50 protein-coding genes (2 of these 50 running past the window's edge) are annotated in these 57671 nt (G+C 65.2%); 22 read left to right on the top strand and 28 right to left on the bottom strand.

Translation table 11 applies throughout. The features are described 5' to 3' along the window. The 4 genes from BLV04_RS10430 to BLV04_RS10445 all read right to left on the bottom strand — a co-directional run. On the bottom strand, positions 1–183 hold the start of the coding sequence (locus BLV04_RS10430) for a formate hydrogenlyase (RefSeq protein WP_093031102.1). Its footprint begins 516 nt before the window's first position; the window shows 183 of its 699 coding nt (coding positions 1–183); it begins with the start codon at positions 181–183; its stop codon lies beyond the left edge, outside the window. After that, positions 180–1145 (bottom strand): respiratory chain complex I subunit 1 family protein, encoded by a 966-nt coding sequence (locus tag BLV04_RS10435; RefSeq protein WP_093031105.1) that lies wholly within the window; start codon positions 1143–1145, stop codon positions 180–182. Before BLV04_RS10435 ends, BLV04_RS10430 begins: the two co-directional genes overlap by 4 nt. Positions 1146–1364: 219 nt before the next feature. Next, positions 1365–3380 (bottom strand): hydrogenase 4 subunit B, encoded by a 2016-nt coding sequence (gene hyfB / locus BLV04_RS10440; protein ID WP_093031108.1) that lies wholly within the window; start codon positions 3378–3380, stop codon positions 1365–1367. After that, positions 3377–3658 carry a helix-turn-helix domain-containing protein gene (locus BLV04_RS10445; RefSeq protein WP_093031111.1) on the bottom strand — a complete coding sequence of 94 codons (282 nt, stop codon included), beginning with the start codon at positions 3656–3658 and terminating at the stop codon, positions 3377–3379. The genes hyfB and BLV04_RS10445 overlap by 4 nt, the downstream gene beginning before the upstream one ends. Before the next feature lie 398 nt (positions 3659–4056). Between BLV04_RS10445 and BLV04_RS10450 the strand changes: the two genes are divergently transcribed. From BLV04_RS10450 to BLV04_RS10475, 6 genes are all read left to right on the top strand, one after another. Continuing rightward, positions 4057–4392 (top strand): YebG family protein, encoded by a 336-nt coding sequence (locus BLV04_RS10450; protein WP_093031113.1) that lies wholly within the window; start codon positions 4057–4059, stop codon positions 4390–4392. A 270-nt stretch (positions 4393–4662) separates the two neighbouring features. After that, the gene (locus BLV04_RS10455) at positions 4663–5232 is read left to right on the top strand and encodes a Tll0287-like domain-containing protein (RefSeq protein WP_093031115.1); all 570 of its coding nucleotides are present in this window, start codon (positions 4663–4665) and stop codon (positions 5230–5232) included. 84 nt (positions 5233–5316) lie between these two features. Then, a complete protein-coding gene (locus BLV04_RS10460; RefSeq protein ID WP_093031118.1) occupies positions 5317–5907 on the top strand; it encodes a hypothetical protein in 591 nt (196 codons plus the stop codon). A gap of 22 nt (positions 5908–5929) precedes the next feature. Next, positions 5930–7123, top strand: coding sequence for a protoporphyrinogen/coproporphyrinogen oxidase (locus tag BLV04_RS10465; protein WP_093031121.1), 1194 nt, complete (start codon positions 5930–5932; stop codon positions 7121–7123). 31 nt (positions 7124–7154) lie between these two features. Continuing rightward, a complete protein-coding gene (locus BLV04_RS10470) occupies positions 7155–7634 on the top strand; it encodes a CreA family protein (protein ID WP_093031124.1) in 480 nt (159 codons plus the stop codon). A gap of 98 nt (positions 7635–7732) precedes the next feature. Beyond that, the gene (locus BLV04_RS10475) at positions 7733–8335 is read left to right on the top strand and encodes a 2OG-Fe(II) oxygenase family protein (RefSeq protein ID WP_093031127.1); all 603 of its coding nucleotides are present in this window, start codon (positions 7733–7735) and stop codon (positions 8333–8335) included. A 45-nt stretch (positions 8336–8380) separates the two neighbouring features. On the opposite strand, the gene dksA is transcribed toward BLV04_RS10475, so the two are convergent. Further along, a complete protein-coding gene (dksA, locus tag BLV04_RS10480; RefSeq protein ID WP_093031130.1) occupies positions 8381–8806 on the bottom strand; it encodes an RNA polymerase-binding protein DksA in 426 nt (141 codons plus the stop codon). 563 nt (positions 8807–9369) lie between these two features. Here dksA and BLV04_RS10485 point away from each other — a divergent pair. From BLV04_RS10485 to BLV04_RS10500, 4 genes are all read left to right on the top strand, one after another. Beyond that, the gene (locus tag BLV04_RS10485) at positions 9370–10896 is read left to right on the top strand and encodes a TonB-dependent receptor (RefSeq protein WP_093031391.1); all 1527 of its coding nucleotides are present in this window, start codon (positions 9370–9372) and stop codon (positions 10894–10896) included. A gap of 156 nt (positions 10897–11052) precedes the next feature. Then, positions 11053–11958 (top strand): metal ABC transporter substrate-binding protein, encoded by a 906-nt coding sequence (locus BLV04_RS10490; protein WP_093031133.1) that lies wholly within the window; start codon positions 11053–11055, stop codon positions 11956–11958. Further along, positions 11955–12554 (top strand): ATP-binding cassette domain-containing protein, encoded by a 600-nt coding sequence (locus tag BLV04_RS10495; RefSeq protein ID WP_093031136.1) that lies wholly within the window; start codon positions 11955–11957, stop codon positions 12552–12554. Before BLV04_RS10490 ends, BLV04_RS10495 begins: the two co-directional genes overlap by 4 nt. Next, positions 12551–13381, top strand: coding sequence for a metal ABC transporter permease (locus BLV04_RS10500; RefSeq protein ID WP_093031139.1), 831 nt, complete (start codon positions 12551–12553; stop codon positions 13379–13381). Before BLV04_RS10495 ends, BLV04_RS10500 begins: the two co-directional genes overlap by 4 nt. 186 nt (positions 13382–13567) lie before the next feature. On the opposite strand, the gene BLV04_RS10505 is transcribed toward BLV04_RS10500, so the two are convergent. Beyond that, complete coding sequence (locus tag BLV04_RS10505) at positions 13568–14134, bottom strand: NUDIX hydrolase (RefSeq protein ID WP_093031142.1); 567 nt, start codon at positions 14132–14134, stop codon at positions 13568–13570. Between the two features lie 295 nt (positions 14135–14429). Between BLV04_RS10505 and putP the strand changes: the two genes are divergently transcribed. From putP to BLV04_RS10535, 6 genes are all read left to right on the top strand, one after another. Next, positions 14430–15932 (top strand): sodium/proline symporter PutP, encoded by a 1503-nt coding sequence (gene putP / locus BLV04_RS10510; protein ID WP_093031145.1) that lies wholly within the window; start codon positions 14430–14432, stop codon positions 15930–15932. Beyond that, complete coding sequence (locus tag BLV04_RS10515) at positions 15929–16126, top strand: hypothetical protein (RefSeq protein ID WP_093031148.1); 198 nt, start codon at positions 15929–15931, stop codon at positions 16124–16126. The genes putP and BLV04_RS10515 overlap by 4 nt, the downstream gene beginning before the upstream one ends. Positions 16127–16381: 255 nt before the next feature. Then, positions 16382–17068: a phosphate regulon transcriptional regulator PhoB gene (phoB, locus tag BLV04_RS10520; protein WP_093031151.1), complete on the top strand. Its 687-nt coding sequence runs from the start codon at positions 16382–16384 to the stop codon at positions 17066–17068. Positions 17069–17073: 5 nt separating this feature from the next. Further along, positions 17074–18507: a phosphate regulon sensor histidine kinase PhoR gene (gene phoR / locus BLV04_RS10525; RefSeq protein ID WP_281241832.1), complete on the top strand. Its 1434-nt coding sequence runs from the start codon at positions 17074–17076 to the stop codon at positions 18505–18507. 99 nt (positions 18508–18606) lie between these two features. Then, positions 18607–19506 carry a transporter substrate-binding domain-containing protein gene (locus BLV04_RS10530; RefSeq protein WP_093031154.1) on the top strand — a complete coding sequence of 300 codons (900 nt, stop codon included), beginning with the start codon at positions 18607–18609 and terminating at the stop codon, positions 19504–19506. A gap of 194 nt (positions 19507–19700) precedes the next feature. Further along, on the top strand, positions 19701–22406 hold the full coding sequence (locus tag BLV04_RS10535; protein WP_093031157.1) for a hybrid sensor histidine kinase/response regulator: 2706 nt from the start codon (positions 19701–19703) through the stop codon (positions 22404–22406). Positions 22407–22638: 232 nt separating this feature from the next. Here BLV04_RS10535 and BLV04_RS10540 read toward each other — a convergent pair whose 3' ends face one another. From BLV04_RS10540 to aroA, 5 genes are all read right to left on the bottom strand, one after another. Then, entirely contained in the window at positions 22639–24180 is a 1542-nt protein-coding gene (locus tag BLV04_RS10540) for an aminotransferase class V-fold PLP-dependent enzyme (protein ID WP_093031160.1), read from the bottom strand. A gap of 267 nt (positions 24181–24447) precedes the next feature. Further along, the gene (locus BLV04_RS10545) at positions 24448–24789 is read right to left on the bottom strand and encodes an integration host factor subunit beta (RefSeq protein WP_093031163.1); all 342 of its coding nucleotides are present in this window, start codon (positions 24787–24789) and stop codon (positions 24448–24450) included. Between the two features lie 86 nt (positions 24790–24875). Further along, the gene (gene rpsA / locus BLV04_RS10550; RefSeq protein ID WP_093031166.1) at positions 24876–26555 is read right to left on the bottom strand and encodes a 30S ribosomal protein S1; all 1680 of its coding nucleotides are present in this window, start codon (positions 26553–26555) and stop codon (positions 24876–24878) included. Between the two features lie 138 nt (positions 26556–26693). Next, positions 26694–27365: a (d)CMP kinase gene (gene cmk, locus BLV04_RS10555; protein WP_093031168.1), complete on the bottom strand. Its 672-nt coding sequence runs from the start codon at positions 27363–27365 to the stop codon at positions 26694–26696. A 4-nt stretch (positions 27366–27369) separates the two neighbouring features. Next, positions 27370–28719, bottom strand: a complete 1350-nt coding sequence (gene aroA, locus BLV04_RS10560) for a 3-phosphoshikimate 1-carboxyvinyltransferase (RefSeq protein ID WP_093031171.1) — start codon at positions 28717–28719, stop codon at positions 27370–27372. A gap of 302 nt (positions 28720–29021) precedes the next feature. Between aroA and yhbY the strand changes: the two genes are divergently transcribed. Then, positions 29022–29324 (top strand): ribosome assembly RNA-binding protein YhbY, encoded by a 303-nt coding sequence (gene yhbY / locus BLV04_RS10565; RefSeq protein WP_093031173.1) that lies wholly within the window; start codon positions 29022–29024, stop codon positions 29322–29324. Positions 29325–29563: 239 nt separating this feature from the next. Here the strand turns inward: yhbY and BLV04_RS10570 are convergent, their stop codons facing one another. The 4 genes from BLV04_RS10570 to BLV04_RS10585 form a co-directional block, all read right to left on the bottom strand. Beyond that, entirely contained in the window at positions 29564–32548 is a 2985-nt protein-coding gene (locus BLV04_RS10570) for a hypothetical protein (protein WP_093031176.1), read from the bottom strand. Between the two features lie 462 nt (positions 32549–33010). After that, positions 33011–33832 (bottom strand): hypothetical protein, encoded by an 822-nt coding sequence (locus BLV04_RS10575; protein WP_093031179.1) that lies wholly within the window; start codon positions 33830–33832, stop codon positions 33011–33013. A gap of 13 nt (positions 33833–33845) precedes the next feature. Continuing rightward, positions 33846–34313 carry a hypothetical protein gene (locus BLV04_RS24390; RefSeq protein ID WP_175534586.1) on the bottom strand — a complete coding sequence of 156 codons (468 nt, stop codon included), beginning with the start codon at positions 34311–34313 and terminating at the stop codon, positions 33846–33848. 114 nt (positions 34314–34427) lie between these two features. Further along, the gene (locus BLV04_RS10585; protein WP_139191904.1) at positions 34428–34955 is read right to left on the bottom strand and encodes a hypothetical protein; all 528 of its coding nucleotides are present in this window, start codon (positions 34953–34955) and stop codon (positions 34428–34430) included. 292 nt (positions 34956–35247) lie between these two features. Here BLV04_RS10585 and BLV04_RS10590 point away from each other — a divergent pair, with 292 nt between their 5' ends. Continuing rightward, on the top strand, positions 35248–36168 hold the full coding sequence (locus BLV04_RS10590; protein WP_093031188.1) for a LysR substrate-binding domain-containing protein: 921 nt from the start codon (positions 35248–35250) through the stop codon (positions 36166–36168). 241 nt (positions 36169–36409) lie between these two features. Here the strand turns inward: BLV04_RS10590 and BLV04_RS10595 are convergent, their stop codons facing one another. From BLV04_RS10595 to BLV04_RS10640, 10 genes are all read right to left on the bottom strand, one after another. Then, positions 36410–37369 (bottom strand): DUF368 domain-containing protein, encoded by a 960-nt coding sequence (locus BLV04_RS10595; protein WP_093031191.1) that lies wholly within the window; start codon positions 37367–37369, stop codon positions 36410–36412. A gap of 36 nt (positions 37370–37405) precedes the next feature. After that, positions 37406–42223, bottom strand: a complete 4818-nt coding sequence (locus BLV04_RS10600; protein WP_093031193.1) for a CHASE domain-containing hybrid sensor histidine kinase/response regulator — start codon at positions 42221–42223, stop codon at positions 37406–37408. Between the two features lie 63 nt (positions 42224–42286). Continuing rightward, the gene (locus BLV04_RS10605) at positions 42287–44245 is read right to left on the bottom strand and encodes a BatD family protein (protein WP_175534587.1); all 1959 of its coding nucleotides are present in this window, start codon (positions 44243–44245) and stop codon (positions 42287–42289) included. A gap of 69 nt (positions 44246–44314) precedes the next feature. Beyond that, positions 44315–46339, bottom strand: coding sequence for a VWA domain-containing protein (locus BLV04_RS10610; RefSeq protein ID WP_093031198.1), 2025 nt, complete (start codon positions 46337–46339; stop codon positions 44315–44317). Next, positions 46329–47345 carry a VWA domain-containing protein gene (locus tag BLV04_RS10615; RefSeq protein WP_093031202.1) on the bottom strand — a complete coding sequence of 339 codons (1017 nt, stop codon included), beginning with the start codon at positions 47343–47345 and terminating at the stop codon, positions 46329–46331. Before BLV04_RS10615 ends, BLV04_RS10610 begins: the two co-directional genes overlap by 11 nt. Positions 47346–47655: 310 nt before the next feature. Further along, positions 47656–48222 (bottom strand): DUF4381 domain-containing protein, encoded by a 567-nt coding sequence (locus BLV04_RS10620; RefSeq protein WP_093031205.1) that lies wholly within the window; start codon positions 48220–48222, stop codon positions 47656–47658. After that, positions 48219–49220: a DUF58 domain-containing protein gene (locus BLV04_RS10625; protein WP_093031399.1), complete on the bottom strand. Its 1002-nt coding sequence runs from the start codon at positions 49218–49220 to the stop codon at positions 48219–48221. The genes BLV04_RS10620 and BLV04_RS10625 overlap by 4 nt, the downstream gene beginning before the upstream one ends. Positions 49221–49232: 12 nt before the next feature. Then, entirely contained in the window at positions 49233–50297 is a 1065-nt protein-coding gene (locus BLV04_RS10630; protein WP_245731838.1) for an AAA family ATPase, read from the bottom strand. Positions 50298–50533: 236 nt separating this feature from the next. Next, a complete protein-coding gene (locus BLV04_RS10635; RefSeq protein ID WP_093031208.1) occupies positions 50534–51166 on the bottom strand; it encodes an HAD hydrolase-like protein in 633 nt (210 codons plus the stop codon). A gap of 101 nt (positions 51167–51267) precedes the next feature. Further along, positions 51268–51915 carry a CDGSH iron-sulfur domain-containing protein gene (locus tag BLV04_RS10640; RefSeq protein WP_093031211.1) on the bottom strand — a complete coding sequence of 216 codons (648 nt, stop codon included), beginning with the start codon at positions 51913–51915 and terminating at the stop codon, positions 51268–51270. Between the two features lie 313 nt (positions 51916–52228). Here BLV04_RS10640 and BLV04_RS10645 point away from each other — a divergent pair, with 313 nt between their 5' ends. Next, positions 52229–52999 (top strand): DUF2189 domain-containing protein, encoded by a 771-nt coding sequence (locus tag BLV04_RS10645; protein WP_093031214.1) that lies wholly within the window; start codon positions 52229–52231, stop codon positions 52997–52999. 384 nt (positions 53000–53383) lie between these two features. Then, on the top strand, positions 53384–54292 hold the full coding sequence (nhaR, locus tag BLV04_RS10655; RefSeq protein ID WP_093031220.1) for a transcriptional activator NhaR: 909 nt from the start codon (positions 53384–53386) through the stop codon (positions 54290–54292). An 85-nt stretch (positions 54293–54377) separates the two neighbouring features. On the opposite strand, the gene BLV04_RS10660 is transcribed toward nhaR, so the two are convergent. Next, complete coding sequence (locus BLV04_RS10660) at positions 54378–54590, bottom strand: alkylphosphonate utilization protein (RefSeq protein ID WP_093031223.1); 213 nt, start codon at positions 54588–54590, stop codon at positions 54378–54380. Between the two features lie 153 nt (positions 54591–54743). Next, on the bottom strand, positions 54744–55097 hold the full coding sequence (locus BLV04_RS10665; protein WP_093031226.1) for a YkgJ family cysteine cluster protein: 354 nt from the start codon (positions 55095–55097) through the stop codon (positions 54744–54746). Positions 55098–55321: 224 nt separating this feature from the next. Here BLV04_RS10665 and BLV04_RS10670 point away from each other — a divergent pair, with 224 nt between their 5' ends. Both BLV04_RS10670 and BLV04_RS10675 read left to right on the top strand, forming a co-directional pair. Further along, on the top strand, positions 55322–56224 hold the full coding sequence (locus BLV04_RS10670; protein ID WP_093031229.1) for a spermine/spermidine synthase domain-containing protein: 903 nt from the start codon (positions 55322–55324) through the stop codon (positions 56222–56224). A gap of 187 nt (positions 56225–56411) precedes the next feature. Beyond that, positions 56412–56732, top strand: a complete 321-nt coding sequence (locus BLV04_RS10675) for an HvfA family oxazolone/thioamide-modified RiPP metallophore (RefSeq protein WP_093031405.1) — start codon at positions 56412–56414, stop codon at positions 56730–56732. 236 nt (positions 56733–56968) lie between these two features. On the opposite strand, the gene BLV04_RS10680 is transcribed toward BLV04_RS10675, so the two are convergent. Next, positions 56969–57671, bottom strand: the 3' portion of a protein-coding gene (locus tag BLV04_RS10680) for a D-2-hydroxyacid dehydrogenase (RefSeq protein WP_093031232.1). The gene runs 341 nt beyond the window's last position; 703 of the gene's 1044 nt are visible here — the last part of the coding sequence; the start codon falls outside the window, past its right edge; its stop codon occupies positions 56969–56971.

Here is a 57671-nt window from a genome sequence, read left to right on the forward strand (position 1 = left end):
ATGGACCTCGCCGCTCAGGGCCACGACCGCGGTGACCGCGGCGACCAGGGCGCCCTGCCAGGCGAAGGCATGGATCGCCGAGACCAGCCGACTCTGCGCCAGCAGGACAAACGAGAGAAAAAGCACCAGGGCGGCCAGCAGGACGACCAACTGTTGCAGCAGCGGCAACGCCGGGAGGTTCATGCTCCGACCTCCAGGATGACGTGACTCAAGAGCCCGAGCAGCGACAAAAGCAAAGCGAGATTGAGAAAAGCCGGGACACGGAACAGGCGCATCTTGGCCAAGACCGTCTCGGCCACCGCCAAGGCAGCCCCGAGCAGCGCCAGCTTTAGCAGGATGGCACCAAAGCCGATCGCCAGCGACACGGGGGTCGGATCCGTCGCGATCCCCCAGGGAAAGAAGATGTTGGCGACCAGCACACCGTAAAGCAGGAGCTTGATCTGAGCGGCCAACTCCATCAGAGCCAGATGCCGACCCGAGTATTCGAGCACCATGGCCTCGTGGACCATGGTCAGCTCCAGGTGGGTCGTCGGATTGTCGACCGGGATGCGGCCGGTCTCGGCGAGCGCCACCAGCGTCAGCCCGGCAAAAGCGAAGAGATAGGAGGGGCGCAGGACGAAGGCATCGCCCAGATGATGCGCGATGACGCTGCCCAGATTGGTGCTGTGGGCGGTCATGGCCAGGGTGAAGACCGCCATCAGCATCGCCGGCTCGGCCAGGGCGGAGATCATCATCTCGCGCGAGGCGCCCATGCCGCCGAAGGCCGTCCCCACGTCCATGCCGGCAAGGGCCAAAAAGACCCGTGCCAGCGCCAACAGCCCGACCAGGACGATGATGTCGGCGACCACCGCGGTCGGCAGATCGATGGTCAGAAGCGGCACCGTCGCCGCCGCCAGCCAGGTGGCGACGAACACCACGGAGGGTGCGGCGCGAAAGAGCGGCGAGGCGGTATGGGCAACCCGGGCCTCCTTGAAGAGCAGCTTGCGCAGCTCGCGATAGGGTTGGAAGACCGAGGCCCCGCGCCGGTTCTGCAGGCGGGCCTTGACCTTGCGGACCCAGCCCACCAGGAGCGGGGCAAGCGCCGGAAACAGGAGCGCCTGCAAGAGTGCGAGCAGCCAGGCGGATGGGGTGAGGATGTCGGCCATCGGATTCAGCGCTTCATCATTAAACCGCGCCCGGTGCGGTATGCGTCGTTTGTTGGAGTGGCTTGGCCGCTCCAGCTTCGACGACTGTCGGAGCTGGCGCGGTTTAAAGTATTCAAAAATATTCGATTTAAACCGCGTCTCACCGAGACCGAGGACATCTCCAGATCAAAACGCAACATGAAAACGACGCATGTCGCTCTGGACGCGGTTTAAGTCCGCTCACGCGGAGACGATCCACAGCAAGACCAGCAACGTCAGCAGGGTCCACCCGAGATAGGCGCGGACGTTGCCCGACTGCAGACGAACCACGCGTCGCGCCGCCGTCTCGACCAGACCTGCCAGTGGCAGATAGAGTGCGTCCCAGCTGCGGTCGCCGATCTTGATCTGATGGCGCATTCCGCCGTCGTCGCGCGGGACCTGCGCCTCCTCCACCCTGAACAGCAGCGCGAAGACCCGTCGAATCGGTTGGGCGAAGGCGGTTGCGGTGTACTGCATCCGCGCCGTCGGCGGTGCGAAGCCGCAGTCCCAGGCATCGCAGCGGCGCACCCGGCGCAAGCCGACACGACGCAGTCCCCAGACCACGAAAACGGCGATGGCGATGAGCAGCAAAGTCACCAGAGGCGCGCTGTAGCTGGCCGTTTCGAACGCATCGGGCACCAGCCAGAGCCAGCCTCGGCTACCCGCGTCGGGTAGCCCGCCGCCGAGGAGCTGACGCGGGACGGCGTCGATCAGACCGATGACCAGGGTCGGAAACAGACCCAGCAGAACACAGAGTACGGCCAACAGACCCTGTCCGGCACGGATCCCCCAAGGGCCGGGCCGGGCGCGGCGCACATGCCGACTGCGCGCCTGACCGAGAAAAGCGATGCCGTAAACCTTCACGAAGGTCGCCGCCACCAGTGCGCCGGTGAGCGCCAGCACGGCGGTCGCGATCGGGATGAGGCTGCGCATGACGCCGCTGTCGAGCTGCCAGGCCTGCAGGGCGGCCTGAAAGGTCAGCCATTCGGAGACGAAGCCGTTGAAGGGCGGCAGCGCCGCGATCGACAGGCAGCCGATCAGGAAGAAGAGCCCCGTCCAAGGCATGCGCCGCAGCAGACCGCCCATCTGCTCCAGGTCCCGCTCGTGGGTGCTATGCAGGATGGAACCGGCGCCCAGGAAGAGCAGACCCTTGAAGAGTGCGTGATTCAGCGCGTGATAGAGCGCCGCGACGAAGGCGAGCGCACCCGGCAACGGATGGCCGGTGTCGATGAAGATCAGCGCCAAGCCCAGCGCGATGAAGACGATGCCCAGATTCTCGACGGATGAATAGGCCAGCAGACGCTTCAGATCGGTCTGCATCAGGGCAAAGAGCGCGCCCGTGAGCGCCGAGAGGCTGCCGATCGCCAGCACCGCCATACCCCAGGTCCACTGGACATCGCCGATCAGATCGAAGACCAGGCGGATGAAGCCGTAGACCGCCACCTTGAGCATGACGCCGGACATCAGGGCCGAGATGTAAGACGGCGCGGACGGATGGGCCTCGGGCAGCCAAGCATGCAGCGGCACCAGACCGGCCTTCATGCCGAAGCCAATGAAGACCAACCCGAACGCCACGCTGGCCCAAACCGACGACAGCTCGGCGGCCCGCATGGACGCAAAGGCGAAGCCGTCGCCGAAGGATGCCAGCACCCCGAACCCCAACAGGATGCTCAGGCCTCCCACATGGGCCATCAGGAGATAGAGAAAGGCCGCGCGTCGGTTGGCCGCCTGCTCATGCTGAAAGGCGACCAAGAAGTAGGACGCCAGCGACATGACCTCCCAGGCGATCATGAAGAGAAAGGCGTCGTCGGCCAGAACAACCAAGAGCATCCCGGCCAGGAAGAGCCCGGTGAAGCCGCCGAGCGCGACCAGCGAATCCCGGCCCTGCTCCAGACCGCGCACGTAGGCCGGCCCGTAGAGTCCGATCGCGCTAGTCACCAGACCGATCAGGAGCAGGAAGAACCCGGCGAGTGCATCGATACGCACATGCCAGGGCAGCCAAGGCAGGCCCAAGGGCAAGGTCGCGGTCGCCGCGCCGCCCGACAACAAGGCGCCCAGTCCTGCCAGGATCGCAGCCACACCGCAGAGTCCGGTCAGCGGCATCGCCGCGAAGCGCACCACCTTGGGGAATCGCGCCGCCAGCAGCGAGACGGCGGCCGACCCGAGGGCGAGCGCCACCGCGATTCCGGCGATGGCCAAGGCGGTCTCGATCCTCATGGCGTCGCGTCGGGCCCGTTCGCCTCGGAGTCGGTCCGCTTGAGCCGGACACCGCGCCCGCCGCCCGCGCTGACCTGAGCATCGCCGATCAGCTCGATGCCGGCCCGATCGAGGGCCTCGATCAGCTTCATGACCGAATCCAGGTTGCCGCGGACTTGACCGTCACTGGCCTCCATCCGTTGAATGGTCGGCACGGACAGCCCGGCAGCCTCGGCCAAACGTCTTTGGTCGAGCCCCAGCAGGGCGCGCGCGGCACGGATCTGAGCGGCAGTGACCATGTCTCAGACATCACTAGTTATGTTTAGGTGATGATTTTATGGCGCGGAGAAATCATTTGGCAAGGTGTCATCTAAACCGCGTTCCAGAGCGAGATGCAAATTTTCGAGTGGTTTCGACGTTTGGTATATCCGCGGCTCTTAGCGGGGACGCGGTTTAAAATGATTTATTTTTTAATATCTTAAACCGCGCCGGCTCCAGCGGTCGTCAAGTCTGCCGGGGCCGATCCCATCCAAAAACATCGCATACCGCGCCGGGCGCGGTTTAATGTTTCGAGCGGTTCGGCGCCCGGCCCCTCGCGCCGACGGTCTCGCGTGCATGGCTGTCTTTTTAGACAGTATACTGTCCGCTCGAGCCCTCGCGCGGGGCATTACCACAGCCGACCCTGGAGCCCAAGACCGTGATCGAGATCGAATACGTCGTCAGAGACCAGAAGGGAGCCGAACGCTTGCGTACGACCGACAAAAAGACCGCCGACGCCTATGATAAAGCACTCGAAAGCGCGGAGCGTCTCGCCGATCTCCTGCGCCACGACAAGATCCTGCCTGATTTGCCCGAGAGCGATCTCGAGGAGCTGACTATCTATCTCGCGCGCAATGCCAAGACGGTCGAGCGCATCCTCAAGGGCAAGTCGGCCGAGATCGAGACCACCGAAACCGAGAAGGGCGACAGCGAGACGGACGCGGAGCTACCCGAGGCGACGTCCAAGGTCGCACCTCTGCGGGCCGCGAGCTGAGCCCCACGCCGATCCCGAGAGGCTCGCTCGGGCGAGGACGCGCGATAACCGGCGTGTGCGATGCGCCGAAAAATCAATGCGTGCCGAGGCGATCCCGTATAGCGTTTCGCCGAACGGCTGGGCGCAGGGAACTCTCGACGGTCGATCCGTCAAAGACGGCGAGCCTCGCGCCGGGATCGCGGCGATGCAACTCGCCCGGTCGCTCGGAACCCGTTCGTCCTGCTCGCCCCGACACTCTGTCCCCAATCCATCGACTCGGAGACCTTGCCCATGAAGCTCATCGCACGCTTGGCCGCAGCTTCCGCCATCCTCGCCGCCACCACGCTCAGCGCCGAGACACCGCCGAATCCGAATGCTGCGGAGGCCAAGGCCATCGTAAAGGAGTTCGCCACGACCCTGCAGGGCGAGCTGCAGGCCGCCATCAAGGATGGCGGGCCGACCAATGCCATCGCGGTCTGCCAAGAGCGCGCACCCGCCATCGCGGCCGACCTCTCGGAGAGCTCCGGTTGGCAGGTCGGTCGAACTAGTCTCAAGACCCGCAATAGCGACAACGCGCCGGATGCCTGGGAGCAGAAGATCCTCGCGGACTTCGACGCCCGTCGCGCCGCCGGGGAAGACGTGCAACCCATGGCCTATGCCGAGGCCGTCGAGACCGCCGACGGCAAGACCTTTCGCTTCATGAAGGCGATCCCGACCGGCGAGGTCTGCCTCGCCTGCCATGGCAGCGACATCACGCCGGAGGTCGCGGCAGCGATCGATGAGCGCTATCCTGACGACATGGCACGCGGCTACAGCCTCGGCGACGTCCGAGGTGCATTCAGCCTGTCTAAGCCGCTCTGACCTTACTTCGCCGGGCGCCCTGCCCGGGCGATCGCCCGAGCATCGCTCCGGGGTCTGCCCCGATCCACCAACGTGACATCAGCCATGGCAGAGGAACGGTTCGATCTCAGCTACAAGGGCGATCTTGTGCCCGGAGCCGATCCGGCGCGGGCGCGCGAGCGCCTGACGGCGCTCTTCAAGCTCAGCGAGGCTGGTGCCGAGCGCCTCTTCACCGGTCGGCCGGTGATCGTCAAGCGCAACGCGGATGCCGCGACCGCGGCACGCTTCACCGAGGTCTTCGAGCAAGCCGGCGCCCTCCTGACGGTGACGCCGCTGGACACGCTTCTGGACACAGATGCGCTATCGCCGACATCCGGCAACACGACCGATGCCGCATCCGCTGCGCACCGCAACCCACCCTCGCCGCCGGAATCATCCGACGACAGCGGCATCGACACCCCGCCCCTGGCGCTGGCCACCACCCAAGACGACTTTCTCGAACCCACACGTACGGTTAACATAGCGGCCTTCGACACGGGCGAGCTGAGCCTCGTCTCGGGCCAGGACTGGAGCCTGGCTGACTGCGAGCCGCCGCCCACGCCGATCCCGATTCCCGACATCGACTATCTCTCGCTCGCCGAGATGGAGCCGCCGACCGAGCGTCCTCGGAGCGAGATTAAAGCGCCGCCCGACTGACGCATCAACCTATGAGCAGAGTATGAGCACGGACTTGGACCATATCGTCATCGGCGCCGGCATCAGCGGCTTGGGTGCCGCCCATTTCGCCGCTCGCCGCGGTCGCCGGACGCTTGTGCTGGAGTCCTCCGAGCGTGTCGGGGGCTGCATCAACAGCCAGACCTTTCCGGAGCTCGGCGGCTTCTGGACCGAGGCCGGCGGTCACACCTGCTTCAACAGCTACGGCAATCTTCTGTCGATCCTGGACGATCTCGGATTGACCCGACACGTTCAGCCCAAGGGGAAGGTCGGCTATCTTCTCTGGAAAGGCGGGCAGCGCGGCTCGATCCTCTCGGCGCTGCACCTCTGGGAGGCAATGCGCTCGATCCCGAAGATCTTCTCCGCCCCCAAGGAAGGACGCAGCGTCTCCGCCTATTACGGCGACGTGCTCGGACAACGCAACTACCGTGACCTGCTGCGTCACGCCTTTCAGGCCGTGATCTGCCAACCGGCCGACGACTACCCCGCCGAGGCCCTGTTTCGTCGCAAACCGCGCCGCAAGGACGTCATCAAGGCGTTCACCTTCTCGACCGGACTCTCCGCCATCCCGGCGGCGATCGCCGCGCAGAAGGGGCTCGAGGTCCGCACCGGACAACAGATCTCCGCCATCGAGCGCAACGGCGACGGCTTTCGCGTCACGACCGGCGGGGAGACTTTGAGCTGCGGCTCGCTCACCCTCGCCGTTCCGCCCGATGTCGCCACCGCGCTGATGCCGGCCGGATTCGACGCCGCACGTGCCGCAATCACCGATATCGGCGTGGCCGAGATCGAGACTCTGGTCTTGGCCTTCCGCACCTCGGACCTGGGGCTCAAACCCATTGCGGGTCTGATCGCGGTGGACGAAGCCTTCTACTCGGCCGTCTCGCGCGACTTCCTTGCCGACCCGAGCTACCGCGGATTCGCCTTCCACTTCCGACCCGGCGTGCTGAGCGAGCAGGCCCAGATCGAGCGAGCCTGTCTCGCGCTGGGCACCACGCCGCGCCACATCGCGGCGCAGGCGCGGGTCCGCAATCGCTTGCCTGCCCTGCGCACGGGCCATACCGCGCGGGTACGACGGCTCGACGAGACCCTTGCCGGGACGCGGCTCGCCGTCACCGGAAACTGGTTCCTCGGCGTCTCCATCGAGGACGCCCTGACACGCAGCCGCAGCGAGTCCGATCGACTCTTCGCGGCATAAGGCAGATCGTCGCTCGGATCGAGATCGCACCATGAAAAGACGCATCGCGCTCGGCCTGGTCTCGTTTCTCCTGATCGGCACGGCCGCCGCCGAGATCATCGGCAGTGTCGCCACCAAGTTCAAATGGATGGGTCCGAACGACAAGATCCTCGTCGAGGTCTTCGATGACGAGGCGATCCCGGGCGTGGCCTGTTATCTGAGTCGCGCCAAGACGGGCGGCGTGTCGGGTGCGGTCGGCGTCGCGGAGGACACCTCCGATGCGGCGATCCATTGCGTGCAGGTCGGTCCCATCACGCTGACCGACGACATTCGCGACGGCAAACAGGACGGCGACGAGGTCTTCAAGAAGCGCACCTCGCTACTATTCAAGAGCCTCCAGGTCGTGCGCTTCTACGATGCGCCCCGACAGACCTTGGTCTACTTGAGCTACAGCGACAGGGTCATCGAAGGCTCGCCCAAGAACAGCATTACCGCCGTACCGATTCTGCCATGGGGCGGCCCCGAGCCATGAGCTAAACGCTCGGTCTATTTTCCGTACCCGGTAAATATCGGCTCGCCGCACAGCACACTCGACCCGATCTCGAAGGAACGAAGGGGGAAGACAGCTCGATGAAAAAACCCATCGCAGATGCGCAGGGGACCACGAAAAGGATCGCACTCTGCGGCAGCGAATCCGCTCCCGCAAGGCCGAGCCGAGTCGGCTGGTCCAATGCCGACATCCATCGATGCGGCCTTGCCGACGCCGAGCGGATCAACACGGCCATCGCGGCCGCCGTGAGCGGGATGCGAGAGGATGATTTCGAGCGTCGCACCCATTTTATCGGCGGTCGGTTCGAGAATCTTTACATCGAGCGTACACGCATCCCGGCCGTTCTACCGGTCCTGGATCAGGCACTCGCCTGTGCCGGCTTGGTCCTCGGGCGCGCGCCGGGGACGCTGCGCTGCGGATTTTGGCTGAATCTCACGGGGCCGGGCCAAAGCACCTCCGAGCACACCCACGACGAGCACGACGAGATGCTCTCCGGCGTCTACTACGTCGCGATCCCGCCGGACTCGGGCGATTTGATCCTCTACGACGGGCCATCGACGATTCACATCGAGCCCTGTGCCGGGACCTTCATCTTTTTCCCGCCGCACCTCCCCCATGCCGTCGAGACCAATCGCAGTGCGTTGCCGCGTCTGTCGATCGGCATCAATATCGGCCCGCGCTGAAGATCGACCGGCCAGCACCGCCCTCGCCCGGGACCGGAGCCGGCCTCACATGGCACCGCTCAACTGCTGGCGCTCCTTGATCTCGCGCCGCTCCTGCGCCTCGACCGAGAGGGTCGCGACCGGACGTGCTTCCAGGCGTGCCAGACCGATCGGCTCGCCGGTCTCCTCGCAGTAGCCGTAGCTTCCGTCCTCGATACGCACCAACGCCTCGTCGATCTTGTGGACCAGCTTGCGACAACGGTCGCGGGTCCTTAGCTCAAGTGCTTGATCCGCCTCGCGGGTGGCGCGATCCACATCGTCGCCGACCTCGTGATGGGCACTGTCGCGTAAGCCGTCGAGCGTTCCTTGAGCCTCCTCCAGAAGCGCCTCGCGCCAGGCGAGCAGCTTGGTGCGAAAGTAGGCCAGCTGGCGCTCGCTCATGTACTCCTCATCGGGACCGGGAGAATAGTCGGACCCTGGATCCTCAGCCATAGGACACCCCCTCACCTTGACGCAGATCGAATATGTAATAACATAACACGCCTTCGGCAACCTCCTTGAGTAGGCTAACCCGAACGCACTGTCGGCACCCGGACCATGCAACGCATCGGTCCCAACGCAACGCCGTGTTTGCGACCGAACGGCCGCAGATCTCGCCGGTGCCGCCCGAGGCGTGCATCGCGCGTCGTCCACGGCCTCAGCCGGTTAGACCGCCGGCAATCCAAGTGACCTCCGCTGAGCATCGCGTATTCGGGTGGCCTTCGGCAAGTCTATCGGAGGCAAGCCGGTCCGGGTCGCCGGTCCGGCCACCCAAAGCGCAAGCGGTCCACCGGGATGGTCGAGCCAAAACCGCCCTTGCGCAGCGTTGCGGCTGAATCGGCCTCCGCCTATGCACCGGAGCATGACGTTCCTGCAATCCCAAAGAGCTCGCGTTACTTATGAAATGTTATAACATAAATTCAGGGGGTACGCTGACGGATGGGCTTGCGATCCGGCACCGGCTCACGCGAGGATCCGAGCTACAGATCGCCATCGCATTGGCCTTGCTGACACCGATGACCGCGTTCCCCGCCACGGACAACGAGATCGCGGAGCTCCGGGCGATGGTGGATCAGATGAAATCCCAGTACGAGCGCCGGATCCAGGATCTCGAGTCCCGCCTCGCGAAGGCCGAGCGTGACGCGACCAAGGCCGCAACGCGCTCGGATGCGGATGAGGTACCCTTGGAGCAAGCCGACCGGATCGCCTCGACCGAGTCGCAGCCGATGACGGCACCGCCTGTCATGCCTCCCGCGAGCCCGGAGTCGGGCAAGACCGGTCTCGGTGCACTGAGCTCGGGCAATGCATTCAACCCGCAGATCTCGGTCTTCCTCGACGGCAATTATTACCACGACGGAATCGACGGCGAGGGCGCCACGCTCGTCGGGCTTGCCTATCAACCGTCGCGCGGTGCAGACCAGGTTCACGACCACGAGGAGGACGGAGACCATGCGCACGGCCTCACCGAGAATGGCTTCAACTTCCGCGAGGCCGAGATCGCCTTCTCCGCCACTGTCGACCCCTACTTCGATGGCTCCCTGTTCCTCGCGATCGACGGGGACGGTACCGTCGAGCTGGAAGAGGGCTATTTTCAGACGCGCAGCCTCCCGGCCGGCTTGCGCGTAAAAGGCGGCAAGTTCCTCAGCGATTTCGGCTACATCAACCGGCAGCATCCCCATCAGTGGGACTTCGTCGATCAAAACCTGCCTTACCTCAATCTGCTCGGCCCGCACGGGCTTCAGGACACCGGGCTTCAACTGACCTGGCTCCCGAAGCTGCCCTTCTATACCCTGCTCGGCGTCGAAGGCCTGCAAGGCAACCAGGAGATATTCGGCGCAACCTTGGGCGACGACGACCGGGCGGCGCTGGAGCTCGGCGACACCGACGACGGCCCGCGACTCTGGACCGCCTTCGCCAAGGTCGCGCCCGACATCGGGATCAATCATGCGCTTCAGCTCGGGCTGTCCTATGCGAACAACAACCAGCATCAAGAGGTGCAAGAGCACACCCATGCTCACGGCGACGACGACGCGCAGGACGACGATTACGAAATCGAGATCCACCGCAGCGGTCTCGCCGGCGACGCACGACTGTGGGGTGTCGACCTCGTCTACAAGTACGACGGCGGCGGCGCCCACGGACACAAGAGCTTCAAGTTTCAGAGCGAGTACCTTCGCTCGATCAAGGATATGACGATCACCTCGAGCGTCCATCCGGAGATCATCGGCTCACGCCGCACATTCACCACGGACGGGCTCTATGCCCAGGCGATCTACGGATTCGCCCCGAAATGGACGGCCGGCCTCCGTTACGATGTGCTCGGGATGACCAACGAGATCAGCGACGGAGGCAAGGATGCGGGCTTCGGCTCGTCGGATCGTTGGACATTCGATGTCACCTGGAACCTCTCGGAGTTCTCCCGACTGCGCGCCCAGTATGCGCACAACGACATCCTGGTGGCTCCCGGCGAGCGCGAGCGGTTCGACGCCTTCTATCTTCAGTTCCTGGTGAGTATGGGCTCGCATGGGGCGCACGCCTTCTGAAATCGCGTCCCGTGCGACGTGCAGCGGGTTGACTCGGGATCGGGCCACCCATGTGTCCGCGATCCTGGAGTCGCCGCGATTTCAGGATGGATCGGTCTTGATTGGGATCGGGTCGAGGTGGTCGCTTTGTTTAACGCGGTTGACGCGAGAGTCGTGATGGTCAAAGGTTTTGTTGTTTCCGTTCTCGCGGGGATGCTCGGGGGTCTGCTGACCTTCGGGGCAGCGCAGGCCGCCGAGCTCAATGTCGTGGCGACCAACTCGAGTATGGGCGCATTGGCTCGCACGGTCGGTGCCGGGCGCGTGCAGGTCACGATGCTGGCCTCGCCGGATCGCGATCTACACATGCTCCAAGCCAAGCCGACCATGATTCGTGCGCTACGCGATGCGGATCTGGTCGTCGCCGTGGGCGCGGAGCTCGAGGTCGGCTGGCTGCCGGTGGCGATCGGCAGCGCCGCCAACCCGCGGATCCTGCCCGGCCAGCCGGGCTATTTCGAGGCCGCTGCCCAGGTGGATCTGCTGGAGGGCGGTTCGCCGGCAGACCGTACGCTCGGCGATGTCCATCCGGTCGGCAACCCGCACGTGAACATGGATCCCGTGCGGATGGCGATCGTCGCATCCGCAATGAGCGAGCGCATGGCACAGCTCGATCCTGCGGGCGGCGAGACCTATCGGGCCAACGCGCGGTCCTTCGCCGCCGCGGTCGAGCAACGCATGGACGCTTGGCAAGCCCGGCTGGCGGGTGCGCCGGGCGTGGTCCTCTATCATCGGGATGCGCTCTACCTGCTCGATCGCTTCGGGGTTCAGCTGCTGGGCACCATCGAGGAGATCCCGGGCGTACCGCCGACAGCCCAGCAGATCAAGACCCTGTCCGAGAAGCTTCGGGATCGATCCGGCGTAATCGTCTATGCCCCTTATGCGTCTGCGCAGGCACCCGAACGCCTCGCCAAGAGCCTGGGATGGGAAGCCCGCCGTCTCTCGCTCGACCCACCGATGGGTGCCGACGGAAGCGGCTATCTCGACCACATCGACCTCTGGGTGCAGACGTTGGCTCCGGCTCGTTGAGCACGCCGCTGCTGCGTGTCGAGGGTCTCGTCGCCGGCTATGGCCGGCCGGTGGTCGGGCCCCTCTCGCTCGACGTCTTCCCCGGCGAGGTCGTCGGTCTTTGGGGTGCGAACGGGTGCGGCAAGTCCACGCTGCTCAACGCCATTGCCGACCGCGCGGACCTGCTCGCCGGACGGATCCTGCGGATGCCCGGTCTGGTCATCGCCTATCAGGCGCAGCAGCCGATCCGCCTGCCGAGCATGCCGGTGACGGGACGCGAGCTGCTGCGCTTTACCGGCACATCCCTGCAGGAGATGCCCGCCGCCCTCCAAGCGGTTTCGAGACAGCGCATCGACCGCCTGAGCGGCGGTCAATATCAGCTTCTGTGCGTCTGGGCCGCCATCGCCGGTCGGGCCGACCTGATCCTGCTCGACGAGCCCACCAACAATCTCGACCCGGAGCGGGAGGCCCTGTTGACCGAGATGCTGACCCCGAGCCGGCTCGCCCGTCGCGACACGAGCGGCGCGCGACTGCTCCCGGACCGGGGCGTGCTGCTCGTCAGCCACGAGCGGCGATTTCTCGAGGATGCCTGCTCGCGGATGATCGAGATCGCATGAGCGCGCTCGATCTCGTTCTGGATCCCTTATTTCGGCTGCCGCTGATCACCGGAATGGCCATCGCGCTGGTCTTGCCGCCGATCGGGGCCTTGCTCCTGCTTCGCGATGAATGGCTGGCCGCACTCGGACTGGCGCATCTGGCCGCCGCGAGTGCACTGCTCGGACTCGCGCTCGGGCTGCCGGCGGTGCTCGGTGCGCCGCTCGGTGCGCTGGCCGGCGGCGCGGTCAAATCATTCACCGGCGCACGCGGCAATCTCGCCTACGGGTTCATGATCCTGTTCGGGTGGTCGGCGCTCTTTCTGATCGCGGCCAACACCAGTCTCGGCGCGACACTCGGGCATGCGCTCGTCGACGGTCAGCTCTATTTCGCGGGGGCACTGGAGTTGATTGCCGCACTCGCGCTCGCCGGGCTCGCCGCAGCCGCCCTGCCCCGGCTGATACCTCTGCTGATGCGCGCCCGTTTCTTTCCACACGACGAGACTGCGAACCGCCTGCCGGCGCACCGCTGGCACCTGAGCTTCGACCTCTTGACCGCGCTGGCGATGGCGATCGGCACCGCGACCGTCGGCCTGATGGGTGCCTTCGCACTCGTCTTGGTGCCGGCCTGGATCGCCTTTCGAATTGCCCCCGGCTGGACCTGGACGCTGGTGCTCTGTGGTCTGATCGGTGCCGGCGGCTATCTTCTGGCCTACCTCGCGGCACTGACGCTGGATCAGCCCTTCGGTCCGGTGCTGGTCGCGGCGCTGATCACGCTGGCCGCGACGGTCGAGGCGGGGCGAGGTCTGATCGGGATCACTCGCGCCCGCCTGCGGCGAAAGCAGCGCTAAACCGCGCCCAGCGCGGTATGCGATGTTTTTGGATGGGATCGGCTCCGGCAGTTTTGACAACCGCTGGAGACGCCACGGCTTAAGACTTTAAAAAACATGTCATTTTAAACCGTGTCCCCGCTAAGGGCCGTGGATGTACCAAACGTCGAACTCACGCAAAAGTTAGCAACTCGCTCTGGACGCGGTTTAACAGCCGGCGTCCTCGGAGAGCATTTCGAGGGCACCCTTGATCATGCCGTGTGCGCGATAGAGACCGATGAGCGTCTTGGCGTCCGTGATCTCGCCGTCGTTGCACCAATCGAGCGCTTGGGCCAGAGGCAGCCAATGGATCTCGATCAGCTCGTCCTGCTCATGGACGTGGGGCTGGCGAGTCAGCCCGCGGGCCATCCAGAGATGAATCACCTCGGTGAAGACCCCCGGCGAGCTGTGCATCGGCCCGAGATCGGTCCAATCCTCGGCGAGCAGACCCGCCTCTTCCGCCAATTCTCGGGTCGCGGTCTCGATCGGCGTCTCGCCCGGGTCGATCTTTCCGGCCGGAAGCTCCCAGAGCCAGCCGTCCGCCGCATGTCGAAACTGACGCAGCAGACAGACGCGGTCCTGCTCGTCCAAGGCGACCGTTGCAGCCCCGCCGGGGTGGCGGATGATCTCGAGCTGCACCTCGTGCCCGGAGGGCATAGCGACAGTCTCGAGGGCGACGTCGATCACCCGCCCTTGAAAAACTGGCTCACGTTTCAGGATCCGTGCTTCGGTCATGGGAGATTCCTCGATCTAAACCGCATCCAGAGCGAGATGCTCATTTTCGAGCGAGCTCGACGTTTTGTGCATCCATGACGCTTGGCGGGACGCAGTTTAAAAAATATATTTTTTAATAAGTTAAACCGCGCCAACTCCAACGCCCGTCAAGTCTGCCGGGGCCGATCCCATCCAAAAACATCGCATACCGCGTTGGGCGCGGTTTAGTCGTTTTGGAAACGGCCGCCGGCAAACCCTAAACTAACGATCCGAGACCGATCCGACAAGGCGAATCGGCCAGCTGCAGGGACCCCGCATGTCGAGCCAGAATCCGCTCCTCCTCGCATTCACCTTCACCGTCTATTTCGCGGCGGTCTGGATGATCGGTTGGTATGCCTATCGGCGCACCCGGGATCTGTCCGATTTCATCCTCGGCGGCCGGCGACTCGGCAGCGGGGTCGCCGCATTGAGCGCCAGCGCCTCGGACATGAGCGGCTGGCTGCTGCTCGGCCTCCCCGGATTCGCCTACGCCGCCGGCGTAGAGTCGATCTGGCTCGCCGGCGGCCTCTTGCTCGGCACCTGGGCGAATTGGCGCCTCGTCGCGGCCCGCCTGCGTGTCTTCAGCATGGCGTACGGCAACGCCCTGACCCTGCCGGAGTATTTCGCCAACCGATTCGAAGACCGGGCCGGATGGCTGCGCGGCATCGCCGCCTTCTTCATCCTGCTGTTTTTTCTGCTCTACACCAGCGCCGGCTTGGTAGCCGGGGGCAAGCTCTTCCAATCCGTATTCGGGCTGCCTTACCTCTGGGCGGTGGCGATCGGCGTCCTGTCCATCATGGTCTACACCGCGGTCGGCGGATTTCTGGCGGTCTCCTGGACCGACGTCCTGCAGGGGATGCTGATGGCGGTGGCCCTGGTCGCCGTGCCTTGGGTGGCCCTGTCGCAGATCGGAGATACCGGGTTGGCGCTCGAGGTGATCGAGGCCGCGAACCCGAACCTCCTGGATCCCTTCACCCGCGCCGACGGCAGCGCATTGGGCTTCATCGGTATCGTCTCCCTGGCGGCCTGGGGCCTGGGTTATTTCGGTCAGCCGCACATCCTCGCCCGATTTCAGGCCATCGCCTCGCCGCAAAAGGTTCCGCTGGCCCGTTGGATCGCCGTCACCTGGGTCGCGGTCACGCTCGCGGGCGCCACCTTGACCGGTCTTGCAGGCATCCTGATCATCGAGCAGCCGCTCGCGGCCGAGGCGCGCGAGACCGTCTTCATCCTGCTCGTGGATCTGCTGTTTCATCCGTTGATCGCGGGTTTTCTCCTGGCCGCCATCCTTGCCGCGATCATGAGTACCGCCGACTCCCAGCTGTTGGTGTCCTCGTCTACCTTCACCGAAGACCTCTATCGAACCCTGCTCCGGCGCAAGGCCGGGACGCGCGAGCTGGTCGCCGTCGGGCGGATCACGGTCGTCGCGATCTCGGCCGCTGCCTTTTGGCTGGCGCTGGATCCGGATGCCATGGTGCTCGATCTGGTCGCCTACGCCTGGGCCGGATTCGGTGCGGCCTTCGGTCCGGCACTGGTCCTGTCGTTGTATTGGCCGCGCATGACCGGGCTCGGTGCGCTCGCCGGTATCCTGGTCGGCGGCTTGACGGTCTTGGGATGGCGGCAGCTCCAAGGCGGACTCTTCGACCTGTACGAGATCGTGCCGGGCATCCTCTTCGCAACGATTGCGATCGTTTTGGTCAGTCGCGCGGACAAGAGCAAACACGAGGGACTCGCTGCGCGCTTCGCCAAGGTCGAGGCCGAGCTGAAGGTACCGCCGGCATGAGCGAGCGGCCCGAGACACCGAGCGCCGGCCCGCCCATGCGCGAGTGGAACGATCTCGGCACCGAGGAGCAGACCGCGCTCTTGATCGAGTATGGCTATCATCTGGAGCAGCTTCCCCCGACCTGCGATCTCCGCACCAAGGTCGAGCGTCTCCGTGAGTGGCTGCAGGGCCGCGGGATCCGCTACAGGGGGTGAGGCTGTGGGCAAGCGTCGATGGGCAGGACGAGGGCCGACAAAGACAGCTGCCGTCATAGCGCCGTCATCAAACCTCAATAGAATGCGCGTCAGTCGACTTGCCTCAACAGGCGAGGCCACGTAAACCTCGGCGAACCCGCGCTGCGAATGCGAGGTCATCACCTGAACCGCGTCGACGGCAACGGTGGGAAGCCCCTGCCGGGCCGAGGCTCTTTCGAAACATCACGGATCACTGCTGAAGCGGTTCAGAACACCATGACCACTATTCTTGTCGTCGACGATGAACCGGATATTCGCGAGGTCATGCGTTTCGCGCTCGAAAACGCCGAATATCGCGTGATCGAGGCCGCCCATGCGGACGAAGCGCGCAAGCTCCTGACCAATGAGAGCCCGGACCTCATCCTGCTCGACTGGATGCTGCCCGGACGCTCGGGTCTCGAGCTGGCGCAGCAGCTCAAACAGAGTCCCAAGAGCCGCGCCGTACCCATCATCATGGTCAGCGCCCGCGGCGAGGAAGAGGACCGGATCAAGGGTCTCGACACCGGGGCCGACGACTACATCGCCAAGCCCTTCTCGCCGCGCGAGATGGTCGCTCGCGTGAAGGCGGTCCTGCGGCGCGCGAAGACCGACGAGCCCGCGGACGAGATCGACGTCGGGGGTCTGCGCATCGACAACATCAGTCATCGCGTCACTGCCGAGGGGCGCCCGGTCGACATCGCCCCGACCGAATATCGCCTCCTGCATTTCTTCATGACCCACGCCGATCGTGCCTTCAGCCGCTCGCAGCTGCTCGATCAGGTCTGGGGCGATCAGGTCTATGTGGAGGAACGCACGGTCGACGTGCATGTGCGCCGCCTGCGCAAGGCGCTCGAGACCTCCGGCCACGACCGACTGCTTCAGACCGTGCGCGGTGTGGGCTATCGCTTCTCGGACAAGACCTGACGCGATTGGCCGGTAAGCCACACCCACGGGGAGAGTCCTGGCGTCGCGCCCTGTCGTTCGAGTTTTGGCTGTTCACGGCCACGATCGTCCTGTGCACCGCGCCGTGGCTGATCGCACCCGACTGGGCTTGGGCCTGGACGCCGGTCCTCGTCGCCTATCTGCTGCGCCATCTCTACCTGCTCGCGCATCTCGCGCTGCTGATCCGGCGTCACCACCGGCTCACCCCACCCTTTCCGCGCGGGCTCTGGGGCGAGATCTATCGCAGCATCGCGCAGTATCAGCAACGCGGGCGCAAGGGCCGCAAGCGCCAGATCCGCTTCACCCGCCGCTTCCGCGAGGCGGCCAACGCGGTACCGGACGGTCTGGTCATCCTCGACAAGCTGCATCGGGTGGATTGGGCGAATCCCGCCGCGGCGACCCTGATGAACGTGCACTGGCCCGAGGACGACGGGCGGCCGCTATTCGAGATCCTGACCCATCCGGATCTCAAAGACTTCGTCGAGACCGGCGAGTCGTTGCGGCCGATGGAGCTCGCCCCGGAGCACAACCGAGCCCTGATGCTGTCGCTGCGCATCACCCCCTTCGGCGAGCGCAAACGCCAGCGCCTCGTCGTCGCGCGCGACATCACCAAGATCTATCACCTGAACATGATCCGGCGCGACTTCGTCGCCAACGCCTCGCATGAGCTGCGCACGCCCCTGACCGTCATCGCCGGCTTCCTCGAGAGCCTGATCGACGCCTCGGCCACGCCGCCGAATCATCGTCGCCCCTTGACCCTGATGCACAATCAGGCCGAGCGCATGCGTCTCATCATCGAAGACCTGCTGACACTCTCGCGCCTGGAGATGCATGAGCACCCGGAGGTGCAGGAGCCTGTCGATGTCCCGGACGAGCTGCATCTGATCCTTCAAGAGGCCCATGCACTGAGCAACGGTCGGCACGGATTTTCGACCGACATCGACGAGAATCTGCTCTTGCTCGGGAGCTCGCCCGAGCTGCGCAGCGCCTTCTCCAATCTCATCTTCAACGCGGTCAAGCATACGCCCGACGGTACCGAGATCCGTATCCGCTGGGCGGCATGGAGCGACAGCCTGGAGCTGCGCGTCGAAGACAACGGACCCGGCATCGAGCCCGAGCATTTACCAAGGCTGACGGAACGCTTTTATCGCATCGACAAGGCCCGCTCGCGCGAATCCGGAGGCACCGGGCTCGGTCTCGCCATCGTCAAGCACATCATGAACCGACACGATGCGCGCCTGCTGATCGCAAGCGAGATCGATCGGGGCTCGACCTTTACGTGCGTCTTCCCGCGTGATCGAGCCATTGCCCGAGAAGACCCCGAGCACGCCGGTCCACGCCGGGCAGCTCCGGAGCCGACAGCCGAGACCCACGCCCCCGCCGCGCCGGAAGCCGTACCGCCGCTTCGGGCACGGGGATGACACCCGTAACAAGGGGTGCTCGACGGCTTGTCGATGTGTGCACGCAGGGGTAGGATCCCGACTCGGTCCCGGTCGAAACAGGTCCCGGAGGATTCGCTGATGAACGACTTAAGCAAAGCTCTCACGTTCGGCTGTGCTCTGGTCCTCGCCGGACTGTCCACGACCACTTGGTGCGCCGATCTCGACGAGATTCGGGAGCGCGGCGAATTGCGCCATCTCGGCATCAAATACGCCAACTTCGTCACCGGCTCCGGTGACGGTTTCGACGTGGAATTGGTGAAAGGCTTTGCGCAGGATCTAGGTGTCGACTACGTCCTCGTCGACACGAATTTCTACAACGTCATGCGCGATCTGTTGGGCAAGGACGTGGTGCGCAACGGCTCGGAGGTCACCCTCGAAGGCGACTACCCGGTCCGCGGGGATATGATCGCGGCCGGATTTACGATGCTCCCCTGGCGCGAGCAGGTGCTGCTGTATTCACAACCCACCTTTCCGTCTCAAGTCCTCTTGGTGGCCCGCTCGGAATCCGAGCTTTCCCCGATCGCGGGTAGCGACGACCTGTCCCATGATATCCTTCAAACCAAATCGCTGATTGGATCGAAAAGCCTCTTGGTGATGGAGCGAACCTGTCTCGACCCCGCCAACTACGGCCTGACAGGTTCGGGGGTCGATCTAAAGTCCTACACCAGAAGCTCAAACCTCAACGAGATGGTCCCGGCGCTGCTCAACGAAGAGGCCGAGCTGACCCTGTTGGACGTCCCGGATGCCATTCTCGATCTAAAGAAATGGGCCGGAGCCATCAAGATCATCGGCCCCATCTCGGAACATCAGGATCTTGCCGCCGCTTTCCCGAAGAGCGCACCCGCTCTGCGCGACGCCTTCGACGATTACCTCGCGAGAATCAAGGCCGATGGCACCTACGATCGCTTGGTCGACAAATACTACCCGGGGATCCGCCGTTACTTTCCGGAGTTCTTTGACCCTAGGTCCGGTAGTTGACCGCTCCGTGCTTCATGCAAGGGTTCTACGGCCTTGACGATCGCGGTCATCCGAGGGCTCACCCGACGGGTGATGGCCGCTACAACCCTTGGAGCACGCTCCGAGCGGCTTGACACGATGCCGCGTCGACGTGCCTTCAGCGCTCGACAAACGCCCTCGGTCAACCGCGCGGGCATCAATCGATCCACACCAAGATGGCGTCGCTAGGTCGACTCGCCCCGCGTTGGCCGCTTCTTCTGGCGGTCGTCTTCTGCGTCTATACCCTTGTCCTGCTCTGGAACGTCTTCACCGCGCAAGACCTGCTGCGCGCCGCCGCGGACGCCCGATTGGTCGCGGACAGCCAACGTCGCGCGATCGCCGTGGGCGACTTCACCGCCGACCGCCGCAACAGCGCCGTGGACCTTGCCGAAAGCCATGAGATCGAGGCCTACCTGATCAATCTCGCCTTGGGCATGTCGTTGCAGTACGGACTGAACACCAATCTCGATGCCATCGAGCAGCGTTTCCGCCGACATGTCGAGCAGAAGACCTTGCGTGGATCGCCCCTCTACCAACGGATCCTCTACCGAGACGAGCAGGGCAAAACACTCGTCGACCTGCAACCCGCCGCGCCGCCCGTCGATCTCCCGGACGGATTCGAGCACGAATCCAAGGTCTCGATTCAAGGGGAATCGCACCGATTGATCGCGAGCGCTCCGGTGGTCCACAAAGGGATGTTCAAAGGCGTCGTCGTCACTGTCGGCAGTCTCGATCAACTCTCCTCGCTGCTGATCTCGAGCGGGGACGAGGAGACATCCTCGGCACGCTATCAGGAGCTGCTCGTCGGACCGAACGGCCTGGTGATTGCGCCGCCCGGTCCCGAGATCGGGGTCGATCCCGAGTTGGCGCACGCCCTTGCCCGCTTGCCCGAAGACACCCTGCTGCCGATCGGCGCGGGCCCGGACCGTCGGGCGGATCTGGAGGGGTGGCTGGCGGTGCGCAGCCCGGTCGCGGGTACGCCTTTATCGCTCCTCACCTTGATGACGGAAGCCTCCGCCTACGGCCATCTCAGCTCGAGGCTCTTTCTCTACACCTTGGGTGCCTTTCCCTTCGTGCTGCTGTTTGCGGCGGTCGCCTTCGATCGCATGCGGTTGCGGGCGATTCGATTCGAAGAAAAGTACGCCGAATCGGATCGTCTGCGCGACCGTTTGGAACATCAGAATCACCGCCTCTCCGAGGAGATCGCGCGCCGCGAGGCATTGGAGCAGGATCTGCGCGACAACACCCGTCGGCTCGAGGAGATGGCGGAATCCCTGAAGACCAGCGTCGCGCGAGCCGAGGAAGCCAGCCGCGCGAAATCCGAATTTCTGGCTGCCATGAGCCACGAGATCCGGACACCGATGAACGGCATCATCGGGATGACCGAGCTGGCCTTGGAGACACGGCTGACGGACGAGCAACGTGACTGTCTCGACGTCGTGAAGTCGTCGGCCGACGGCCTCCTGACCATCATCAACGATATCCTCGATTTCTCGAAGATCGAGGCCGGTAAGCTGGCGGTCGAGTCGATCGATCTCGATCTGCATGCACTCGTCAACGAGATCATGCGCTCCTTACGGGTCAAGTCGCGGGAGAAACCGCTCGAGCTCATCAGCGAGCTTGCGCCGGGCGTCCCGCGCCGTTTGATCGGCGACCCGGGCCGCCTGCGGCAGATCCTCGTCAACCTCCTGAACAACGCAATCAAATTTACCGAGCAGGGCGAGGTCGCTCTGCACGTGGATGCAGGGCCGATCGCCGAAGACCGGGTGGAGGTTCATTTCGCCGTGCGCGACACCGGCATCGGCATCTCCGCGGAGAACCAGAGACGCATCTTCGATGCCTTCTCTCAGGAGGACGGCTCGATCACGCGTCGTTTCGGCGGTACCGGACTGGGTCTGACGATCTCCAGTCGGTTGGCCGCGTTGATGGGTGGGCGCATCTGGGTCGAGAGCACGCTCGGCGAGGGCAGCACCTTCCATGTGGCCCTGCCGCTCGGCGTCGGCGATGGGGAATTCGCGGCGCAGCAACTGCCCGAGCTGAGCGGAAAGCGCGTCTTGCTGGTCGACGACAACGCGGTCAATCGCCGAATTCTCTGCCGCATGCTTGTGCCGTGGGGTATGCAGGTGACCGAGGCGCGCAACGGAACCGAATGTCTCGCCGTCGTCGCCGATCCGGACATCCGGGCCTTCGATCTGCTCCTGATCGACTACGAGATGCCCGATCTCGATGGTTTCGCGGTCGTCTCCGCGCTCGCGCAGACCCCGCGAACGCGACACCTCGAGATGATCATGCTCTCCTCGGGGGTCATTCCGGGCCATGCCGAGCGCTGCCGGGACCTCGGCATCCATGCCCTTCTCGCCAAACCCGTCGCCTACGACGATCTGCTGAAAGCCGTGCAAAACGCCTTGGGCGAGCGCACGCGGGAGACGGCACCCGAGGCCCCGCCTGCAGCCCGTTCACCGCGGCAAGCCGGGAAGGCTCTCAAGATCCTGCTGGCCGAGGACAACCTGGTCAATCAGAAGCTAATGACCAAGCTTCTCGGCAAATGGGGCCATGACGTCACCCTGGCCAACAACGGCCGCGAGGCCTTGGAGCAGGCCGAGCGCGACGCCTTCGATCTGATTCTCATGGACATGCAGATGCCGGTCATGGGGGGATTGGAGGCGACCCGGCTGATCCGCGAGCGCGAGGGCGCCGACCCGACGTCGCCACGCATCCCGATTCACGCCCTGACGGCTGCCGCGCTCCCGGAAGAGCGCGCGGCTGCATTGGCTTCAGGTGTGGATGGTTATCTCACCAAGCCGCTCGACCGAATCGTATTGCTCGACCTGCTCGAGCGTCTCGCGATGGCTCCCGACACGCGGATAGAGCTACCTGCTTAGCCCCGCAACCGTCGGATCCGGGCCCACCGGAGCCGCGATCCGGGGCGAGATTTCCGGGAAGGCATCGACCCTGTAGGGGCGACTCAGGTCGCCCCTACAGCCCCTACCGCCCCTACCGCCCCTTCAGGGTGTTTGTTCCCGGAAATCGCCTAAACCGCGCCGTCTCCAGCGGTCGTCAAAACCGCCGGGGACGATCCCATCCAAAAGCATCGCACACCGCACTGGGCGCGGTTTAGGTACTCTGCGTCAAGCCGCTTCGAGCGATGTGATCGACGAGTCGGCCAAAGACATAATCGACCTCGTCGTAGCTGTTGTAGACACCGTGGGTCGAGATCCGGAACCCGATCCGGTCGTCGGCCGGCGCGAGCTGGCTGCTGCGCCAGGTCACGGAGCGAATGTAGACCTTGGGCGTCTCCCCCGCGAGGTCACTCAGGATCTTGTTGATTGCGGTATTCATCGCCGCGAAGCTCGCGGCCTCGTCTCTGGCCGCAAATGGATTGAAGCAGGTCAGCGCGGTGGCAAACCGCGCGTCCGGGTGCTCCTGTACCCAGAGCGCATTGCGCCCCCATTGGCCCGCAATCAACCCCTTGAGATGGTTGCCGAGCGCGACGCCGCGCTCGTAGATCGGCTGCACCCCGATCCGATCGAAGAAGCTCAAGGCGTCGGTCATGGCATAGACCGCGGGGGTATTGCTCTCGCCCCGAAACTGCATGTAGACGCTCGGGTTCCAGGCCCGACTCTCGGACCAGGAGCTCGGATCGGCAAAGAGATTCCCGTACAGGAAGAAATTGCCCATCGCGAACGGCGGCAACGGATTGGCGGCCCCGTCCGAGGTGCGGACATAGAGGATGCCGGTACCCGGTCCGCCGCAGAGCCATTTGTGACCCGCCCCCGCGATGAAATCCGCACCGTAGGCGTGACAATCGATGGGCAGCATCCCCCAGCCATGGGCGGAGTCGATGATCGAGAAGGCGCCGTAGGCGCGCGCCAGGGCGCACAACTCGGGAATCGGCATCCGGAGACCGTTCTTGTAGAAGATCTCCGAGATGGCGAGATATTGCTTGTTGTCGGCCCCCAAGGGTGCGGCGAGCGCGGGCTCGAACCAATCCAGGACGTCCGAGACACCGACGGCATCGGTGAAGCGCGAAGGGATATCGACGACGACGACCTCGACCCCGTGGTAGTCCCTCGCCCAGGCAATCGGGCCAGCCAGGGCGGGGTGCTCGAAGCTGGTCGTCACGATCCGATCGCCCGGCTTCCAGGGTGTGCCGGCAAAGATGAGATTGCAGGCGTCGGTCGTGTTGTAGCTCAGCACGATCTCGTCGGCGTTCGCGCCGTAAACCGCCGCGACCATGGCCTGACGTGCGCCGGTCGCGGAGGGCAAGATCGGAAACAGCGCAGGTGCCTCGGCCGCCAGGTTGGCCGACCAGCTCAGCGGATCCGCGGCTTTGTAGCGGTTGTAGACGGCGAGATTGTTCAGCACGAACTCGGGCGGCGAGCCGGTGGTCCCGGTGTTCATATGGATGTAGTCGTCCGCCAACGGGAAGGCTTGGCGGACCCGATGCCAGTACGCCTCGCCCGTCGGTCGCCCGGAGATGCTCGGCGGGGCCAACAGCTCCCGGCCGAACCGACCCGGCGGAACCCCGGGCGGGCCCGCTTTGCCCTTGGCCAGAACCTCCCCCGGTCCGACCAGTCCCGCCGCAACGGTCGCCGATGCAAAACCCTTCAGAAAATCACGCCGATCAAGGCCCGAACCCTGCTTATTCGCTGTCATCCCACACACCCCTTGCGCTGAAGATCGATTGGGAGCAATCCACTCTCTGGTGAACCGCTCATGCCATGGCACACCGACCGCGCGGTCCCGACCGGAAGCTTCGAAAGGGGTCGCACTCGCACGACCCCGCATCGATCGCTGGGGACCGAACGGCACGGGTGAGGCGAGCTTAACAGGATCGATCGACAGACCTGTGACGGAGATCACAGGGCGGGGAGGTTCAGGACCGAAAGGGCACCGCAGAATGCGGTGCCCGGTGTGACAGTGTCAGCGAGAGGACGCGACGAGCGGGATGCGCTCTTCTTCCTGCGTACCCTGCTCGTCTTGAAACGCTTGGTTGACGCGGTCCCGGAGCTCCTTGCCGGGCTTGAAATGGGGGACATGCTTCCCGGCCAAGGCGACCGAGTCGCCTGTCTTCGGGTTACGCCCGATCCGGGGCGGCCGGTAGTGCAACGAAAAGCTTCCGAAACCTCGGATCTCGATCCGCTCGCCCGAGGCAAGTGCAGTACTCATGCGATCGAGGGTCTTTCGTACCGCCTCCTCCACGTCTTTGTAGGGAAGGTGGTCTTGCGCCGCCGCCAGAACGTCGATCAGCTCGGATTTTGTCATGGTGTCGACTCCTGGAAAAGGAGATGGGGCCCGCAATACGGGCCCCGCCTAAAGAGACATCAAGCAAGAGACATCGCGAAGGGGTATCAGCCCCCGCGCTGGGCCTCTTCCATCTGCTCTTTGAGGAGATCGCCGAGGGTGGTCGCGGTGGACGGATCGCGGGAGTAACCCTTGATCGCGGCCTGCTCTTCCTCGACATCCTTCGCCTTCATGGAGAGCGAAAGGGTGCGGTTCTTTCGGTCCACACCGAGGAACTTCGCTTCGATCTCTTCGCCGGCCTTCAGAACGGCACGTGCGTCCTCGATGCGGTCGCGCGAGATCTCCGAGGCACGCAGGTATCCTTCGACGCCGTCGGCCAAGGCGATGGTCGCGCCCTTGGGATCTACATCCAGGATGACGCCGGTGACGACGCTGCCCTTCTCGTGCAGGGCTACGAAGCTGGAGAAGGGATCCTTATCCAACTGCTTGACACCGAGGGAGATGCGCTCGCGCTCCGGATCGACCGACAGCACGACCGTTTCCAGCTCGTCGCCCTTCTTGTAGCGACGCAGGGCCTGCTCGCCGGCCTCGTCCCAGGAGATGTCGGAGAGATGCACCAGACCGTCGATGCCGCCGTCCAGACCGATGAAGATACCGAAGTCCGTGATGGACTTGATCTTGCCGGAGACGTGATCGCCCTTCTTGTGGGTGACCGCGAACTCGTCCCAGGGGTTCATCGCACACTGCTTGATGCCGAGCGAGATGCGACGACGCTCCTCGTCGATATCCAGCACCATGACCTCGACCTCGTCGCCGAGTGCCACGACCTTGCTCGGGTGGATGTTCTTGTTGGTCCAATCCATCTCGGAGACGTGGACCAGACCCTCGACACCCTCTTCGATCTCGACGAAGCAGCCGTAGTCGGCGATGTTGGTGACCTTGCCGAAGACACGGGTGCTCTCGGGATAACGGCGCGAGATATTGACCCAGGGGTCCTCGCCCATCTGCTTGAGGCCCAACGAGACGCGCTGCCGATCGCGGTCGAACTTGAGCACCTTCACGGTGACCTCGTCGCCGATCTCGACCACCTCGGAGGGATGCTTGACGCGACGCCAAGCCATATCCGTGATGTGCAGCAGACCGTCGATGCCGCCCAGATCCAGGAAGGCGCCGTAGTCGGTCAGGTTCTTGACGATACCCTTGACCTCCATGCCTTCTTCCAGGTTCTTCAGCAGCGTATCGCGCTCGGCGCTGTATTCCTCTTCCACCACGGCGCGGCGGGAGACGACGACATTGTTGCGCTTGCGGTCGAGCTTGATGACCTTGAATTCCTGCTCCTTGCCTTCGAGGTAGGTGGTGTCGCGCACGGGGCGCACGTCCACCAAGGAGCCCGGAAGGAAGGCGCGAACGGTGCCCAGGTCGACGGTGAAACCGCCCTTGACCTTGCCGTTGATCATGCCCTTGACGGTGTCGGCAGCCTCGAACGCCTTCTCCAGATGATCCCATGCGGCGAACCGCTTTGCCTTCTCGCGCGAGAGACGGGTCACGCCGAAGCCGTCTTCGACCGCGTCCAGGGCAACCTCGACCTCGTCGCCGACCGCGACCTCGAGCTGGCCATCCGGGCCGATGAATTGAATTCTGGGGATCACGCCCTCGGACTTGAGCCCGGCATTGATCACAACGTTGTCGGAGGTGATCTCGATCACGGTTCCGATGACGATGGTGCCCGGCTGCAGTTGAGTGGTGCTCAGACTCTGTTCAAATAGTTCGGCAAAGCTTTCGGTCATAAGATGAAATTATCCTGAAGACGGCGCGCTGACCCGTCCCATCCGGGACGAGGGGTATGAATGAGATGAAAAGATCGGCGCATTCGGCACCGACCCGACCGGATCGACAGGGGTCCCGCTGGACGGACTGCCGATTTCTTAGAGGACCAGCTCCGGAAAGACGCGCCTCACCTCTTTCAGGACCCGATCGAGCACTGCTTCGATAGACATCACGGTGGAATCCACGATCACCGCGTCGTCCGCGGCACACAAGGGTGCCACGCTGCGACCGCGATCACGCGCATCCCGCGCCCGGATGTCTTCTACAAGGTCGGGGAGATTAGCATCCAACCCCTTTCCTTTCAACTGTTTATACCGGCGATCCGCACGCACCTCGGCGCTGGCGTCGAGAAAGATCTTCAACGGGGCCAGCGGGAACACGACCGTGCCCATGTCGCGCCCGTCGGCCACCAGGCCCGGCGGGCAGGCCATGGCGCGTTGGCGCTGCAGCAAGGCATCGCGCACCGGCGGATGCACGGCGACACGCGAGGCCGCCATCCCCGCCTGCTCGGTGCGGATCGCCTCGCTGACGTCCTCGCCGTCCAGGAGCACCCGGCCCGAGACGAAGTCGACCGGCAGGTCGGCCGCGACCTCCGCGACGGCGTCGGCATCGTCGAGCGACACCCCGCGGCGCTCCGCGGCCAGACCGAGCACGCGGTAGAGCGCGCCGCTGTCCAGACAGCGCCAGCCGAGTCGGTCCGACAGCAGCTCGGCAATCGTTCCCTTGCCCGTCCCGGACGGGCCGTCGATGGTGATCACCGGGACCGGCATCGCCTCAGCCCCGCGTCGCTTGGATGCTCAAGCCGGCCGTTGCTGCCAGCTCGACGAATCCCGGGAAGGAGGTCTCGACGTTGGCGCAGTCCCGGATCGCGACCGGGCCGCTCGCCCGCAAGGCCGCGATGGCGAAGGACATGGCGATCCGATGGTCGCCATGTGCGTCGATCCAGGGCGCATCGCCCGCATCCGGACCGCTCGTCGAGCCCAGCGACCCGCCGAAGATGCGCATCCCGTCCGGCAGCGGCTCGGCGCACACCCCGAGCTTGGCCAGACCGTCGGCCATCACCTGGATGCGGTCGCTCTCCTTCACCCGCAGCTCCTCGGCGCCGGTGAGGATGGTCTCGCCCTCGGCGCAGGCCGCCGCGATGAAAAGGACCGGCAGCTCGTCGATCGCCAGCGGAACCTGATCGACCGGGATGCGGATCCCGCGCAGACGCGCATGACGCACCCGGATATCGGCCACCGGCTCGCCGCCGGCCGTGCGCCGATCCATCAGCTCGATGTCTCCGCCCATGGCGCGCAGGATGTTGATGACGCCGACCCGCGTCTGATTGATCCCGACCCCCTCGAGGATCAGATCGGAGCCCGGCGCGATACTGGCGCCGACCAGGAAAAACGCCGCCGAGGAGATATCCGCGGGTATCGTCAACCGACAGCCGGTCAGACGTCCGCCGCCGGTCAGACAGACCTTGGCCGCATGACGCCGAACCGAATAGCCGAAGGTGGTGAGCATGCGCTCGGTATGATCGCGCGTCGGCGCAGGCTCGGTCACGCACGTCTCGCCCTCGGCATAGAGGCCCGCCAGCAAGAGGCTCGATTTCACCTGCGCACTGGCCACCGGCATCAGATAGTCGAGACCCGTCAGACGTTCGACCGGCACGAGATCGAGCGGCGCCGTACCACCCTCGGTCGTGCCGATCCGAGCACCCATTTGCGCCAACGGCTCGGTCACGCGCCGCATCGGGCGTTTGGACAAAGAAGCATCGCCGACCAGGGTCACCGGGAACGACTGACCGGCCAAGAGACCCGAGAGCAAACGCATCGAGGTCCCCGAATTGCCCATGTCGAGCGGACCGTCGGGGGCGCGCAGGCCCCGCAACCCCACACCCTGCACGCGCACCTCGCCGCCGTCCGGCCCTTCGATCCGCACGCCCATGCGCCGGAAGGCGTTCAAGGTCGCCAAGGCATCCGCGCCCTCGAGAAACCCGCTGATGCGGGTCTCACCCTCCGCGATCGCGGCCAGCATGATCGAGCGATGCGAGATCGACTTGTCGCCGGGAACGCGCAGGCGCCCGCGCAAGGTGCCGCCCGGCGCGACCAGGTAGCGGGTATCCGAAGGCTGTGCCAAGTGCTCTCCCGCGCGACTGCGCCCGGAGGTTGAAAAGCCCGGTATGGTAGTCCTGCCGGGGGAGTCGGTAAACTGCGGAATCCGTAAACCTAGTGCAACGGTTCAGAGATCCCGAGACCGTCCGAGATCCTTCTCGTTGTCGTTGTCGACAACGACAACGACGACCGGGGTATCCTCTCGTCGAGTTGTCTGACTTATTTTTGAACCGCTGCTCAGCCATGCGCACGGTGTAGCATTCCGCCGACCGGCCGGCCGCCCGGCCGCGGCCGTCGAAAGGCATTCATTCCGTCATCAGGACCATCATGTCGATTACCGAAAAACAAAAACGCTGGCTCAAGAAGCAATCACACCACCTCAAACCCGTCGTCACGCTCGGGCAGCACGGGCTCACGGAGGCCGTGCTCGCCGAGATCGAGCTGGCGTTGAGCCACCACGAGCTGCTGAAGGTCAAGGTCAATGCCGGCGATCGCGAGGAGCGCGACGCCGCGATCGCGCTGATCGGCGAGCGCACCGAGGCCGTCCTGGTCGGGCGCATCGGTCATGTGGCGTCCTTCTATCGCGCCAATCCGGAAAAGCGCGATCCGATTCTGCTTCCGAACCTCTGAGGCACCCCTCCCGGGCCGGGTGGCGTTCGCTCTAGCGCGTCCACACCCAGCGGACCTGATGAGGTGCGTGTAGGGTGTAGCCACCTGTAGGTGCGAATTTATTCGCACAGCCCAGGCGGTGGCGTCGCCGAGCACCTCACGGGCGAACCCGGCGTGTGTGCGAATAAATTCGCACCTACATCCGGGCATGCGCAGTCAGATGATTATTCCGTGAAACTAATTTATTCCCGGAAACCGCCCTACCCCTTCACCTTCAACGTCCCGAGCATCCGCATGGTCCGTATCTTCAGCTCGACCCTGAACTCGACCTCCTGATCGGCGCTGGGCTCGACCTCGAGGGTGTAACCGGTCTCCTCGATGGTGGCGTTCTCGGGCAGCTTCTCGGGGTCGATGGTCACTATCCAGGTGCCCGGCTGCAGGCCGGCGAAGCGGAACTCGCCGTTGCCGTTGGTGAGACGGCGGTAGACCTGCTCGCCGTTGCGCACCTCGACCAGGATGCCGCCCAAGCCGCGGGAGGGTTTCAGCTCTTCTGACGTGGGCGGGGGCGGTGCCTTCACGCCCTGCCCGACGCGCACGAAGGTCTGCGACGGCAACAGGGCTGCGTCCGGCTCGTAGAGCTGTACCTTGCCGGCGATGGTCGCACCGCGGATGAAGGGCACGTCGATCGTCGCCCCGGCATCGAAATAGAGATCCACCGGCCGCGGCATCTCCAGCGTCGGGATCATCCCGACCGGGAGACTACCCCCCGCCAGCGTCAGGTCGTAGACGCCCAGCTTGACCGAGGGGAACATGAAATAGCCGTTCTCATCCGTAATCGCCACCAAGCGATCCAGCTTGAGCACCACATTGGACAGCCCGGTGCCGGTCTCTTGATCGAATGCACGGCCGCGCACGGTCGCCACATCCCGCCGGGGCACGGTCGGCACCTCGATCGGCACCATGTAGGAGAGCATGATGCTGTTCTCCATGTTCATGCCGTTGTCGTAAAGCTCGGCATAGCGCGAGCCATGGCGCGCCTGCACCGTAATCAGATCGCCGTTCTCGCGCGCGTGCCGATAGGCAATGTCGGCGATCACGCTGTTCTGCCCGTTGTATTGCTGACCCTGCACATTCAGGCTCAGGGTCGACTTGGGGCTGACGGCATAGCTCACACTCGCCCCGCCCGTGAACCGCGGTGCTTCATCGAAGGTGGCCGCGGCCTCGTTCTCCACAGAGAGATAGCCGCCCAGATTCAGACGCCGCGTCGCGCGCCAAAACAGCGACGCGCGAACCGCCTGCGTCGCGGAACTCTCGCCGGTGACCCGATCGTATTCCTCGCCCAGCTCGATGCTGGTGTTCAGACTCAGGTTGAGATCCTTGAAGCTCTTGCCGTAGCCGAATCGAATGCTGTTCTCGACCTCGTCGAAGGTCGGTGCCGGATTCAGATCGCTGCGCTGGCGACGACGCAGCTCCACCGAATAGCGGGTCTGGTCGGCCGTGCGCCAATTCAGGCCGACACCGGCCTCGTGCTCTTCGCTGTCCGGACCATACCAATCCCAGTCGTCCGGATCCAACGACCACCAATCCTCCTGGTCGTACTCGGCCAATTGCCGTGCCGTCTGGTGATCTCGATCATAGTGATACCAGGCACGCAGGCTCCAGGGCTTCTCCAGCGGCGCATAGTCGACATCCAGATAGGCTCGGTCCTGGTTCTGGTAATAGCCCGCATAGTCCGGCGAGGCATAGAGCAGGGTGAGCCGGTACCGCCAAGGCGCGCCCAGCTTGATCAGATTGCCCCAGAAGGCCATCCCGTCCCCGGCATCCCCGGTGCTGCCGGCCAGCTCGACATCCAAGGCCGTCTCGGCGCCCAGAGCGGCCTGCTGCCGCACGCCCAGGATCTGGCTGTGTCCATTCACGTTGTCGGTTTGATCGAGATAGCTCAGACCCAGGATCCAGGTCGGGCGCAATGCGTAAAGAAGCCCGAGTCCGGTTTGATGCCCCTGGTAATAGGCGTCCTCATCGTCGTCTCCGAAGTCGAAGGAGCCGACATGATAGGCGGAGAGCTCGATCCCTTCGCCGCGCCACGCGAAGCGCATCCCGCGTCCGCTGATCCCCGGATCGGTGAGCGGCGAGAGACCATAGGTCGCATCGCCGAGGGTCAGATCGAAATTGCGCCCGCGATAATCGACATAGAACCAATTGTCCTGACCGAAGATGGTGTCGTCCTCCAATCCGGGCCAGCGCAGCAGAAAGCTCAGGATGCGCTCTTGGGTGCCGTCGACGGACCCGCTGCCGGACCATTCCAGTTGCACGCCCGCGCCGTTCTCGCCGTCGTCCCGGCCGCTCCAGCTCCCGCCGACACGGCGCGTAAACAGGGTCTTGATGCTGTGCGGCGGCGCCTCCTTGCCGGTCACGCGCGGCAGGGTCTCCACACTGCGCTTGGCGGTATCCGTAAGGGTCTCGCCCTGCTCGCCCGCCGCCGCGGTCGCAGTCAGGCTGATCTCGTCCCAAGCCGGCTCGGTGACGGCAGGCGGGCGAACGGTCATCTCGATCGGCTGCGACTCGCCCGGCGCCAGCGTCAGGGTGCCGACCGCGGGCTCGATCTCGGACTCGCGGCTGCTCTGCGCGCCGTAGCCGACCGTGAGCGCCGTATTGCTGGAATTGACGATCTGAAAGACCGCGGTGTAGGGCTCGCTGGCGATGGCGATGGTCGGCAGTTCCAGGATATCGACCTGGAGCTTGAAGACGGGCCGTACCCGCACGGCCAAGGTCGAGCCACCCAAGGCGCCGGGACGACCACGGATGCCGACCTGATAGCTCACCCGATACTCGCCCGCCGCGATCCGCTCGGGCACGAAGAAGCTGACCAGGCGCATGGCCGAGCCGCCGGCGGGGAGCGTGAAGGGGAACTCGGGGGTAATAGCGCGCCAGCCCTCGGGCATCAGCAAACGACCCTCGAGGTCGGCCGCCGCACCGGTGCGGTTGGTGACTTGGAAGACGACGGTGACGACCTCGCGCGGGTCGACGGTCAAGACCCGCGAGTCCATCGCACGGACATCGACGCCGCGCGCTTGCGCGAAGACCGGCGAGGGCGTCAGGAGGAGTGCGAGAAGGACACAGGAGAGGAGTGCGAGACCCGGAAGCAGCCGCTCGATCCACCGCACACCGCGCCGGCCGCGCCCACCGTGCGATGGCGCGCGATGCGATGCAGTGTCTGAGCGATTACGGCCGGCGGGCCGGGACATCCGGAAAACCTCCGGGTCGCGGGCGTCGACAGTCTCGACCGCTGAGCGCTCGAAGGCTCACCGGCATGTCGGCCTTGCGCACGAACCCTGTCACCGCAGCCGCCCCGAGGGCGAGCGCCGCGCCGATCCGTACGTTGGCCGGACCGGTGGCGAGAGGATCCAGTGTCGTGCGTCACCCTTGACCGAGCTGTGCGACCCTTGAGGTTTGGTCAAGCGATCGCGGGTTGTTGTGATGATCCGTTGCGAGTCGGCGCCGCTTCATGGCTCCGCCATGACACGCGTCGCTCGCGGTTGTTGGTCCTCCCGAACGGAGGGCGCCGGGAAGGGGTCGACCCGCGCCTGTCCATGGCGGCGTCCTTGGTCTGACCCCGATCCGACGCCGACCGCCGGGAGAGGGTGACTCGTGTCCTTGGGCCGGTTGACCACCCGCTCCAGCGGGCGGTCAACCGGCCCAAGGAGAGATTATTCGATCTCCAATTCGACGTTGGCGCCGAAGAGGTTGTCGCCGGTGCCGTCGGCGACGACTAGGCCGAGGTATTTGCCGTTGAGGACCTGACCGAGATCGAGCTCGAAACGCGCCGATGTTCCGGGGTACAATCGTGTCGCAGGTCCTTGAAACTTGCCCACCGCACTGCCTGTTTCACTGTAAAGCTCAAGCGACAGACTCGGAATCAACCATCGTTGGCCTGAATTCTCAACATCAATGGCGAAGAGGCGTTTTCCCTCTTTCTTGATAATCTGTGGGTTGGTGAAGTTCAGGCCGACAGCCCCACCCTTTCCGATGTGAGTGACGACCTGAACGCCGTAGCGTGTAATCTGATTGATCTGCGCCGATCCTTCCGGGCGCTCTTGGGCTGACTCTTTAGACGTCTTCTCGATCGGCTCTACCATAATGAGGCTCCAGTAGGTCCCGGAGAAACCGGCACCTTGGCCCTTGGGCACGGTTACCTCGTAGTCGATTCGCTCGATGCCATTCGCCGGAATGCTGACCAATTCGCGACTCAGGGTGATCCAGTTTGCATTGGAGCGCTGAGATTTCCCCCGCTCTCCAAATTGGTTCGTGCCATCAGCCGCAAACGTATAATCCGTCTGAAAAAGCTTCGCTTCAGCCGGCGAGGCATCCGTATTTCGGAGGACAAACGTCCCGCGATATCGTTCTCCTGGCTGCGCGGTCTGCTCTTGTGTCATCGAACCTTCGAATATAATCCCGGCATGCAGCAACCCTGCCGACGATACCCCGAACAGGATAAGGGCAACCGCAAATAACGTTTTATGATTAAACATAGCTGCGACCTACTCATTCCACCCGATAAAGGAGCGTACTACCATGCCGGCCTTGGCCTTGCAAAATAGTGACGCCCTCCAGCTTATATTGGAGCCCGATTTCAGAGCGATCACCATTACCCTCGAACAAGATCTGTTCTGTCTCGCCGATGACCAAAAACTCTTGACCACCGAGAACACTTCCTTGACCAGCCCCGTCTGTAGTTCGTCTCACGGCAAGCAAGACCTCGGTTGGCATATCAACAAAATCCTGCCGAACCTTCACACGCCATGCTGCCTGACCCGTACCGCTAATACTGATCGTCGCCTGAATCGGATCACTTTCGATGGGAGATTGAATTCCAGTTCCCGGCCCTCCGACCAGCAGGCTCGATCCAATCGGTTGCGACCAAGAGCCCAGAAGAGTAATTTCGCTCCCAAAGGCAACAAAGGTCGTCAACCCTATGCCCGCAGCACAAAGGTAAGCGGCAAATTTCTTCAATAGTTGGCGCGAGTGTGGCATAAGACCATTCCAACCCAGCATCGTGGGGCGGTTGCTGATCGGCCCCACGATGTTGTTACGATCTGAACTCAAAACGAGACTGACTTCGACCCACTAAACGCCGCTGTCAATAATCGTGTAAATAACAGTATTGTCAGCATTATTGCCGACCTCACCTGCAGCAAGCGTGGCCTTGAGTTGGTAAGTAATAGGCATGCCAGTTTGCCCGACTGAATCAATTCCGGTTACGACGTCCGCTTTCGTTGTCGCCAAAGACAGCTCCGCTGGTACAGACACGCCTGCCGTCGTTCCACCAACATTCACCAACAAGCTAACACCCGTTGGCATAGCAGCGCTGAGCTCGGCAACGAGCTTCTTCGCATTATCCCCAGCATTCGACGTGACGGCCCAACTATTACCTGAGGAAGCGGTCGAAAGGAGCTCCGTGGCACCTGCAGTTACATTTGCATTGGTAATAATCAAGCTTGGAGCGGCACCGTCCAGTGCGATAACGGCGACTTCATCGACCTGATAATCGAAAGTCTGAGTAGCTGTGCCTGTGTCGGCAAACGCACCCGCGCTCATCACCATACCCATCGCCGCCGCCAATGCCGTCAGTTTCATCGTCGTGTTGGTTCTCATCTCATTCACCCTGTTCTGTGCGTGCTGTTGATACTCGAAACGGCGAATCGGCGAGGCCTGTCCGTCGGACACTCGGCCGTCCCGGCCGACCTCGATGGTCCGGGGACCCGGCCGGCGTGATGCCGCGGCGTCCCGAACCCTCGATGCGGTCTCGGGGCCTTTGGCCCGTTGCTCGATCCGCATGGCCGGAGTATGGTTCGCGGTCCCCTGGCTGAAAAATACTTTGGGGCTATGCTGATATAACCGGACGGCATGGGGCCGGAGGCCCGCGACCGAGGTACCGAAGACTCCCGTGAAACTCCGACAGCTGGTCTACTTCAACGAGGTCATCGACCAGGACTTCAACATCTCCGCCGCCGCCCAGGCGCTCTTCACCTCGCAGCCGGGCGTGAGCCGACAGCTTCAAGCGCTGGCGGACGAGCTGGGCGTGGATTTGTTCACCCATCACGGCAAACGTCTGATCGGCCTGACCGAGCCCGGTCAGGAGATCGCGGTCTTGGTGGCCCGGGTGATCCAGGACGTGCAGCGGATCGAAGAGGTCGCCGATTCACACGTGAACGCCGAGCGCGGGGGCCTTGTGGTCGTTGCCACCCGACACGCGGCGAGCACCCGTCTGCGCGACACTATGATGCGTTTTTGCGAGGCGATGCCGGCACTCAGGGTTCGGGTGTTCGAGGAAGAGCCGCGGAACGCATCGGCCATGCTCAGAGCCGGCGACGCGGACATCGGAATCCTCACCGAGCCGTCCGAGCGCGATCCCGAACTGGCGTATTTCCCGATCGAGACCTGGCGCCTGCTTCTGGTGGTTCCGAAGGATCATCCGCTGAGCTGCGGGGCCGAGGTCTCCTTGGAAACGCTCGGCCGCTATCAAATCTGCTCCTACGAGCGCACCGCGCATTCCCGCCGGATCGTGGAGGATGCCTTCCGAGCGGCCCACATGACGGCGCCGATCGCCCACGCCCTCGGCAGCAGCGCCATGATCCTGCAATACGTGGAGAGGGGGATCGGTGTGGGCATCGTCGGCGAGGCATCCTTCGAGCCGGAGAGCCACCCGAATCTACGCGGGATCCGTGTCGACCATCTGTTCCGTTCAATGACCACCGACGTGGTGCTGCCGCGCAAGGCGCGGCTGCGCAAACCCGTCTGCGGCTTCCTGGACGTCCTCGCCCCGGACCTCAACTGCGTGATGATCGCAAACGCCCTGGCCGCGTAAGCTCGCGAGGTATTTCCTCCTCGATGGCCTCCCGCGCGTCTCCGAAAGAGCGTTCGCGTTTCGGGGTACCGTAAAGGTAATGGTCATGCTCTTACGCCCAGTCTGCGGGAGCGTCGACACTCCCGGCAAGGCTGTCCAGGCCGTAGGTTGTGCTGACGATAGGAAGCACAACTTCCGCCGACGGTGGTTGTGCCTCGCAGGCTCGGCACAACCTACGGCATGGAGTTTGCCGGAGACAGACTCAGTCCGTTCGCGGTCCGAAGTGGTCGAACGCATAGACAAGCAGGAAGCCCAGCACACAGGTCAAGATCGCGCCCAGGACCAGCGGGTCACCCTCGTAGCCGGAGGGCAGGACGTTGACCTCGGAGAGGATCTTCTCGGGCGTGAGTCCGTCGGCGGCCATCACGACTTGGCCCGAGCTATCCCGCAGCCAGTCCTCGGCGTTGCGCCAGGGATAGACCTTGTTGAGCGAGCCGACCAGGAAGCCGGTCAGGATGGCGAGGGTGAGGCTTCTGTAGCGCTTGAAGGTCCAGGAGAGCAGGCGCGACATGGTCATCATGCCGGTCAGACAGCCCAGGGCGAAGACGCTCAGGATGAGAAGCTTGTCCAGCGAGAAGCCGACCAGCAGCCCCTTGAGCGTGTCCTGGACGATGAACTGATACATCCCCAGCACCAGGAGCATGAAGCTCCCGGAGATGCCCGGCAGCATCAGTGCCGAGATGGCGATGGCGCCGCAGAGAAAGACGAACCAGAGCGCCTCGTTGCCGTTTGCGGGTGTGAGGGTGGTAATCGCATAGGCCAGGATCGCCCCGAGGACGAAGAGCCCCACCTCGCCGGCACGCCATTGCCCGATGCGCCGGGCCATAAAGAGGATCGAGGCGAGGATCAGCCCGAAGAAGAAGGCCCAGATCAGCGGCGGATAATGCTCGAGCATCCAGGAGACGCCGAAGACGCCGACCAGGATGCCCATCGCCATGCCGGCGAGCAGGAGCGCCAGGAAGCCCCCGTCGACCGCGCGCCAGACGCCGTCGAGCCCTTCGCGGCGATGCACGCCGATCAGCCCCGGACCGAACGCTTTGACGGCATTGAGCAGACGCTCGTAAATGCCGCTGATGAAGGCGATGGTGCCGCCCGACACCCCCGGAATCACCTCCGCGATACCCATGGCACCACCCTTCAGGATCAGGCTCAAGCGCGACATCGTTTATCCTTGAATGATCAAATGAAATGAATCGAATCAACCGCGTTCTGGATCGACCGGGGCGCGCTCGGCGAGCGCGTCGGACGACGCCGTTTCCGCAGTGCGCGGCAACCAGCGCGCAAGCGCCTCGGCCAATGCCTCGGACTTGACCGGCTTGGCGACATAGTCGTCCATGCCCGCCTGAAGACAGACCTCGCGGTCGCCCTGCATCGCATTCGCCGTCATCGCGATGACGGGGATGCGCCGGTCGAGCACCGGCGATGCCGCGTCGCGGATCCTCCGCGTGGCCTCGAGTCCGTCCATGACGGGCATCTGTACATCCATCAGAACCAGGTCGTAGGGGATGGTGCTCAGCGCCTCGATCGCTTCGAGGCCGTTGCCGACCGCATCGGCACGCAGTCCGAGCCGTTTGAGCAGACCCAGCGCCACGGTCTGATTCACCGGGCTGTCTTCGGCGACCAGGACGAGACCTTGCAGGCGGGCGGACCCGGACGAAGTGACCCCCGTGGCGGCTCGATCGGGCGCCTTGGGATCGGCCGCCATGTGATCGGGCGGCGTATCCGTGCGATCGGATCCCTCGCGTGCCGGTCCGGCCAGCACGCCCGCCAGACGCTCAAGCAGATCCAGATGACGGATCGGTTTGGCAAGACGGGTCGGATTCGTGGTGCCCGGCACGGTCGGTAAGGAGTCGGCACGGCCCGGCGCGACCATGAGGACCAGGCGCGTCCGGGCACGTTCTGGATCACTCCGGATCGCCTCGGCCAGGTTGCGCTCGCCGTCCGTCATCTTCTCATCCAGGATCGCAATCAGAAAGGGATCGCCCTCGCGACGGGCCGAATCGATCCGCAGCAGTCCCGCACAAGCGTCGCTCGCGCCTTCGACCCGCATCTTTGCCGCCCGAAGTCGAGCAATCAGCATGTCGCGCTGTGCGGCGTGATCCTCTATCACCAAGGCGCGGACACCGGCAAGCTCCGCCGGTGCGTTCGTCGAGGTCTGCGCCGCGACCGGTAAACCGAGGCGCGCCGTAAACCAGAACTCCGAGCCCTGCCCGGGCTCGCTGCGGACACCGACCTCGCCGCCCATGAGCTCGGCCAATTGCTTGCTGATAGCAAGCCCGAGCCCGGTCCCGCCGAACTCGCGCGTCGTGGAGGCATCGATCTGGCTGAACTTGCGAAACAGCAGATCCCGCTTCTCGGGCGCAATGCCCACACCCGTATCCCGAACGGTGAACAGCAAGACCAGGTCCGTGCCGGCGGACGGGGCCGGGGCCGGGGCCGGCTCAGGCTCAGGCTGCACCGCGTCGAGTCGCCGAACGTCGATCACGACCTCTCCGTGCCGCGTGAATTTGATCGCGTTGCCGGCGAGATTGTTGAGGACTTGACGCAGCCGTCCCGGATCTCCGCGCAGCAGGGCCGGGACGGCCGGATCGAGCGCACACACGAACTGCAGACCCTTGGCCTCGGCATGAATCGCCATACTTGCGGCGAAGTCGTCGAGCAATCGATAGAGGTCGAAATCCAGGATCTCGAGATCGAGCTTGTTGGCTTCGATCTTCGAGAAGTCCAGGATATCGTTGATGATCGACAGGAGTGATTCGGCACTGCCGCGCACAATCTCGGCGAAATGACGTTGTGTGGCGTCCAGATCGGTATCGAGCAGCAGCCCGGTCATCCCGATGACGCCGTTCATGGGCGTGCGGATCTCGTGACTCATGTTCGCGAGGAACTCGCTCTTGGCGACGTTCGCAAGCTCGGCCTTCACCGCCATCTCGCGGGCGCGAACGTTGGCGGCCCGCAGCTCGGCATTGGCCGCGCGCAAACCCTCTTCGGCCTCTTTGCGCGTCTCGGCGTTCTGCATCAGCTCGGCGAAGACGGACAGGAGCGAGCGTTCCATTCGGGTCCATTCGCGCGCCTCCCGAACGGCATCGAACCCGACGAAGCCGAAACAAACCTCGCCATTCATCAGCGGCAAGGTAATCAGCGTCTTGATCCCCTGAGGCTCGAGCACCTGTCTGAGATGCCCTTCCGCCGGCAGATCCGAGACGAGCGGGACATGCAGAGGCTGGCCTGCGCGATGGGGCTCGACAAACTCGGGAAGCAGGTCGCACCGCAGGGCCCGCAGGTTGTCGATCTCAGGCGTCACGCCGGGTGCGCACCACTCATGCGTATTCGACATGACACCCGCGGCGAAGTCATAGCGAAACAGATAGGCACGATCGATGTTCGCGAAGTCTCCGATGCGCGCCAACGCGCGATTGATCTGCTCGTCCAACCGGTCCAAGGGCACATTCACGAACTCCATGGCCAAGGTCATGATGATCATCTGAAGCCGGGAGCTGCGTGCGAGATCCTCCTCGGCGAGCTTGCGTGCCGTGATGTCGGTCTGCGAGCCGGCCAGACGATAGGGCACGCCATGCGCATCGCGCACCGCCTCGCCGCGCGCGAGCATCCAGCGATAAGAGCCGTCGCGATGGCGCAGGCGATATTCCGCTTCGAAGGTCGGCCGCTCGCCCTGGATATAGCCATCGAGGCACGCCGCGAAGACCGCGGCATCCTCCGGGTGAAGGCGCGCGTAGAAGGCGTCGGTCGAGCTGGGCAGCTCGGTATCCGGATAGCCGATCTGCTCCTTCCATCGCGGCGACAGAAACACGCTGCCCCCTTCCAGATCCCAATCCCAGATCCCGTCGTTGCTGCCACGAATCGCCAAGGCATACTGCTCGCGACTGGACTCCAGCTGCTCGCGGATCAGCGACTCCTCCGTGACATCCCGGAACACCAGCACGGCACCCAGAATCGCGCCGTCCGCACCGCCGATCGGCGCGCAGCTGTCGGCGATCTGTCGGTCAATTCCCTGGCGGTCCACCAGCACGGATTGATCGGCCAAGCCGACCACCACACCCTCCGCCAAGGCCCGAAACACGGGGTTTTCAGCCTCCGAGCGCGTCCGAGCATGGACGATGCGAAAGACCTCGGTGATCGGGCGCCCCAAGGCATCGCCCATCGGCCAACCGGTCAGAGTTTCCGCGACACGGTTGAGGCTCGTCACCCGGCCGGCGGCATCCGTGCTGATCACGGCATCGCCGATCGAGCGTAGCGTGGCCTCCAGGCGGCCCTTGCCTTCCTCCAGCTCTCGGGTGCGTTCCAGTACGGTGCGTTCGAGCACACGGCGCCGATTGGAATAGGTGCCAATGAGCCAGCTCAACGCGAGTGTCAGGAGCAGACCGGAGAAGCCCACCACACCGGTCCCGCGCCGCGCGTATACGGAAGAAAACTCGGGGCCCTCGGACGCGACGATCGCATAGGCTTGGCCGGAGACGAGCAACGGACGAAACAGCGACGCAGCAAGATCGCGGTCCGTCGCGAGGGTCGGCGCGAGACCGTCGTGATCCGCGGCCGCAGTCGATGCCAGGCGTTCCGGTGCTTCACCGGCGCGCAGTTGGTAAAGGTCCAGGATCAAGACGGACGCATCCGCACGCCGAGCCGCGCCGCTGCTGCGCAGCAGGATCCGATCGAAGTCGATGACGGCGGCTGCGAACCCGTGCTCTCGATCCGGCTGCCCGACATGCTCGAAGGGTCGAAAGACGAGCATTTCCCGACCCGGCCCACCGAATCGATTCAGATCGACCGGGTCGCTACCGGTCATCAGACCCGAACGCGCCGCCTCGGCCAGCGCCGCGCGCAGCACGGGATCCGCCCCCAAGTCCAGCCCGGCCAATCGGCCGTGCGCCGACTCCGACACGACGGCCGCCACGGGGTAGTAGACGTCGCGCTCGCCGGCCGGAATGCGTCGGCCCTCGGCGTCCAGCTCGTGGATGCGGGTGCCGTCCGGATCGAAGGCGGCACGATCCGCCGCCGCCACGACCGGCGCCCAAACCCAGGCGGCGATCGCGTGATCGAGCGTCAGAAACCCGGAGTACCCGAGAAAGGTCTCTTGATCGATCCGCTGCGCACCTTCGAGAAACCGCGCGAGTCCCTCCAACGCGAAATCGCGGACCCCGCCCAGCTCGTCGGCGACCCGGGCGGTTTGGGAAGCGGCGAGCTGCTCGAAGGCATCTTCGCGGTTGCGCGCCTCGATCCGATGCGCCGACCAGGTCGCGACCGCGGTCAGCGTGAGTCCGATCAACGCAGCGAGGGCTGCCTCCAGGTGGCGCCGACGGACCTGCTGCTCGGCCGAGAGACGTCGACGTCGGGCCAAGGCTGCCGAGCCGCCGAGTAGGATCAGGGCGAGCGTCAGGACGAAGAGCGCCGGAACCGCGCCGGCGTGGACCAGACGACGCTGCCAATCGCCTGCGTCGATATCCACGCCCAGGACGGCAATGACGGCGTCTGTCCCCGGATCCAGGATCGGGACGAGCGCACTCACCCAGGTACCCCAAGCATCGGTAAATGGACCGTAGACGATCGGCTCGGCGCCGTCGAAGGCCAGATGATCGGGCTCGGCGGCATCCTCGTAAACCTGCCCGGCCGGGGACTCGTCCGGCGAGCCAGCGGGCTCGGAATCGAGAAAGAAGAAGATGGCTCCGTCTGCCCGACGCCCCATCAGATAGAGGAAACGCCAGGTCGGTTTAGCCGTCATCACGGCTGCGAACTGATGCTTGAGTCGAAGATAGACGTCCGCCGTCAGATCATCGGGGTTTCCGGATAGTGCGGCGATGCGCTCGACCGGGACGGCCTGCGCCATGATGCGCGCCTGGACCAAGAGGTCCTCGCGCATCTCGCGATCCGTCCGCGAGACCTGCCAACCGACGAAAAGGGTGCCGGCGACCAGAAGGAGAGCGAAGAGCCCGGCGGTCGAGACTACCGCGGATGCGGATTTCGGCGAAACGGCCTTCGGGGAAACGACGGGGTTTGTCATCGGGTATCCATGCCTCGCGGTGTTTCCTCGTGAGCCGATCGGCCAAGCCCTCGGGCGGTCGTGTCAGATCCGGCGCGGATACAACTCCGGCAGGGCCGTCGAGCGATCCGACGCGGCATCCTCATCGTCGCCGGACAAACAAGGCGCGAGCGCCTGCCAGGCACCGACACCGTCCCATGCTGCCCTGGCCCCTGCGCCTGCGCCAGCTCCCGCGGCAACCGCATAGAGGGCTCGGTCGAGTTGCGCGAGCGTCTCGGCCGCCGCGGCATCGTCGAGACGCCGGGCCAAGGCACCGAGACCCGCCGGAGCCTGCCCAACCCACCGGACCCGTCCCCAATCGAGCAAGGCCATTCTCGCGCCTCGGGCGTCGTTGTCCAGGCAGGCTTGCTCGACACGCCGGCGCGCCTCGCGCAAAGCCTGCGGCGAGACTCGGGTCTCGACCCGAGCCGGGGCCTCGCGAGCGCGTAATCCCCGTTTGAGCCAGACGAGTGCAGCGAGCCAACCGAGACCGATCAGGCCGAGCGCGGCAACCCCGAGGCCGATCGGACCGGCGATCGCCCGACGCACCCAGTCCTCCGCCATCGACGGCCATTGGCCTGACTCGCGGGGCTCGGCGTCCTGGTCGAGGCGATCCGGCGGCGCCGCGTCCTCCGAGGCCGGCTCGCCCGAGGTCTCGAACGGCCGAGTCTTCCCGTTGCCCGCGGTCCCTGCGGGCGCCGCGGCCACCTCAAGGGTCCGCGCGGGCACGATCGCCACCCGCTCGCGATCCTCGCGCGTATCCCACCAGGGAACACGCACCTCGGGAAGGGTCACAGGCCCCGCGCGCGTCGGGACCAAGGCAACCTCGAGGCTCCTGAGTCCAACCGGCACACCGACGCCGGGCAGATCCTCGGCACGCGTCTGACCGGGGTAGATCTGCGCGCCATCCGGGGGATCGAGCACGAGCGGCGGCAGCTGGGCCGCGGTGACACCACGCGCGGTGACCGTCAGGACACGCGTCACCGGCTCGCCGACCTGGAATCGCGGCGACGCAGGAATCCACTCGTCCGAGATCTCGACGGATTCCGCCGGCAGCCAAGGCGAGCTTGAGCCGGGAGGCTGCGCACGGACCTGGATCTCCAGGTCGGGCGCCCGCTCCACGACCCGTCGTCCGGTGGTCGTCATGCCCGACAGCCCCGCGAAGGGTCCGGCGCCGAACAGCGCATCGAACTCGTCGGCTGGACCGCGACTGGCCGGCCGTGGCGACGGCATAATCGCCTCGAGTCGCGGACCGCGGATCACGAGGGGTCCGCTCTGCAGCGGCACCATGAGAAAGCGTCGTTCGATGACCTGATAACGCCGGCCGTCGATGACCTCGACCGAGCTGCGATCCTCGCCGTCGCGCTCGATCGTCGCACCCTCCACCTGCGGATCGGACAGGACCGCCCGCTGCGGGGCCTCGCGCTCGCGGTAGAGCACCTGGACCCGATAGTGAAACGCTTGCTGCACGTAGGGCGTGGCCTCGTCCGTCTCGGTCCGCACGAAGATCGGCTTGGGACCGGCGGCGGGGTCATCGGCCGCGGCGTCCTCGACGACCTCGACAACGAGCGGCTCGCTGCGCGCATCCCCCCACGCCAGCGCTGGGATCTCCAGTCGACCCGATCGCTTGGGGGCAAGCTCGATGCGCCATTCGCGCGTGTGCGACACGGCCCCGTTCAGAACGCTCATGCGCTCGCTCTGGCTGCGGCTGAGGATATCGAAATCGGCCTCCAGGACCTGGAGCTCGGGCTCTCCGGAGAGTCGACCGTCGCCGAGAAGCTGCAGGATCAGCGTCTCGTTGGTGGCAATACGGTCGCGATCGATCTCGGCGCGAACCCCTTCGGCGAGTGTGTCCTGCGCCAGCACCGGGGTGACGGCCATCAGGGCGGCGAAAACGGTGACGGCGCAGAGCATCGGGAGCAGGACGTCGAGCAGCGAGCGCCGAGGCCGCTGGCCGGTCGCGCCGTCTGCTCGCAGAGAAGAGGTCCGGTCGAGTCGAATCAAGTCACACATCCAGGATCAAGGTCGACGCATGCGTGCGTGTCGAGGTGTCGTTGTCGCGCAAGACGCGGCTCAGGGCAAGCGCCCCTCGCGACGCAGATGCTGCAGGAGAAACCGCTGTCGCAGCAAACCGCCCGGGTCGTCCGGGACTCGGCGCAATTGAGCCTCCATTGCCTGCTCGCGTTCTTGCGCCTCTGGACCGAGGGCGTCCGACAGGGCGCTGTCCGAGGGCGTGGGCTCTTCGGTAGTCGGATCCGATGCCCCGTCCGGGTGCTGCGCCGATCCACCGGGTTCATCCTCCGGCAGGGAGACATCCTCGGTCTCGGCGATGTCGTCCGGTCCGATATCGCCCGGGTCGCCGGTCGGCCCGGATTTTCCGCTCGATGCGGGTCCGGTCTCGGAGCGGTTCTGCGAGGCCTGATCGGACGACTCTTGGGCTCCCGGCTCGCCCGCGGCATCCGAACCGTCGTGCTCGGCCGAATCGGATGCGGTCTCGGATGCCGGCTCGGTGCCCTCTTTGCCCTCACCCGCCTGCTCGCCCGAGTCCTCGGCGCTTTCGCTCGGGTCTGTTTGCGCGTCGTCGCTGCCGGACGAGTCGGACGGATCTCCTCCGCCGCCCGAGGGCTCGTTGCCGGAGGAACCTTGCGAGTCGCTTGCGGCGTCGCCCTCCGCGCCCTCGCCTTGGCCCTCGCCCGATTCGCCGTCATCCGACGACTCGGGCGGGCGGTCCCGCAGCGCTTGGAGCAGCTCCAGGTTGTAACGCGCATCCGCATGGTCTGCATCGCGTTCCAATGCACGCTCGTAGGCGGCGATGGCCTCGTCGAGCCGTCCGAGACGTGCAAGTGCATTGCCGCGGTTGTAGTCCACGTCCGGGTCCGGCTCATCGGACAAGGCCGCGAGTGCGCGCTCGTAATCGCCGGCCCGATAGCTGGCGGCGGCACGCCAAGCCGGATCGCGAAACAGCTCGGCTGCCTCGGCGTTCGCGCCGGCCTCGAATTGTCGGGCGGCCTTTTGATCGGCCGTCCACCAGAGGTCGGACCACTCCAAGGCCCATCCGGGGGTCGGCGGCAGGATCATGACACAGGCGAGGATCGACAACAGCCAACCACGCCGGAAGGCCAAGGCGGCGAAGGGCAAGAGCGCGAGCAAGAGCCAAGGGCCTTCCTCGCGCCATTGATCGGACAGCAGCGACGGCTCCTCGGTCATCTCCGCATCCATGGAGCCGAGGCCCATGAGTGCACGGGTATCGGCGTCGCTTGCATGCGATTCGACATAACGGCCGTTGCCGAGCCGGGCCAGCTCGCGTAGGTCGGCCTCGGGCAGGCGTGCGATGCGGACCCCGCCGTCGGGGTCGGGCTCGAAACCACGCGTCCCGTCCGGGGCCAGGGGCACGGGCGCACCGTCCGATGTGCCGACCGCGAGCACCGAGACGCGATGCCCGCCGGCAGCCAACGCCTGCACGGCAAACCGGGCCGAGGCCAGGTCGCCGACCCCGTCGGTCACCAAGACGATATCGCCGCGACCGGCGGAGGCACGCCCAAGCAGCTCGCCGGCCGCATTCAAGGCCCGTGCGGTATCGCGCGGACCCGGCACCGGGATGAGATCGGTCGTCAGCTGGGGCACCTGGGACGAGATGGTCGCGGCATCCCGCGTCAGCGGCGAAACCACGAAGGGCTCCGGGCCGAAGGCGAGCAGTGCGACCTGCCCTTCCTCCGATGCCTTCAGCAGATCCATGACCTCGAACCGGGCACGCGCCAGACGGGATGGCCGCAGATCGGCCGCGTTCATGCTCGGGGAGAGGTCGAGCAGGATGACCCGCGCAGCACTGGTCCCGTAGACGGGCTGCGCGACACGCTCCCAAGCCGGTCCGGCCAACGCCAGCGTCGCCAGGAGCCAACCGAGACCCAACAGCCACAGCGGCAGGCGTCGCGGGGCAAGATCCGCACCCACCAGGAGATGCGGCAGCAGATGGGCATCGACCAGGCGGCGCCACACCAAGGCCCCGGCCGGCCGTCGCCACAGCGCCGCGAGCAGGATCACGGCCGGGATCAGGGCCAGCAGCCACATCGGGCGCAGAAGCTGCAATTCAGGCCACACGACGGCGCCCCCCCGCGGACAACAGCGGCGCGGCGGCCAACCCGAAGCTCAGGAGCAGCGCACCGGCCGCCGGCCACATGTAGAGCGAGCGTCTCGGCGTGAGCGAGCGCTCGTCGCGCTCGCTCGGCTCGAGACGGTCGAGCTCGGCGTAGATCTCTTCGAGCTGCTCGCGGGCATGGGCCGAGAAGAAGCGCCCGCCGGTCATCTCGGCGATGCGCCGGAGTGTCTCCGGGTCGAAATCGCTGCCCGCGCGCGCCGGAACGCCTCCGAAGGGCGAGCGCGACTGCGCCATCCCGCCGCCGTTGCCGCCGCCGATCCCGATGGTATAGACGCGCACGCCGGCCTGAACCGCCAGCTCCGCTGCGGCGAGCGGCTCGATGTGCCCGGCGTTGTTGGCGCCGTCGGTCATGAGGATGACGACGCGGTTGTCCTCGGGCTGGTCTCGCAGATGCTTGACGGCCAGGGCGAGGGCATCGCCGACCGCGGTCTCGCGACCGGCCAGCCCGACGACCGCCTCGCTCAGCATGGTCCCGACCGTGGTGCGATCGAAGGTGAGCGGGGTCATGAGATAGGCCCGAGAGCCGAAGAGGATAAGTCCGAGACGATCCTGCTCGCGCCGCCCGATGAATCGCTCCGCGACCGCCTTCACGAGCGCGATTCGCGAGACCATGCGGTTGTTCAGCTCGTAGTCGGCCACCTCCATGCTCCCGGAGATATCGAGCGCGATCATGAGGTCACGGCCGGAGACCGGGAGTCTGACGGGCTCCCCGACCCATTCGGGACGCGCCGCGGCGAGGACCAGCAGGACCCAAGCGACCAAGGCGAGGATCAGGCGTGGACTCAGCGAGCCGGTGCCTCGGGTGCCCCGCGCAACGTGCGATGCGAGATCCGGATCCAGGTGGAAGCGCAGGGCCGCGCCCTGCTCGTCGCGGGCGCGCGGGAGCCAGGTCGCGAGGAGCGGGAGAGGGAGGGCTAGCAGGGCCAAGGGCCAAGCCATCGTGATCATGCTGAAACGCGCTCGGCGGGTGTTTGAATCGTCATCGCATGTCCTTGAAGTCGCAGCGACATATCGGCCTTGGAGCGGCGCATTTCAGAAGGTTTTGGTAAGGATTCAAAACCAACCGAAACACGTAGGATGGGTAGAGCGCAGCGAAACCCATCCTCACAGCTCAAACGCCCGATCCGGGTGGCTGCGCGGAAAAGATGGGTTTCGCTGCGCGCCAACGGTGCCGAAGCCGGGGCGCCGGAGCGGGGAGGATGGGTTTCGCTGCGCTCTACCCATCGTACATCGTTGATTTTATATTTTATTTTCGGGATCATCTCGTTGCATGGAGCGGCCCTTCGGCCTTTGGGTCGGCAGGCGTTTCCGCGGCCCCGCGAACTGCGGGGCCGCCGTGGCGACGGTTGGCGCGGATCCAGGTTTCCGCCAGATCGGCCAGCGCATCGGGATTCGGCGGTAGATCGCCGTCGCGGGTCGCCTGGTAAGCCAGGTCGGCGAGTGCCCGACCCGGTCCGTGACGAAAGCCGTCCCCGCCGCCGGTCGCATCCAGGAAGGCCAGCCAAGCATCGCCGGTGAGTCCGGCGACCTGCTCGCGCGGAAAGCGTGCGAGCGCAAACCGTCTCAGCAGGCGCGAGAGTGCGGCGACGAAGGCGCGGGTGTCGCCGTCGGCCCGGGCGGTCTCCCGCAGCGCGGCGAGCTCGCGCAGGGCCGAACGGGCGGCGGCGCCCCGACGCCGATGCCGGCGCCAGCGCACGCCGGCCAGCCAAAGCAGAACCGCCAAGAGCACGGCAGCGGAAATCCACCAACCGGGCGCCGGCGGCCACCATTGGATGGGATCCGGCAGATGCCAGTCGCGCAGTTGCGCCAGAGGATCGGCGTTCATGCGATGCCCCCCGCGGCGGGCAAGCGCCCTCGCCCGCCGAGCCCGAGCGCCAGTGCGGGACCGACCGGGACATCGGCGGTCAGGCGCAGCAGGTGGGCACGGTTGCGCCGGGCCAGTCGTTCGAGGGTCTCCATCCGGGTCCGAAACAGGCCTTCGTAAGCCTCGCGGCTCCCGGAGCGGGTCAGATCCAGCAGGCCGCGCCGGCACCCGTCGGTCACGGGATAGCGTCCGGAGGGCGGTGCCTGGATCTCGATGCTGTCGTGGACCGGCAAGAGGATGACCTCGCAGCCGGCGGCCAGCTCGGTCATCCAACGCGTTTGCGTGCGCAGGATGTCGGCGAAATCGCTGATCACGGCGACCAGGCTGCCGGGGCGCACCAGCGGTACGAGGTGTCCCGCGGCCTCGGCGAGCGAGCCGTAGCCGCCGGCCTGACCGGAAGATTCGGCATCCGCGGAGAAGGCGGGCGTCGGGCTCGCCAGACGGTCGAGGAGCGGCAGGAGTCCCCCGGCACGCGAGGCCGGGCGGCGCTCCAGATGCCGGGTCTCGTCGAACACCAGTCCGCCGACCCGATCGCCGCGATCCACGGCGGCCCAGCCGAGCAGCGCGGCCGCGCGCGCGGCGACCACGGACTTGAAGGCGATGCGTGTGCCGAAGCGCATGGTCGGCCCTTGATCGACCAGCAGCCAGACCGGGCGCTCGCGCTCCTCGCGGAAGAGTTTGACGTGCGGACGACCGGCTCGGGCCGTGACACGCCAGTCCATGTTGCGCGGGTCGTCGCCGGGCTGATAGACGCGCGATTCGTCGAACTCCATCCCGCGCCCGCGAAAGCGCGCCACATGGCCGCCGGTGCGCGTCGCCAGGACCCGGCCGCGCGGCGCGAGATCCAGACGCCGCGCCTGCTCGCGCAGTGCGATCAGCTCGGTCAGCTCGGGGAGGATGCCCTCGGTCCGCGCATGCGGCGCCTTCGCGCCCTTCGCCGTCGGGGGGTTCGATCGCATGGCGAGCACCGCCTAAGGCGCCGGGACGCGCGCGAGCAATGCCTCGATGAAGTCGTCCGGCCGGCGGCCTTCCGCCTCCATCTCGTAGGACAGGAGCACGCGATGACGCAGCACATCCGGGGCGAGCGACTGGATATCCTCGGGCGAGACGAAGCTGCGCCCGTTCAACCAGGCCAGGGCACGCGAGCAGCGGTCCAGGGCGATGGTCGCGCGCGGGCTCGCGCCGAAGCGCAGCCAGCCGGCCAGGTCCGGGGAGTAGGCCTCGGGCTTGCGGGTCGCCATCACCAGATGGACCAGATAATCCTCGACCTCGGGGGCCATGTAGAGATCGAGAATCGCGTGCCGGGCGGCAAAGACGCTGGCTTGACTGAGGACGACGCCTGGGGAGGCCGCGCGATCGCGTCGGGCCTCCTCACGATTGAGCCGCAGGATGGCACGCTCGGTATCGATATCCGGATAGTCGACCCGGACATGCATCAGGAACCGATCGAGCTGGGCCTCGGGCAGCGGATAGGTGCCTTCCTGCTCGATCGGGTTCTGGGTGGCCATGACCAGAAAGAGTCGCGGCAGCGGGTAGGTCTCGCGGCCGACGGTGACCTGGCGCTCGCCCATCGCCTCCAGAAGGGCGGACTGCACCTTGGCCGGCGCGCGGTTGACCTCGTCGGCGAGCAGCAGGTTGTGGAAGATGGGGCCACGGTCGAACCGAAAGGTCCCGTCTTGTGGGCGATAGACCTCGGTCCCGGTCAGGTCGGCCGGCAAGAGATCCGGGGTGAACTGGATGCGATGGAAATCGCCCTCGAGCCCGGCGGCCAGCTCTTTCACGGCCGTGGTCTTGGCGAGTCCCGGTGCGCCTTCGACCAACAGATGGCCGTCGGCGAGCAGGGCGATGAGCAGCCGATCGATCAGGCCGCGCTGACCGAGGATGGTCTCGCCGACCTGCCGCCGCAGTGCGGAGAATTCCGTCGCGAGTGAATCGTGCGAGGTGTCGGCGGAAGCGGAGGCAGGCGTGGACGCGGCCGTCGTTGCGGCGTCGCGTTTCAATGCGGTGATCTGATCCAAGGTCGTCGGTTCCTCCATCCTGTTGTCGTATCGGACGCCATCGGACGGTGCCGTCATGCGTCTCTTATGTTGCCTGCGCTCCAGGCGCCGGGGGTCAGTCATGCCGTAGGATGGGTAGAGTGCAGCGAAACCCATCCAGCCCGCTAAGGGCATCGGACCGAAACCCGGCAACTCGGCGGTTTGGAGGATGGGTTTCGCTGCGCTCTACCCATCCTACCGTTTATCACGTGTTTGCCCTGTTTCCGAGTCGTGACTTAGGGCCTCTCGACGTCGATCGAGAGCAGATCCCGCGGATGGCGGCACTGAAAATCAGGCCCTCCGGTCGCCAGACTTTTCAAGGGCGTGTAGCCCCAAGCCACGGCGGCGAATCGCACTCGCGCATCGCGCGCCGCCTCGAGATCGCGCAGCTCGTCGCCGACGTAGACCAGGCGCCTGGGGGCAATCCCCTGCGAGCGAGCCTGCCGGCGCAAGGCCCCGGCCTTGCCGAAGAGACCGGTCCCGCCGATCACGGCATCCAGACCGGGGAGCCGATGGCGGCGGACGTACTCACGCACGCTCGCCCGCGCGTTCGACGACAGGATACCCAAGCGATGCCCGCGTTGCAGCAGCGTCTCCAGCACCTCGCCGATACCCTCGATCGGGGCCGTCTCCATCAGATCGGCACGCATGGCACGGCGCATCCGTGTGGCGAGTTGCGGCAGCCGGTACATGGGCACACCCAAGGCATGCACGACCTCAAGCGCGTGCATGCCCCTGAGTCGCTCCAGCCTCTCCCGACTCAGCGGCGCGCACCCGAACTCCGGGCCGATCTGCCGAAAGGCCGTGAAGGCCGCATCGAGACTGTCGACAAGGGTACCGTCGAAATCGAACAGGATGTGAGTCGACATCGGTCCCTCCTGAACCGCGTCTCACCATCGCCGTTGGCCGCGACGAGGCCGAACAAAGCGACACACGACGCCTGTCACCCCGGACGCGGTTCAGTTGCGGTTCAGCCCTTGAAGCCGACCTTCTTATGCGTCCCGTCGCAAAACGGCTTATTCTTCGACGCCCCGCAGCGACAGAGAAACGCCTTGTCGCCCTGCCAGGCGAGCCGACCGGTGCCGGCGCGGATGCTCAGATTTCCGGTCAGGACCAGCGGGCCATCGGGCCGCAACTCCACACCGAGCTTGCCGCCCGTCGCGGTCAGTCCCGGCCCCTTTTCGCCCACGGCGCCATAGTCCTCGAACTTGGCCTCGATATGACTGTTGTCGCAGAACGGCTTGTTCTTGGAAGCCCCGCACCGACAGAGCGCCGCGCGGAAACGCACGCCGGGCATGTCGTCTCCAGCGCCTTCAATCTCCAAATCGCCCGTGAGATAGAGCGGGCCGTTGTAGGCGACCGTCAGGCTGTTTTCCGCAGGTGGCGCCTCGGGGATACCGGCCTTGTCGGTGTAGGTCAAGGCGCCGCTCGGACAGCGCTCGATGATCTCGCGAACCTCCTCCTTCGAAACCAGGTCCGGCATGCACCAAGGCTGACGGTCGGCCACGAAGAGGTCGCCCGCGGAGTGACCGCATTCGCCGACGTGGATGCAGAGCCGTCCGTCGAACCGGACATCGATCTCCTTCCCCGCGAAATCCAATGATCGTTTCTTGCTCATGCGTGCCTCGATGGGATCGGCCGGGACCCGGGCCGGGATGTTCCGGGGCGATCTGCCGACATATGGGATTGATGGGTGCCCGGACCGGAAAAACGCGACGGCCCCGGGGATTCACACGCGCGCGGACGCCGCTTTCGTCGCGTGTGGATTAGTGTGGGGGCCCGAAAAGGAACAGGCAACGCCCGCGCGGCGCGCGGGCTTGACTCGACTCACGTGAACTTTAGACGCGCTCGCGGATCGGATCGGCAAGGAAGTCGTCGGAATTCGAAGGACACTCGGCCTCCGAGCCCATTAGAAACGAGGACCTTCACCCATGAAAGCGCAAACCGCTCATCCCTCCTTTTCGGAGGCGGTACCCTCGATCCACCAAGTCGACATCGCGGAGCCACTCGACTGGCTTGCCGCGGGCCTTCGCACCTTCGCCGCTGCTCCCGCGAGCAGTCTCCTATACGGCACGCTCTTCACCCTTGCCTGCTGGGTCACCGTGTCACTGACTTGGGCACTGCCCTGGTTTACGATCGCCTTCGTCACGGGCCTCTTGCTGCTGGGTCCCTTCCTCGCGGCGGGGCTCTATGTCGCAGCACGCCAACAGGACGCCGGCGAACCGATCAGCATCCGTGCCGGTTTCGAGCTGGTCCGGGAGCGAGGCACCAACCTCAGCCTCTTCGCCCTGCTTCTCGGTCTGATCGCCGCGGCCTGGGTGCGACTCTCGGCCCTGCTCTTCGCGGTCCAGTTCACGATGTTCTCGCCGAGCATCGAGGGTTACGTCGGCATCCTGTCCGGGCATTTCGACCCCGTCGTCATGATCTTCTTTTTCGGGATCGGTTTTCTGCTTGCGGCCGTTGTCTTCACGATCAGCGCAGTCGCGGTGCCGATGATCCTCGACCGAGACGTCGGGCCCATCACCGCGATGCAGACCAGCTATCGCGTCGTGCGGTCGAACCTGTCCGCGATGACCTTGTGGGCGGCACTCATCGTCGCCGTAAGCGGGATCGGAATCCTGACCCTGTTTGTCGGCATGATCGTGCTCTTCCCCGTCCTGGGTTATGCCACCTGGCACAGCTATCGGCGACTTGTAGCATGAACCGGCGCGCGATCGGGGGCAGGCCGAAACACCCATGTCCTCGCCGATCGCCCGACAACTTCGCAGCACCGCCGGCGGCAGGGACCGCAGCAACCCCTGCCGCCGCTTCAACGACAGCAAGGCGCGCGGTCCAACCGAGACGATGGCGCGGACGGCACAACCCGGCAACTCCCGGCAGCAGCACCGGCGCTTCGAGCTGCGACCCGCGCGGGGCAGCGCATCGGCAGCACGGCTTTCGGGTTATCATGCCAAGCGATCCGGTCGCAACCTCCGCTGCTCAACCGCCGATAGCTATCCCCGATAGCCATCGCCGGGACCGCCTGCGGGCAACACCCCCGGCCCGGATCCTTCGCATTCCACCCCAATCGCGCGGATCCGCCCCCGATGCCGAACCTGAACATGAAGCACCTGCGCTATTTCTGGGCCGTCGCGACGCACGGGTCCATTGCCCGCGCATCGGAGGTAATGCACCTCACGCCCCAGACCATCAGCGGGCAGCTGCGCGAGCTCGAGGAGCAGATCGGGGCGAAGCTGTTCGGCAAATCCGGGCGCAACCTCGCGTTGACCGAAAGCGGCCAGGTGGTCTTCTCCTATGCCGACGAGATCTTCAGGCTGACGGGCGAGCTGCAGGACGTGGTCTCGGGCCGTCCGCCGGCCTCCGGCATCACCTTCAGGGTCGGAATCGCTATGGTCGTGCCCAAGCTGCTCGCCTATCGTGTCTTGGCGCCCGTGCTGGCGCTCCCGGAGCCGGTGCGCCTGGTCTGTCACGAAGCGCCCCTGACCGACCTCTTGGCCGATCTCTCGGTGCACAAGCTCGACCTAGTCCTCGCCGACAGCCCGGTCAATCCGGCACTCAACATCCGTGCCTACAACCATGTCCTGGGCGAATCCGGGATCAGCTTCTTCGCGGTCCCGGAGCTGGCAGCACGCCATCGCGAGGACTTTCCGCGCTCGCTCAACGGCGCGCCGATGCTGATGCCGACCGGCTCAAGCGCACTCTATCGCGCACTCGGGCATTGGTTCGACCGACACGAGGTGAAGCCGCGCATCGTCGCGGAGTTCGAAGACCGCGCGCTCATGAAGGCCTTCGGCGAGGCCGGTGTCGGGATCTTCACGACACCGACCGCGGTGGAGCAGGACATCCTCCAAAAGTACCGTGTCGCGCTGATCGCCCGGGTCGACGACATCAAGGAGCGCTATTACGCCATATCGGCCGAGCGCCATATCAAGCATCCGGCGGTCTCGACGATCACGGAGTCGGCACGGCATGACCTCTTTGCCCTGCGGGGGTGAGGTGCTCGGGGCGCCGGGGGTGCAGACCCCGAGGGGTCCGTCTCCGGAAGCACCTGGAATGGCGTGAATACGCCGCGGAGACGGCTCAGACCTTTTTGAGAAAACAGGTCTTGAGAACCAGCCCCTTCACCTTGTCCGCGTTGCACTCGATCTCGTCTTCATCAGAGGTCAGACGAATATTCTTGATCACCGTGCCTCGCTTCAGAGTCACGGAGGTGCCTTTCACCTTCAGATCCTTGATGACCTGAACCGAATCGCCGTTGTCGAGCGCTGTTCCGTTGCTGTCTTTGACGTTCATTCTTCGATCCTTAATGCTTGTGTTGCAGTGGGTTGTCGGGTGTGTCGGGATCTGCGGCTCGCCGTCGCGGTCACGAAACCGTGAGGTTCCGCACCTCGACCGGCGCGGTCGTGCGGCCCCGACGCGGGTCGTCGGTCATCAACCGGGTCCGGGCTAAACAAGGACCTGTCGCGTCTGTTCGAGATAGCGATGTATGGCCTGCTCGGTGCGGGTATCGATCATGGCCTCGGGACGCTTGCCGCGCGGACACGGCAGGCTCGGCGTGGTCCCGAACAGCCGGCAGATCAGCGGGCGCTCCGCATAGACCCGGCAACCCTCGGGACCGAGATGCGGGCAGCTCCACGCGGCAAGCGCCGCAGCATGCTCCGCGTCGGTTCTGATCGGGAGCCTGGCCATCTCCTCGCTCGAGGCGGTGACCGGACCGCAACAGTCATGGCATCCGGGCTCGCATGCGAAGGTCGGGATCTTCCGGCGGAGCACCTCGATCATGCGGTCGTTGCGGCTCATCGTCCATCGCCTCCTCGCGCAGCTGTCGTTCGACTCTCGGATCTTCATCATCACCGAAATGTGATTAACATCTGAAAACCATTAGATCATGCCTTGGCGGGGTCCGGTGCCATTGTTGTCCGAGGAGTCGCAACGGACCGCGTCGCGGTGCCGGAACACCGACGAGACCTGCACAGACAGACACCGCCCCCATTGGGACAAGCAATCCAACGAGATACCACGCCGTGCAGCAGCAACCGACGCTTTTGGAGTTACCGGGTGAGGAGTTGGGTGAGCACGGCCGTCTGCGCGTTCTCGAATCAGCAACCTGCGACCCGGAGCGGCTCTACGAGCGCATCTTGAGCGGGCGCTACGGCAAGCCGTTCATCGTCGAAGACGGCCGGACCCGGCGGCTCTTCTTCAGTCTGCGTTTCGTGCAGAGCTCCATGCGCATCGCGGATCCGTTCGCGCTGGATTTCGCCTACACGCGCAAGATGATGGCCTTCCTATTGTTCGTGCCCGAGCCCGAGCATGTCGTGATGGTCGGCCTCGGCGGCGGCTCCATGGCCAAGTTCTGTCACCGCCATCTGCCGCGCACGCGCCTGAACGTAATCGAGGTCAACGCCGATGTCATCGCCCTGAGTGCCGAGTTCGGCGTCCCTCGCGACGAGCGCCTGATCATCGTGCGTGCCGATGCCGCCGACTATCTTCCCACCGACGAGAGCGACACCGACGTCCTGCTGCTGGACGGCTTCGACGCCGACGGTATCTCGCCCGCGTTCCTCAGTCGCGATTTCTACGCAGCGGCCTGCTGTCGGCTCCGGCCCGGCGGCGTGCTGGTCGCCAATTTCTGCGGATCCCCCGACGGATGGCATCCGCATTTCATGCTCCTCGACGAGGTCTTCGAGGGCCGAGTCCACCTCGGGCGGGTCACCAACGACGACAATTACATCGCCTTCGCGTTCGCCGATGCCGGATTCCCCATCGACTGGGCGTATCTGGATGAACGGGCAATCACGCTGAATCACCTGTTTCCGCTCGATTTTCGCATCCTCGTGGAGCGACTCCGCGACGGAGCCGATCTGCGTCGACAGATTCGGAGGCGACCGCAAAGGGCGTCTAGGTCGCGAGATCCGAGACGCGGTTGAAGGACAGTATCGATACGCAGGGTCTCTATCGTCAGGGAACGACCGCATGCGCGGGCCCGGATTGGCGAGCCCGGAGGGAACCCCCGAGGTTCCGACGTATCAAATCCGAGCGCGTTGCTGCGATAATGGCGTCGGATGTCCGCTTCCGGACGCCTCCCTTCTCATCGATCGACACGAGGACGAGACCATGACCAAGAAAACCATCACGCCTGCCGCCGCCCTGGTCGGTGCTGCCCTCGTCGGCAGCCTCGGCGCCTTCGGCGTTGCCCAAGCCGCAGACAACCCCTTCGCCGCTCAGCCGCTCGACGCTGGCTACATGCAGCTCGCCGGTGCCGACACCGAAGGCAAGTGCGGCGAAGGCAAATGCGGCGGGGCCAAGGACAAGGATGCGGAAGGCAAATGCGGCGAGGGCAAATGCGGCGCCGAAAAGGGCACCGAAGGTAAGTGCGGCGAAGGCAAGTGCGGCGCCGACAAGGGCAAAGACGGTACATCCGGCAGCGCCACCTGAAGCGATCTCGGCAACAGCCATGAACCTTGCTCCCTAACCCCGTTCGTGGCTCCCGTCTCGGCCGGCGGCGCTGCTTTGCGGGCGCCCCGGCCAAGCGGCCTCCGCCGGAGGTCTATTTCTGCTGCCACGCATCATCAGCGGCTTCGGACGCGTCGCCGACGGCAAGCCTGTCCCGGCGCATCTGCTCGCGCTGCACGCGGTTCGAACCGAGCCGATCTACCGCACGCCTCGAGGTATCAGGACAGCGACGCAAGGCGGGCCCAAAAACGTGTAAGACGGCGCTTCACGGGGCTCGGCCTCTGCGGGGAGGTGTAGACATCGCGCGAATCGAGCGCGCCGGAGAGCGGCTCTCCGCGGCGATACTGATCGATCAAGGTGCCGATCAGCTCGAGCGACACCCGATCGCGGTCGGGACCCAGGGGCGTCGCATGCGGCGTGATGAGTGTCCGAGGGGCACTCCAGAGAGGGCTCGTCGGCGGCAAGGGCTCCATCGTCGCGACATCGAGTCCCGCACCGCCGAGGTGTCCGCGCTCGAGTGCGGCCAGCAATGCCTGCTCGTCGACCAAGGCACCTCGAGCGACATTGATCAGGTAGGCACCCCGAGGCAAGGCAGCCAATTCGTCCACACCGATCAACCCCCGGCTTGTGTCGTTGAGGGATGCCGCGAGGACGAGCACCTGCGCGCGCTCCAAAAGGGGTCTCAGTCGGTCGCCCGCATCCGCGGCGTAGACCTCATCGAATCCGGCAGGTACAGGCGCGACCCGACGACGATACCCGACCACCGTCATCCCCATCACCCGGCAATAACGGGCCATTTGGCTCCCGGAATGCCCGCAACCGACGATCACGAGTGTGCGCCCCTGAAGACTTCGTCGATTCTCGAGCCCCGGCAATCCCCAGACACGACGACGTTGCGCTCGCCACAGCCGGGGCGCCTCG

This window comes from Thiocapsa roseopersicina (assembly GCF_900106925.1).
In the GTDB taxonomy this organism is placed as follows: domain Bacteria; phylum Pseudomonadota; class Gammaproteobacteria; order Chromatiales; family Chromatiaceae; genus Thiocapsa; species Thiocapsa roseopersicina.

Bases quoted from the DNA above. Each gene is read 5' to 3' on its own strand.
- BLV04_RS10500 (WP_093031139.1), top strand. From the start codon at position 12,551: ATGAGCGCGCTCGATCTCGTTCTGGATCCCTTATTTCGGCTGCCGCTG.
- BLV04_RS10465 (WP_093031121.1), top strand. From the start codon at position 5,930: ATGAGCACGGACTTGGACCATATCGTCATCGGCGCCGGCATCAGCGGC.
- BLV04_RS10485 (WP_093031391.1), top strand. From the start codon at position 9,370: ATGACCGCGTTCCCCGCCACGGACAACGAGATCGCGGAGCTCCGGGCG.
- BLV04_RS10460 (WP_093031118.1), top strand. From the start codon at position 5,317: ATGGCAGAGGAACGGTTCGATCTCAGCTACAAGGGCGATCTTGTGCCC.
- cmk (WP_093031168.1), bottom strand. From the start codon at position 27,365: ATGCCGGTCCCGGTGATCACCATCGACGGCCCGTCCGGGACGGGCAAG.
- BLV04_RS10455 (WP_093031115.1), top strand. From the start codon at position 4,663: ATGAAGCTCATCGCACGCTTGGCCGCAGCTTCCGCCATCCTCGCCGCC.
- BLV04_RS10635 (WP_093031208.1), bottom strand. From the start codon at position 51,166: ATGTCGACTCACATCCTGTTCGATTTCGACGGTACCCTTGTCGACAGT.
- BLV04_RS10435 (WP_093031105.1), bottom strand. From the start codon at position 1,145: ATGGCCGACATCCTCACCCCATCCGCCTGGCTGCTCGCACTCTTGCAG.
- BLV04_RS10445 (WP_093031111.1), bottom strand. From the start codon at position 3,658: ATGGTCACTGCCGCTCAGATCCGTGCCGCGCGCGCCCTGCTGGGGCTC.
- BLV04_RS10615 (WP_093031202.1), bottom strand. From the start codon at position 47,345: ATGATCACGATGGCTTGGCCCTTGGCCCTGCTAGCCCTCCCTCTCCCG.
- rpsA (WP_093031166.1), bottom strand. From the start codon at position 26,555: ATGACCGAAAGCTTTGCCGAACTATTTGAACAGAGTCTGAGCACCACT.
- nhaR (WP_093031220.1), top strand. From the start codon at position 53,384: ATGCCGAACCTGAACATGAAGCACCTGCGCTATTTCTGGGCCGTCGCG.
- BLV04_RS10470 (WP_093031124.1), top strand. From the start codon at position 7,155: ATGAAAAGACGCATCGCGCTCGGCCTGGTCTCGTTTCTCCTGATCGGC.
- putP (WP_093031145.1), top strand. From the start codon at position 14,430: ATGTCGAGCCAGAATCCGCTCCTCCTCGCATTCACCTTCACCGTCTAT.
- BLV04_RS10515 (WP_093031148.1), top strand. From the start codon at position 15,929: ATGAGCGAGCGGCCCGAGACACCGAGCGCCGGCCCGCCCATGCGCGAG.
- BLV04_RS10595 (WP_093031191.1), bottom strand. From the start codon at position 37,369: ATGTCGCGCTTGAGCCTGATCCTGAAGGGTGGTGCCATGGGTATCGCG.
- BLV04_RS10535 (WP_093031157.1), top strand. From the start codon at position 19,701: ATGGCGTCGCTAGGTCGACTCGCCCCGCGTTGGCCGCTTCTTCTGGCG.
- BLV04_RS10620 (WP_093031205.1), bottom strand. From the start codon at position 48,222: ATGAACGCCGATCCTCTGGCGCAACTGCGCGACTGGCATCTGCCGGAT.
- BLV04_RS10545 (WP_093031163.1), bottom strand. From the start codon at position 24,789: ATGACAAAATCCGAGCTGATCGACGTTCTGGCGGCGGCGCAAGACCAC.
- yhbY (WP_093031173.1), top strand. From the start codon at position 29,022: ATGTCGATTACCGAAAAACAAAAACGCTGGCTCAAGAAGCAATCACAC.
- hyfB (WP_093031108.1), bottom strand. From the start codon at position 3,380: ATGAGGATCGAGACCGCCTTGGCCATCGCCGGAATCGCGGTGGCGCTC.
- BLV04_RS10640 (WP_093031211.1), bottom strand. From the start codon at position 51,915: ATGAGCAAGAAACGATCATTGGATTTCGCGGGGAAGGAGATCGATGTC.
- BLV04_RS10490 (WP_093031133.1), top strand. From the start codon at position 11,053: ATGGTCAAAGGTTTTGTTGTTTCCGTTCTCGCGGGGATGCTCGGGGGT.
- BLV04_RS10540 (WP_093031160.1), bottom strand. From the start codon at position 24,180: ATGACAGCGAATAAGCAGGGTTCGGGCCTTGATCGGCGTGATTTTCTG.
- dksA (WP_093031130.1), bottom strand. From the start codon at position 8,806: ATGGCTGAGGATCCAGGGTCCGACTATTCTCCCGGTCCCGATGAGGAG.
- BLV04_RS10645 (WP_093031214.1), top strand. From the start codon at position 52,229: ATGAAAGCGCAAACCGCTCATCCCTCCTTTTCGGAGGCGGTACCCTCG.
- BLV04_RS10660 (WP_093031223.1), bottom strand. From the start codon at position 54,590: ATGAACGTCAAAGACAGCAACGGAACAGCGCTCGACAACGGCGATTCG.
- BLV04_RS10630 (WP_245731838.1), bottom strand. From the start codon at position 50,297: ATGGAGGAACCGACGACCTTGGATCAGATCACCGCATTGAAACGCGAC.
- BLV04_RS10585 (WP_139191904.1), bottom strand. From the start codon at position 34,955: ATGAGAACCAACACGACGATGAAACTGACGGCATTGGCGGCGGCGATG.
- BLV04_RS10530 (WP_093031154.1), top strand. From the start codon at position 18,607: ATGAACGACTTAAGCAAAGCTCTCACGTTCGGCTGTGCTCTGGTCCTC.
- BLV04_RS10575 (WP_093031179.1), bottom strand. From the start codon at position 33,832: ATGTTTAATCATAAAACGTTATTTGCGGTTGCCCTTATCCTGTTCGGG.
- BLV04_RS10475 (WP_093031127.1), top strand. From the start codon at position 7,733: ATGAAAAAACCCATCGCAGATGCGCAGGGGACCACGAAAAGGATCGCA.
- phoB (WP_093031151.1), top strand. From the start codon at position 16,382: ATGACCACTATTCTTGTCGTCGACGATGAACCGGATATTCGCGAGGTC.
- BLV04_RS10675 (WP_093031405.1), top strand. From the start codon at position 56,412: ATGACCAAGAAAACCATCACGCCTGCCGCCGCCCTGGTCGGTGCTGCC.
- BLV04_RS10625 (WP_093031399.1), bottom strand. From the start codon at position 49,220: ATGCGATCGAACCCCCCGACGGCGAAGGGCGCGAAGGCGCCGCATGCG.
- BLV04_RS10505 (WP_093031142.1), bottom strand. From the start codon at position 14,134: ATGACCGAAGCACGGATCCTGAAACGTGAGCCAGTTTTTCAAGGGCGG.
- BLV04_RS10570 (WP_093031176.1), bottom strand. From the start codon at position 32,548: ATGTCCCGGCCCGCCGGCCGTAATCGCTCAGACACTGCATCGCATCGC.
- BLV04_RS10600 (WP_093031193.1), bottom strand. From the start codon at position 42,223: ATGACAAACCCCGTCGTTTCCCCGAAGGCCGTTTCGCCGAAATCCGCA.
- BLV04_RS10665 (WP_093031226.1), bottom strand. From the start codon at position 55,097: ATGAGCCGCAACGACCGCATGATCGAGGTGCTCCGCCGGAAGATCCCG.